The sequence below is a fragment of the Methylocystis silviterrae genome, from assembly GCF_013350005.1.
Classification (GTDB): Bacteria; Pseudomonadota; Alphaproteobacteria; order Rhizobiales; family Beijerinckiaceae; genus Methylocystis; species Methylocystis silviterrae.
The window spans coordinates 167088-223806 of sequence record NZ_JABVWW010000002.1; the positions used below are offsets into that span (position 1 = coordinate 167088).

Below are 56719 nucleotides of genomic sequence, written 5' to 3' on the forward strand. Positions count from 1 at the left end.
GATCAAGGAGCGCACGCGCTCGGGCGCGGCCAGCGCCAGCACCGTGCCGATGCGTCCGCCGAGCGAATAGCCCATGACGTCGGCGCGCGGGATCGACAAATGGTCGAGCAGATGCACGATGTCGGCGGCCATGAGGTCGAGACTATATTGCGCCGGATCGTACAGCTTGGCGGAGCGACCATGGCCGCGGTTGTCGAAGACAATGACGCGGCGGCCGTCTTCGGTCAGCGTCTTGACCCATTGCGTGAACAGCCAGTTCACGGCATGGGTCGAGGCGAAGCCATGCACGAGGACGATCGGTTCGCCGCGATCTTCCGTTAAAGGCTCGAAATCCACATAGGCTATCTCGACGCCATCCGACAGGAACGTTTCCATTAGAAATCCCATTTAGAGCCTTTTATCTAAATACTTGCGCCGTCGACGCAAGGCTGCGCGCGGCGAAAGTAAATGCGCTATTGCCATTCGCGTCGCTTGCCGGTAAACGAGCCGACACGTCGCCATAGCCCGTTTAACGCACGGGGACTATGGCGAAGCAGGCGCCCGTAGCTCAGCTGGATAGAGCACCAGACTACGAATCTGGGGGTCAGAGGTTCGAATCCTTTCGGGCGCGCCATCCTATCAAAGCTCACAAGTCAAAAAGGCTGACGAGCTACTAGCCCTTCCCCCGCGCGGGTCGCCCAAAAGTTGATGGCGAAAGACGTGCTGAGCGCTCGCGATGGCGCAAATCACCACCGAACGTCCATTTGCGCGCCGCAGCCTGCGCGGGACGATTTTGAGGGTGGAAGGAATACAAAAACGAGCGGTCATAGCGAAACGCGGGAGGCCCCAAACCGGGGTAACCGAGACGCTCCGCTTCCATGTCGCCATCCTTCCAAGCCTGCATTGAGGGCAAAGGAGGCGCCGGTCTGAGCCAATTTCAACGATTGCTCCCGCGCGTCTGGCCGCCGGCCACATCGATTCGACAACGGCTCACCGCCATCGCTGGCCTTGTCTGAACGGTAGATAGGTCCATATTTTCCGCAGGGTCGGCCGCCATTTGGGCAAAGTCGGCTTGGTGGAGACGCCACAATGATCGAAACATTGATAGGACTCATCTTTCTCGTCATCATCATCGGGGTTTTTTGGTGGGCCGCGACGACCTTGCTCCGTGTCATTCCTCTCGCGGAGCCATTTCGAACGGTTGTTCACGTGCTCGTCGTTTTGGTCGGGGTGTTCATCGTTCTTTATGTGGCGCAGATGTTCCTGGAGGCAGCCGGCATTAAAGTGCCATGGCCCAAGTTTGGCGAAGTGAAATCAATACACTTGGTCATGCCGGCCTGAGTGATCCGTTCACACTGACGTGGACCCGCGCAGCTGCACCGCTCAGGTGCTGCTGACGAGTCTTCAAACGCATGCGGACACCGCTTGCCGAAAAGTTTTCGTGCAGCGATCTTTCGTTGTCCGCAGGCTCGACCTCAGCAATCTTAGCCCCTCAAGCAGGCGCTTTGCGGCTCTTCGAGTCTGAGCAGATTGTCGTCGGGAATACTCAGGTCGTCGACGACCTCTCGCAAAGCGATGCGTTTTCGTCGCGCTTGGCATGCTGAAGGTTTTGCTTTCGTTGCTGGTCAAGAATTCAGCGACATATTGTTGTCAGGGATTCGCCCACTTCTTTTTTGTCTGTCTATATCTCCCATATGATGTGCGCGATCTCGGCGAGGTCATCCGGACCGACGCAGTTATGTGGACAAGCCAAAGCCGGCGCCATCGCACGGAAAAGGAATGCACATCATGGATACCCAGACGCTCCTCCTCATTATTATTGTTGTTCTCCTGCTTGGCGGCGGTTGGTATGGCCGTGGACGTTGGTTTTAGGCGGCAGGCAGGCGCTCCGCCGCCGCGGTTCATGGTTAAATAAAACAACGGCTCCTGGCGCCCGATCATGCGGCGGGCGCTAACGCTTGGCCTTGAGGGCCCCGTCACCGGTCACGCAGATTTCTTCGAAACCTTCTCGCGCCAGGTCATCCGGAAGGGTGAGCTGAACCTTGACTTGCTACCGGCAAGCATCCGGTCTCTCGGGAGAGGTTCGAATCCTTTCGGAGGCGCCACGTCTTTTCCGTTAAAGCCCTGCCGACTTCGGGACGATTGCGCCTGCGCGCAGCCGGCGCTATGAAGTCGCCGTCCATCCAAAGCGACTTACGTCGACTCGTATCGGCGACTGAGCGCGACAGGAGCGCAAACATGGTAGCGGTTACATTCCCCGACGGGGCGTCCCGTCAGTTCGAGCCCGGCGTTTCGGGCGTCGACATCGCCAAGAGCATCTCTCCCTCTCTCGCCAAGCGCAGCGTCGCCATGACGCTCGACGGCGCGCTTGTCGACCTCGCAAGCCCGATCGCGCGCGATGCAAAAATCGAATTCGTCACGCGCGAAGATCCGCGCGCGCTGGAGCTCATCCGTCACGACGCCGCGCATGTGCTGGCGGAGGCGGTGCAAGAACTCTATCCCGGCACGCAGGTGACGATCGGCCCCGTCATCGAGAACGGCTTCTATTACGATTTCTTCCGCGCCGAGCCGTTCACGCTCGAAGACCTGCCGGCGATCGAAAAGAAGATGCGCGAGATCGTCGCGCGCGACGCCAAGATCACGCGCGAAGTCTGGAGCCGCGACGACGCCAAGCAATGGTTTCTGACCAAAGGCGAGATTTTCAAGGGCGAACTCATCGACGCGATCAAGTCCGATGAGCCGCTCTCGATCTATAAGCAGGGCCAATGGCTCGACCTTTGTCGCGGTCCGCACCTGCCCTCCGTCGGCAAGGTCGGCACGGCCTTCAAGCTGATGAAGGTCGCAGGCGCTTATTGGCGCGGCGATTCGACGAAGCCGATGCTGTCGCGCATCTACGGCACGGCCTGGACGACGCAGGAGGAGCTCGACGCCTATCTGCACCGGCTGGAGGAAGCCGAGCGGCGCGATCACCGCCGCTTGGGCCGCGAGATGGACCTGTTCCATTTTCAGGAGGAAGGCCCCGGCGCGATCTTCTGGCACCCGAAGGGCTGGGCGCTGTTCCAGAACGTCATCTCCTACATGCGCCGGCGCCTGAAGGCCGACTACCAGGAAGTCAACGCGCCGCTGCTTCTCGACAAATCGCTGTGGGAGACCTCCGGCCATTGGGAGTGGTTTCGCGAGAACATGTTCGTCTCAGCGCCCGCGCGCGAACAGACGGACGAAGATCGGCTGTACGCCATCAAGCCGATGAATTGTCCCGGCCATATCCAGATCTTCAAACATGGCCTGAAGTCCTACCGCGATCTGCCGCTGCGCATGGCCGAGTTCGGCGTCGTGCATCGCTATGAGCCGTCCGGCGCGCTGCATGGCCTGTTGCGCGTGCGCGCCTTCACGCAGGATGACGCGCATGTCTTCTGCACCGAAGCGCAGATGGCCGAAGAGTGCCTCAAGATCAACGATCTCATTTTGTCGACCTATTCGGATTTCGGCTTCGAAGAGGTTGTCGTGAAGCTTTCGACGCGCCCCGAAAAGCGCGTCGGCTCCGATGAGGCCTGGGACGAAGCCGAGGCGATCATGACGCGGGTCTTGAGTGACATCGAAGCGCGCTCGGGCAATCGGATCAAGACCGGCATCAATCCGGGCGAGGGCGCGTTCTACGGCCCCAAGTTCGAATATACGCTGCGCGACGCGATCGGCCGCGAGTGGCAATGCGGCACGACGCAGGTCGACTTCAACCTGCCGTCGCGCTTTGGCGCGTATTACATCGGCCCCGACAGCGAGAAGAAGACGCCGGTGATGATCCATCGCGCGATCTTCGGCTCGCTCGAACGCTTCACCGGCATTCTGATCGAGCATTTCGCCGGACATCTGCCGCTGTGGCTGTCGCCGCTGCAGATCGTCATCTGCACGATCACGCAGGAGGCCGACGACTACGCCTATGAGGTCGCCGCCGCGGCGCGGAAGCTCGGGCTTGCGGTCGAGGTCGACGCGCGCAACGAGAAGATCACCTACAAGGTGCGCGAACATTCGCTGGCGAAGGTTCCCGTGCTGCTCGTCGCCGGCAAGAAAGAGGCGGCCGAGCGCACGATCTCGATGCGCCGGCTGGGCTCGCAGGCGCAGACGCAGCTTTCGCTCGAGGAGGCGTTAAAGCGGCTTGCGGAGGAAGCGACGCCGCCGGATCTGCGGGGGTAGTTTTATCGCAAGGGCTGACGCCGGAGCGCAATCCTTTTCCCATTGGGAGAGGGGGTCCGGCGGAGCCGGGTCGGGTGAGGGGCCGTTCCCCTTACACGTCAGGCGCTTTCCCCTCATCCGTCGCGCTTCGCGCGCCACCTTCTCCCCATGGGAGAAGGGATGCCCGCCTTTTTCAGTGACGAGCTCGGGGCGCCGCAAAACAAAAGCCCCGCCGCAAGGCGACGGGGCCAAGTGTCAAAACAGAAGGCGAAGCTTTAAGCGCTCGCGGCCGCCTGCTTCTTCTCGATTTCGCGCTTGAGCGTTCGGGCGTTCTGCGACAGCTCTTCAGTCTTCGCCTTCACCAGGAAGGCGTCAAGCCCGCCGCGATGTTCGACCGACCGCAGCGCGGCCGCGGAGATGCGCAGCCGCACCGAACGCGCCAGCGCCTCTGAGGCGAGCGTCACATTGACGAGATTGGGCAGAAAGCGGGTCTTCGTCTTCCGATTGGAATGGCTGACGAGATTGCCGGACTGCACGCCCTTTCCGGTCAGCTCGCAACGGCGGGACATAACGGTTCCTTTCGTTCTATTCTTCCACGCGTCGACCGCGGCGTCAGTCGCCCGCGGTCGCCAGCAGAGGGTGAAAAAGACAGCGAGGCGCGACGCCGATGCGCCGAGCCTCGTTTGCGGGCTTATAGAGGCAAAGCGCGGCCGGCGTCAACCAACAGGCGCCGCCATGCGACCGCTCGCTGCGGCGCACACGCCTCTAGACATCGGCTTCGTTCTGGGTTCTAAGCCTCCCATCGCTCCGGGCGAGGCCGAGGCGCGCGCCCGCGCGCCGTTCCTTTTGCCGGGAATCTTTGAGAGATCGAGGGGCTGGAGACTGTCTCCAGCCGCGCGTCGCCTATTGGCCGCGTAAGACGCGAAAATCGAGGGAAAGGTTGGGGAGATTCAATGGCCAAAGCGATTCTGCACATGCTCAGCACGTTGAAGCATATGAGCCCCTTCGATGTGAACATGGCCCTCGACGCCGGCTATGACGCGGCGATTCCCTACACCAATGTCACGCTGGACGAAGTCACCGCGCTCGTGCAGGACGCGATGTTTTCGCGCGCGCCTTCGGCGGCGCTGCGCACCGGCATCTTCTTCGCCGGCCGCGACGCCGTGCTCGCGCTCGACATGATGGACACGGCAAAGAAAGCGCTGCTCAAGCCCTTCGAAGTGTCGCTCTTCGCCGATCCCTACGGCTCCTTCACCACCGCCGGCGCCATGGTCGCCTGCGTCGAAAAGATTCTGCGGGAGAAGAAGCAGCGCGAGCTCAAGGGCTCGAAAGTCGTCATCTATGGGGCGACGGGCGTTGTTGGCTATTCCGCCGCCGTCATCTCGGCGCTTGAAGGCGCAGAGGTCACCGTCGTCGGCTATAGCGGCCTCGAGCGTGTCGCCAAGCTCGCCGACGAAATGTGCAAGCGTTTTAACATCAAGGTCGCGCCTGCCGACGGCTCCACGCCCGAACAGGTGCGTGCGCTTCTTTGCCAGCATGAAATCGCGCTGTGCGCGGCGCGCGCCGGCGTCCAGGTGCTGTCGAAGGACGATCTCGCCGCCGCCAAGGATCTCTTGATCGCCGCCGACGTCAACGCCGTGCCGCCTCTCGGCGTCGAAGGGTGCGGCCTGCATGACAATGGCGTCGTGGTCTCGCCTCACGGCGCCCTGGGCATCGGCGCGCTGGCGATCGGCAACGTCAAATACGGCACGGAGTCTGGTCTCTTCAAGAAGATGGCGACGTCCGACGAGCCGCTCTGCCTCGACTTCCGTCACGCTTTCGCGTTGGCCCGCGAACTCGTGTGACGTCTCGCGCGCTTGCCAGGCCCCGCGCCTTGGCAAGGCTGCGCAAAAATGGTTGAGTCCGCGCCGCGTGCGTGGGCTCTCATCGCCGCGCCCCCGCGTGCGGCTCGTGTAGGGCGCTCGTGAATCCGGCGCCAGAATTCTGGGAGAAAAACATGGCTTTGATCAACAAAATGCTGGTCGGCGAGTCGCTGGTCGGCGACGGCAATGAAGTTGCGCATATCGATCTGATCATGGGTCCGCGCGGCTCGGCGGCCGAGCTCGCCTTCGCCAACGCGCTCGTCAACAATAAGGACGGCTTCACGACGCTGCTCGCCGTCGTCGCGCCGAACCTTCTGTGCAAGCCCAACACGATCCTCTTCAACAAGGTGACGATCAAGGGCGCCAAGCAGGCCGTTCAGATGTTCGGCCCGGCGCAGCATGGCGTCGCCAAGGCCGTTGCGGATTCGGTCGCCGAGGGCGTGATCCCGGTCGACGAAGCCGACGACATCTTCATTGCGGTCGGCGTGTTCATTCACTGGGACGCTTCGGACGACAAGAAGATCCAGGACTATAATTATACCGCGACGAAGGAAGCGATCGCGCGCGCCGTCAAGGGCGAGCCGAAGGCTTCGGAAGTCGTCGCCAAGCGCAACGAAGCCAAGCACCCCTTCGCGCCGAACTGAACCGCGCAGCATCTTCGAAATTGAAGGGGGGCCGCGCGGCTCCCCTTTTTCTTTTGGGAGAGGCGGATGGCGGCGGTCATCGGCTGGGATATCGGCGGCGCCCACGTCAAGGCGGCGCGCGCGGATGACGGGCGCCTCACGGCGGTCGTTCAGATCGCCTGCGCCCCGCATGAAAGCGTCGCCAGCCTGGAGCAGGCGCTAGGCGCCGCGCGCGCGGCGCTCGGCGAGGCCGAGCGTCATCGCCTGACAATGACGGCGGAGCTCTCCGACGCGTTCGAAAGTCGCTCGCGCGGCGTCGTTATGGTGGCCGCCATCGCAGCGCGCGAGATCGGCGTTCCTGACATTCTCTTTTACGCCGGCGAACGTGGTTTCCTCACTCGCGACGAGATCGGCGCCCATGTCGACGCCGTCGCTTCGGCCAATTGGCGCGCCTCGGCTGAATTCGTCGCGCGCCATTGCGCCGAGGCGCTGTTCATCGACATTGGATCGACGACGACGGACCTTGCGCCGATTTGCGCCGGATGTGTCGCGGCGCGCGGGGCGAGCGACGCCGAGCGCCTCGCTTATGGCGAACTCGCCTATGCCGGATTTTCACGCGGCGCGCCTCAGGCCTATGCGGCGCGCGCGCCGATCGCCGGACGGTGGACGCCGCTCGTCAACGAGGCCTTTGCGTCGATGGCCGACGTGCGGCGCGTGCTCGGCGATCTCCCCGAAGGCGAAACCGACGCCGACCTGTCGCCGACGGCGGACGGTCGTCCGAAGACGGTTGCGGCGTCGCGCGCGCGGCTGGCGCGTATAGCCGGGCGCGACGCCGCCGAATTGAGCGATGCGCAATGGCGCGCCTTCGCGCAGTATCTTGCGCGCGCGCAATTGCGCGCCATCGAAGATCAGATTGCGCTGCTCGAATCGCGTGAGGCGATTGCGTGTGACGCGCCGATCGTCGGCGCCGGCGTCGGCCGCACACTCGCTGCGCGTCTGGCTCATGCGCAAGGCCGAACATTCATTGATTTCGCCGATCTGATCGCGGCGCCGCCGGCTTTGGCTGCAAGTGCCGCGAATTGCGCGCCGGCTTCGGCGCTGGCGTTGCTCGATCTGTCGTAGCGTCCCTTAAGGCAAGGTCGCCCAGAGCGCCTATCGATCACATGGAATCATGTGATCGATAAGGAATCGCTCAAAATCAGAATGGTGGAGCAGGTTCTCGTCGAAAAAGTCCGTCAACTTTTTCGGAACCTGCTCTACTGCGCTGCGCCTGCTTTGGCGTGCTGATGCGCGTCGATCTTCGCCTTCACCATGTTCCAGGCTTCGCGCTCGGCCTCGCCGGCGGTTTTGTCGATGGCGATCTGCAGATAGGCGAGTTCGCTCTCGATTTTTTCACGCGGAAGCATGTCGAGCCGAGTCGCGAGAATCGCCGCTTCCAGCACGGCGGCGCGCGCCCGGTTCATGCCGAGAAAGGCGCGATGCGACTCAATTCGCCTCACTCTGCAGAAGAAGCGCGGCCGCGACTCGTGCTCCTCGACGCGCGCGACGATGAGTTCGGCATGCGCCAGCGCGGCGGAGAGGCGCGGCGCCGGCCAGTCTTCAATGTCGGTGAGCGGCCAGTTGCGTTGGCCGGCGACGAGTCCGGCAAAAATGCGCGCGTCGTCAGTGAAACTCGCCGTCAGTTTCGGATTATGCGTGAGATTGAACAAAGTCGACGATGGACGAAACGGCGCCGCGATCCAGTAGCCGTGTTCCTCGATCAATCCGAGCGGCGCGATGTGCGGTCGACCTTCCGGCGACAGCGTCGTGACGACGCATTCATGTATCAGAGGCATCTTTCGCAGGTCCTTCGCCCGCTTTGCGCATCGTGTGACCCATTTCCTTGAAGCGGGTCGCGTCCTCTTCGTTGACGTCCGACGCGACTCCGAAGTCGAGCGGCTCGTCTTGACGATAGCGCTTGCCGAGCTTGTAGGCGATCTCGGCTTTCATCAATTCCGCGCCAAGGTAAAAAGCGTGGGCGCCGTCATGTTCGACGGCAAGATGCGGGAAGAGCGCCATCGCGTCTGCCGCGACATGGTGGAATCCTTTGGCGTAGATGTGCACGCCGTCCTGGGTCGTATCTATGCGGAAGTTAGCATCGCGCAGTTCGCGCGCAAGCGCGGCAATCTCTTCCGGCGTTGCAGCATAAGGTTTGCGGTCGTGGATCTGCAGCAGGGCGTCGCTATAGCCTTTCGGCAGCGCGCGGTCGGCGCGCGCCGCAAACATCAAGCGTCTCGCTGCATCGTGCTCCTGCAGCGTCCGCCGCGTATGTGGGGACACCTGCACCGTCAGCAGATGCCGGATATCGAGTTCGGAACATATGCCGAGCATCGCCGCGGTGACGCCGGCGGAGTCGGCGTCGGTAAGCTCCGTGAGATTGCCCGTTCCCATCATGATCTCGGCCTCAGGCTCTCGGGCCCGTAGTTCGACGTAGCGGGAGATCGAGGCGGCAAGGCCGAAATGAATCGGATCGAGGATCGGATCGAGAATGGCGCTGATTCCGCGCGCGCGCGCGCGGCGCGCGGCGCGCTGCAGCGAGTCGAGATCGCCGTGCGGCCGCGGCGTCAGAATCGGAATAACGGGCGAATTGTCGGGAAGGATCGACAGCGTTGCTTCGTCCAAACTCAAGAGGTGGTCGACGCCGGCCTTCGCCGCGCGTTCAAGCTCGGCGACATTGGCCGAGTCGACGCTCACCTTCAGGCCGTGGGCCTTGAGCGCCACGATCGTGTCCTCGAGATGAATGAAAGGCGTATCCGGCAGACAGCCGAGATCGATGACGTCGGCGCCGCCCGCGGCGAGTTCGCGCGCCTTGAGCGAAATATCCGCGACGCTCATCTTTGACGCGTCGACGATCTCGGCAAAAATCTGCATGTCGTAGCGTGAGAGATCCGGCGCCGCGCCGCCGCGCCCGAGATAGGCGGGAAGATCGGCGATCTCTTCCGGCCCGCGTTCAAAAGCGACGCCGAAATCCTCCGTCAGCACAGCGAGGTTGGCGCGACAGCGCCCGGGCAATATGACGCGGTCCGCTTGCACGGGTCGCGGCAGGCGACGATGAATGATCTCCTGGGTCATGAGCGCCGCGACCTTCACGCCAATGTCGTGGATACGCCACTCCTGCGCCGCTTCGCCGAAGCTCGCGACCATGCGCTCCAACCGCGGCAGTGCAAGATGGCCGGTGAGGAACAGCAGGCGCTCGCTCATGCGGAGCTTTCGTTAGGGTTGCGGCTCGACTTCGCGGCGGCGGCGCTCCACCGCCTCCTGCAGCGCCGCGAGGCTTTCGACGACTTGCGTCGCTTCGAAGGATTTGAGCGCGTCGGTGTTCTGCAAATCGATGCGGCGTGGATAGACCATCACCATGCCCTTGGGCGCGCGCGTCTCGAGTTCGGGCGCGGTGTCGCAGGCGAAGACGATCGTCGGCACGCGGCATTTGCCGGCCTGCGCGAAGACATTTGTCGCAAGGTTGTCGGAAATGCCGGCGACGCACTTCGCGACGGTGTTCGAGGTCGCGGGCGCGAGAACCAGCGTGTGATAAAAGTTGTAGTAGAAATTCCCGACCGGCGCGGCGCTCGCGGTGGTGTCCTTAAAGATGCGAACCGTCTCCGGCAGATCAAGATCGTGCTTATACATGCGCACGACTTCCGCCGCCGCCTTGCTGACGAAGAGATCGACGTGATCGAGCGAGCGGATCATCTCGAGACATTCGGTGAAGAAATGCCCAGATCCGGTGAGCGCCCAACCCCAGCGCGGCGTGACTACTTTCTTTTTGGTCATCAGGCGAACTTCCGCGTTGGAAAATTTGTGATGGCTGCGCCCGGCGGGACGCCGTTGGCAAGAAGCGCGGCGGCGCGTGGGAGAGACGAGGGGCCGGCGAGGAAGAGCGGCGTCTCATCGAGATAATCCGGAAGCGCCGAATCGACAACGCCCTTGCGCACAATCTCGCTCAGTAAGGCGCCTTCGCCGACATCGACGCTCTTGATAAGCGTCAGCGCGCAAGCGCCCATTTTTTTGGCAAGCCAGGCGGCGAGACTGTCGGAGGTGACGTTCCAGGATGGCGCGATGTCATCGGCGGCGGCGACCATGGCGCTCGGCCGCCAAAGGGCGATTCGTCCTCGCGCCTGCGCCGCTGCGATTGCGTCACGAGAGCCCGCGACCTCCAGCGAGTCGTCACGGTTCGCGAGCGCCAACGCATATTGCTCCATCGCCAGAACCGCCATGGCGTGCGCGGTCTCATCGTCGTAGCCTAATGCCGGCTGCGCGGCGCGCACGGCGTCGGCGAAAGGTCCGCCGCCGGGAACGATCGTCAGCGGCCGCGGGTAGCGCTTCAGCGCCGCAAGCCAATCGGCGAGCTCCGGGGAAGCGTGCAGGCTCCCGCCGAGTTTAACGACGAGGGGCGCGCTACTTGACGGCATCGATGCGCATCGGCGCCGGCTGCAGGCGACGCGCCTCCTCATGGGCGCGCGCGCGGCGGATTTTCACGCCGACGGCGCCGGGCGCGACATCGAGCTTTTCGACCTGGACGGTTACGGCGCGCACGCGTTCATGTAGCAGCACGCTTTCGGCGAGGCGCTCGGCGATCGTTTCGACCAGCTCGATATGGCCGCCGGCGAGGATCATTTTGATCGCGTCCATGATCACGTCATAGGAGAAGATCGAGCGCATGTCGTCGGAGCCGTTGATGCGGGTCACGTCCGCTTCCACGTTGAACCGCACACGCTGCGTATGGCCGTGTTCGTGGGCGTAGGCGCCGATCTCGACGGGCGCGACATAATCTTTGAGAAACACGCAATCGGTGTCGTTCGCGCCGGCGGGCTCGATATAGCCGCGGCCGAGGAACGACCAGTGGGCGTGAAAATCGGCGTGCGCGCCTCGTGTCGAAGGGATCAGATCGCGGATCAGCGTCGTGGCGCGGGCGTCGATGGCGGCGCGCCGCTCGCCATGCGCGCAGAGCGCGCCGCGAAAGCCAAGAACATCCGCTCCGGTGACGAGCAGGCGCGGCACATCGGGAGGCTCCAATGCCCCAGCGAGTCCTGAGGCGAGCCCGAGCTCACGGCAGCGCGCGACGAATTCGGACAGCGCGCCGACGCTCATAAAGTCGACCAGTCGGCCTTTGCCTTTATGCGCGGTATCCAGCATCGCGCCATGAAAGCCGGCGCCGGCCAGCGGCTCGAGAGTGTCGAATTCGGGGCCGAGATCGGCGAAGAGGACGGCGACGAGCCTTGTTTTTGCGGTCAGCGGCGCTAGCGCCTCGATGATCTCGACGGCGTCGGGCGTCGCCGGCAGGGCGAATTTGACATAATCGACGCCTGCCGCGACGACCTCTTCAAAGTCGCGGAGCGCATGCGCGACGTCGTGCGGCAGCTCGACGACGGCGCTGACCGGACGGCGGCCGTCGACGAAGGCGACGATCTCAGCGACGGTGTCCAGGGGTAGGGAGCCCAGCGCGCCGCGCGAGGGCGCCTTGCAGTCGATGATATCGGCGCCGCGCGAGAGGGCAATCTCCGCCTCTTCGCGGGAGAGAACGCTCGCCAACATCAGGGTCATGAGTTCTTGGCTCCAGTCATTGCGCAACGCGCATCTGCGCGCTTGTGGAGCAAATTTTTACCGAATCCAAGTGGCCTCGCGCGCCTACCCTCCTGCTCGCGCTGGGCGCCGCCGGACCCTCGCGTCATTTTTTCGCAACCCCTGCCATGCGAACATGCTCCCCGAAACAGGAGAAGTCCGTGAAAATTCTCATCGTCCTCACCTCGCATGACAGGCTCGGCGACACAGGCCGAAAGACGGGCTTCTGGCTGGAAGAACTCGCTGCGCCCTATTACGTCTTTCTCGACGCCGGAGCCGAGATCACGCTTGCCTCGCCCAAGGGCGGTCAGCCGCCGTTTGACCCAAAGAGCAATGAACCCGAATTTCAGACCGATCTCACCCGCCGGTTCCAAGCGGACGAGGCGGCCAAGGCGCGCCTCGCCGACACGGCGCGGCTCGATAGCGTCCGTCAGGACGATTTCGACTCGGTCTTCTATCCCGGCGGCCATGGGCCGATGTGGGACCTCGCCGAGGACCCGGATTCGATCAGGCTGATCGAATCCTTCATCCGCGCCGGCAAACCCATCGCGCTCGTGTGCCACGCGCCGGGCGTGCTGCGCCATGTCAAAGGTCCCGACGGCCGGGCGCTGGTCGCGGGCAAGACGGTGACAGGGTTCACCAATGGCGAGGAGGAGGCGGTTGGCCTCACCCACGTCGTTCCGTTCCTTGTCGAGGACGAGCTCCAGGCGAAGGGCGGGCGCTTCTCGAAGGCGGCGGACTGGGCCCCGTATGTCGTCCGCGACGGCCAGTTGATCACGGGCCAGAACCCGGCTTCCTCCGGTCCGGCGGCCCGCAAGCTTGTGGAGGAGCTTACAAAAGCGTGAGACCCGGCTCTCTCGGCGATGTCGCGGCGCGGGCGAAACGGGCGGCGCGGCTCATTCCACCACCGAGCCGTTGGCGGCGAGCACCGAGGCGGCAAGATAGAGCGAACCGGCGATGAGCACGCGCGGCGGCGCGTCGAAGCTGCGCGTCGAAAGGATCGCGAGCGCCTCCTCGACGCCACCTGCTGCGGCGCCGGGCATCCCCTCAGCCCTGGCGAGGTTCGCGACCTCCTCGGGCGGCCAGCTCTTATGCTCGCCCTCGACCGGCACCGCGACGACCTCGCGCGCCAGTCCGACGAAATGCTTGAGCAGCGCGCGAATGTCCTTGGTCGTCTGCGCGCCGCAGATCAGCGCCAGCGGGCGCGGCGCCTTGTCGTGGAACTCCGCCATCGCCTCGGCCAGAACGCGGCCGCCGTCCTCATTATGGCCGCCGTCGAGCCACACCTCGGCGCCGGGCGGCGCGAGATCGACGATGCGCCCGCGTATGAGCCTTTGCAGCCGCGCCGGCCATTCGGCGCGCGTCAGCCCCGCTTCAATCGCCGCGGCCGGAAGCTCCGGGGCGACGGCGCGCAGGGCGGCGATCGCGCCGGCGGCGTTTTCATGCTGGTGGCGTCCGGCGAGCCGCGGCAGCGGCAGATCGAGCAAACCGCGCTCGTCCTCATAAACGAGGCGCCCGTTCTCGTTGCAGATATGGAAGTCCCGCCCGGCGACGATCGTCGGCGCGCCGACGCGTCGCGCCTCTCGCTCCAGCGCCCTCGCCACGGGCTCCGACTGGAAGCCGATCACGGCCGGCGCGCCCTTCTTAAATATTCCGGCCTTCTCATGGGCGATCTTTTCGACCGTATCGCCGAGAAATTCGAGATGGTCGAGGGAGATCGAGGTGATGATGGCGCATTTGGGCTGCGAGATGACATTGGTGGCGTCATAGCGCCCGCCAAGGCCCGTTTCGAGCAGCAGCCAGTCGGCCGGCGCTTCGGCGAAGAGCAAAAAGGCCGCCGCCGTCGTGATCTCGAAGAAGGTGATCGGCTGCCCCGCGTTCGCCTGTTCGCAGCGTGCGAGTGCCGCGTTCAGACGCTCGTCGTCGACAAGCGTTCCGCCGCCGTCGGCGCCGAGACGAATCCGCTCATTGAAGCGCAGGAGGTGAGGGGACGTATAGACATGCACGCGCTTGCCGGCGGCTTCGAGCATGGCGCGCAGAAAGGCGATCGTCGAGCCTTTGCCGTTGGTTCCGGCGACGTGAATGACGGGCGGCAGTCTGAGCTCCGGTCGTCCGAGCGCGGCGAGCAGCCGCTCCGTGCGCCCCAGCGACAGATCAATCTTCTTTGGATGAAGCGTGAGCAGTCGCGACAGGATCGCGTCATGCTGATCCATTGCGGCTGCGCCTCGCGATATCAGGCGGCGGCGCGGCGCGGCGGCGACTTGGTCAAGAGACCGCACAGGCGCGCCAGCGTCTCGCGCAGCTCCTGACGCGGCACCACCATATCGACCATGCCGTGATCGCGTAGATATTCGGCGCGCTGGAAGCCTTCGGGAAGCTTCTCGCGGATCGTCTGCTCAATGACGCGTGCGCCGGCGAAGCCGATGATCGCGCCGGGCTCGGCGATCTGCACGTCGCCGAGCATGGCGTAGGACGCGGTGACGCCGCCCGTCGTCGGATTGGTCAGCACGACGATATAGGGCAGGCGCGCCTCGCGCAGGCGCTGCACGGCAATGGTCGTGCGCGGCATCTGCATGAGCGAGAACATGCCCTCCTGCATGCGCGCGCCGCCCGACGCCGTGAAGATCACAAAAGGCGTGCGCTTGGCGAGCGCATATTCGCAGCCGGCGATGATCGCCTCGCCGGCGGCCATGCCAAGCGAGCCGCCCAGGAATTCGAAATCCTGAACGGCCACGGTGACCGGCGAGCCTTCGAGATTGCCGAAGGCGATCGTCACGGCGTCCGCCATGCCGGTTTTGACTCGATATTCCTTCAGCTTGTCGACGTAACGCTTGATGTCGCGAAACTTGAGCGGATCCAAGGGCGCTTCCGGCGTCGGAATCAGCTCGCATTCGGCGCCGTCGAAAAGACTGGCGAGCCGAGTCTCGACCGGACAGCGCATGTGGTAGCCCGAACCGGGCACGACATAAAGATTGGCCTCGATGTCCTTGTGGAAGACGAGTTGGCCGCTCTCGGGACATTTCACCCAGAGATTTTCCGGCGCTTCACGCTTGATCAGCGCCTTGATCTTCGGCGGGACGACGTTCGAATACCAATTCATGACACGAGCCTCGCCAGCCAACTCATAAAGCCGCCCTTAGGGCGAGCGTCGCGCACGCCTTCGGCGATGGACGCGACGAGCCCGGTCACAGCGCCAACGCTCGAAGGTCCGGCGCGGCCTTCCGCGTCGAGCGAGGCCTTAAGCGCTTGGACCAGCGCCGTGCCGACCACGACGCCATCGGCGTTACGGGCGAGTTCGGCGGCGTTCTCCGCATTTTTGACGCCAAATCCGACGGCGATCGGCAGCGCCGTGTGCCGCTTGATGCGCGCAACCGCCTGACTGACGCCGGCGTAGTCGGCAAGCGCCGCGCCGGTGATGCCGGTAAGCGACACATAGTAGACGAAGCCGCTTGTATTTTCGAGCACCTTGGGAAGCCGCTTGTCATCGGTCGTCGGCGTGGCCAGGCGAATGAAGTTCAGCCCAGCGCTGCGGGCGGGAACGCAGAGTTCGGCGTCTTCTTCGGGCGGTAGGTCCACGACGATCAGGCCATCGACGCCGGCGGCCCGGGCGTCCCGTAGAAAGGCGTCGACGCCATACACATAGATCGGATTGTAATAACCCATCAACACGATCGGCGTGGCGTTGTCTCCGGCGCGGAAGTCGGCGACGAGCTTCAAGGTCTTCTTGAGCGTGGTTCCCGCCTTGAGCGCTCGCAGGCCCGCCGCCTGGATCGCCGGCCCATCCGCCATCGGATCGGTGAAAGGCATGCCGACCTCGATGACGTCCGCGCCGGCGCCGGGCAGGCCACGCAAAATGTCGAGCGACGTCGCGAGATCCGGGTCGCCGGCCATCACAAAGGTCACGAGGGCGGCGCGCCCTTCCTTCTTGAGGGCGGCGAAGCGATCATCGATGCGGGTGGGCATAAGCGACAGACGTCCTTCGTAAGGCGGTGAAATCTTCAAAAAGCCCTTTCGACCGGGCGCCGCCGGACCCTTTCGGCTCTTACGCGAGCCCCGCAGGCCGCCGTTGCTTAGGGCCTGGGCCCCGTCCCGTCCACTGTTTTCGCGCGCTCTAAATCGTCACTTGCGCGCCCAATTCCACGACGCGGTCGGAGGGGATTGAGAAGAAGTCCGTCGCATTGGCGGCCTGGCGGGTCAGCGCGACATAGAGCTTGTCCTGCCAGACGGGCATTTCGGAGGAGGGGCTTTCCTTGATCGAGCGCCGGCCCAGGAAGAAGCTGGTGGTCATGATGTCGTATTTGAACCCGGCCTTGCGCATGGCGGCGAGCGCGGCCGGAACGCGTGGACTTTCCATGAAGCCATAGTGCAGCGTCGCGCGGTAGAAGTCGTCGCTGAGCTTATCGATTTCAAAGCGCTTGCCGGGCGCGACGCGCGGCCGGTCTTCGGTCTTCACGCAGATCACCAGCACGCGCTCGTGCAGAACCTTGTTGTGCTTGAGATTGTGCATCAGCGCGGTCGGGGCGACAGCCGGATCGCTGGTCAGAAAGATCGCCGTGCCGGGCACGCGCGTCGGCTTCGACTTCTGCAGCATCGCGATGAGCTCCATCATCGGAATGGAGTCGCGATGGGTTTTCTCGGCGAGAAGACGCGTGCCGCGCGTCCAGGTCCACATGATGATCATGACGCAGCCGCCGAGCGCGAGCGGCACCCAGCCGCCGTCTTTGACCTTCATCAGATTGGCGGCCAGAAAGGCGAATTCGACGACCAGAAAAGAGGCCGCGAAGAGGATCGATACGAATAGCGGCCAGCCCCATTTGCGCCAAGCGACGATGAACAGCAGCGACGTCGAAAGCACCATGGTGCCGGTGACCGCGATGCCATAGGCGGACGCAAGCGCCGATGAGCTCTTAAAGGCGATGACGAGCAGCACCACGCCGATGAGCAGCAGCCGGTTGATGCGGCCAATATAGATCTGGCCCTCCTGCGACGCCGACGTATGCGTGACTTCGAGTCGCGGAATGAGGCCGAGCTGAATGGCTTGCCGCGCCAGCGAGAAGGCTCCAGTAATCACCGCTTGCGCGGCGATTGTCGTGGCCAGCGTCGAAAGGACGACAAGCGGCAAAAGCGCCCAGTCCGGCGCCAGCAGGAAGAACGGGTTGCCGACGGCTTCGGGGCGCGACAACACGAGCGCGCCCTGACCAAGATAATTGAGCAGCAGCGCCGGCAACACGAATCCGAGCCAGGCCGTACGGATCGGCCCGCGGCCGAAATGACCCATGTCGGCGTAAAGCGCCTCGACGCCGGTGACCGCGAGGAAAACCGAGCCGAGGACGGCGAAGCCGAGCCAGCCGTGGGTTACGAGAAAAGCGATGCCTTGCCGCGGATCGAAACTGCGCAACACCTGGGGCGCTTCGGGAATATGCATCGCGCCCAACACGCCAATGGTCAGGAAAAAGGCGATCATAATGGGCCCGAAGAAGGCCGCCACCCGCGCCGTTCCGTGACTTTGCACCCAAAACAGCGTGACAAGGATGAAGATGGTGATCGGCAGGACGAATTCGCTGAAGCGGTGAGTGACGAGCTCCAGGCCCTCAATGGCGGACATCACCGAGATCGCCGGCGTAATGATCGCCTCGCCAGCGAAGAGCGCCGCGCCCGCGACGCCGAGCAGAAAGGCGACTTTCGTGCGCCGGCCCATGGCGGTCTGCGCCAGGGCCATCAGAGAAAGAATGCCGCCTTCGCCGCGGTTGTCCGCGCGCATGACGAAGATGATGTATTTGATCGTCACCGTGAAAATCAGCGCAAATATGAGCAGCGAAATGGCGCCGACGACCGAATCTTCCGTCAGCGCGTCATGCTCCACCTGATGGGCGAGCGACTCGCGCAGCGCATACAGCGGGCTGGTGCCGATGTCGCCATAGACGACGCCGATCGATCCGATGATGAGGCCGACGAGCCCGCCCTTCGCACGCTCGTCTCCGTGTTGCGCAGCATGTGTCCCATCGCCGCCGGAGGCGGGGCCGGCGTCGGATCGCTGCATCATGGGAGGTTTCCTTTGAGAGGAGCGCGCCGCGCCTCTTGTCGACGGTCTCGGAAGAGGGCGCTCGCCCGGGGCGAGAACGAGGGCGCCAAGACTTCCTCACTCCTTCGGCGTGGGTCCGCCGATACGGTGCGGCGATATACGCGGTTTCGCGCACAAAGAGAAGTCACGGTTGCGGCGCGATATTGGCGCGCCAGACTTTTGACGCCCTCGGGATGGCGTTCGCGACGGTCGGAATTGTAACGTAGACCCGGCGGCGTCGTGGTCGCCGGCTGGACACAGCCCGTCCTTTTCATAGCTAATCCCCGACGTCAGCTTTGTAGGAGGCCTCGTGACCTTGCCGTCGAACGACCCCGCCCGGTTCGCCCAAGCGGCGGGCGCGCCCGCGCCCAGCGCCATCGCCACGGGCGTGGAGGGGCTTGAGGCCGGCATGACGACGCTGCCCGGCGGCGCGCCGGCCTATATCGCCCGCCCGCGGACCGGCGGCGATTTCCCGATTATTCTCGTGGCGCAGGAAATCTTTGGCCTGCACGAACATATCCGCGACATCGTGCGGCGGTTCGCGAAGCTCGGGTTTCTCGCCATCGCGCCCGACTTCCTCATTCGCTACGGGGACCCGCAGGAAGCGCCAGACATAGAGGCGATTCGCGCCATCGTCGCCAAGGTTCCCGACGCCGAGACGATGGAGATATTCGATCAGGCGCTCGCTTACGCTGCGAGGAGAGGCGGCGACGCCGGACGCGCGGCGATCACCGGATTTTGCTGGGGCGGGCGCATCGCTTGGCTCTATGCCGCGCATCATCCCCGGCTCCTCGCCTGCATTCCCTGGTACGGGCGGCTTGATGGGCCGCATACGCCGGCGCAGCCGCGCTGGCCGATCGACATCGCGGGGGAGCTGAAAACGCCGACGCTGGGGCTGTACGGCGGCGCCGATCCGAGCATTCCCGCCGAACTCATCGAGACCATGCGCGAGCGCCTGCAGAAGGCGCGGGCGCCCGCCGAGATCATCGTCTATGCCGACGCGCCGCATGCGTTCTTCGCCGACTATCGCGACAGCTATCGGCCAGACGCCGCCAGCGACGCCTGGGAAAAGGCGTTGGCCTTCCTGCGCGCGAAGGGCGTCGGGTAACCGCGTTACCGCGGGACGAGCGCGATGATGCGGGCGGGGCCGCCCGAGCCTTTTTCGATCTTCATCGGCAAGGCGACGAGAATCGCGCCCGTTGGGGGCAGCTGGTCGAGGCTGGTGAGATTCTCGAGCCCGCCGATATTTGCGGCGCCAATGATCCGGTGCACCAAAAAATCCTGCGACGGCCCGTTGTCCACGCTCGCCGTGTCGACGCCGATGAGGTTCGGGCGGCGCTCTTTCGCGAGCCAGGCCGCCGCTTCAGGCCCGAAAGACGGGAAATGGAGATGTGTGGCGTCGCCCGGCGTGTCGTCGCCGAGATAGGCCTTCTTGTCGGGCCAGCGCGCGCTCCATCCGGTGCGCAGCAGCACGATCGCTTTGTCGGGTATGCGGCCATGCGCCGCCTCCCAGGCGGCGATGTCTTCGATCGTCAGCACATAGTCCGGGTTCGCCGCGGCCTTCGCGGCGACGTCAATGACGATCGCCGGCCCGACGAAGCGCTCGACCGGGATCTCGGCGTTGGTCCATCGACCCTCGGCGAAGTGCATCGGCGCGTCGAGATGGGTGCCGCCATGCTCGGGCGAACAAAAGGCGTTGGCGAAATAGAAGAAGCCTGCCTTGGTCGGCCCCTTGTGCAGCACTCTGAGCTCGAAACCCGACGGCGAGGTCGGCCAATAGACGGTTTCGGCGTTGAAGGCGTGACTGAGGTCGACGACCTTGCTCGACGAGAGATCGAGGCTCTGAGCTTGCGCCAATTCGAGTCGGGCGGCGGAGAACGTCAGACAGAGAAACAGAGCGCCTAACGCTATTTGTTTTTTCATATCGGGAACGTTCTCCAGAAACGCGCTCGCGCGCAGCTGATCAAAAATCGCTAGCAATTCCTTTGACTTCCCAATCGCCGTAGCGCGCCGGGTCGGGTCCGCCGCGGCCGCCAAGTTCCTGCGGCGGGGCAGGCGCTTGCGCGGCCTCGCGGCGACGCGCCTGCGCTTCGGCCAATGCGCGCTGCGCGGCGGGCGGCGGCGGCGCGCGCCGCTCTGTCAAATTCGCTGTGTCTTCTGCCTTCGACACGGTCCGTTCCTGTGTGCATTCATCGCCCGCCGCCGCGCTATTGTGCTATGATTCGGTTCGGTCGCGGAGGGAGAAGCCGTTTGGCGAACAGCGACAGTAGATCAATTTCCGCCCGGACCAAATCGGCGCGTCAAGGGTCCCGGCAAGGCTTCGTGCCCGCCGAAGCGGTGCGGGAGGCCGAAGCCGCGAAGATTCCCGGGTTGCCGGCGCGCCTCGCCGCCGCCAACATCATCGGCGACATCGTGCAGGGCGGCCATCGTCTCGATGAGTGTTTCGCGGCGAACGCAGTTCCTTCGCGCCTCTCCGGGCTCGACGCCCGCGACGTGTCGCTCACGCGCTCGATCGTCACGGTCGCGGTGCGCCGGCTTGGCCTCATCCGCTACGTTCTCGCCGAACTCCTCGAAAAGGGGCTGCCGCGTCAGGCCGCTCGGCTTGAGTTCTCGCTGATCGCCGCCGCCGCGCAAATCCTGTTTCTCGACGCCGCCGATCACGCCGCCGTCGATCTCGCGGTGCGCGCGGCGCGCCTCGAACCGAAAACCGCCGGCTTTAGCGGACTCGTCAACGGCGTGCTGCGCAATCTCGCGCGCCGTCGCGAGGAATTCCTCGAGATCGCCGCAAGCGGCGAGTACGACGCGCCGCCATGGCTGGCGCAGCGTTGGCGCAAGCATTACGGCGAAGACGCTGGGCGCGCCATCGCGGCGATGCACATGCTCGAGCCGCCCCTCGACGTGTCAGTCAAGGACGATCCCAAGGGCTGGGCGGAGCGGCTCGACGGCGTCGTGCTGCCGACAGGCTCGGTGCGGCTGCGCACCCACGCGCCGATCAGCGAACTTTCCGGCTATGGGGACGGCGAGTGGTGGGTGCAGGACGCGGCCGCCGCTCTGCCGGCCCGCCTGCTCGCGCCGCGGCCGGATGAGCGGGTGCTCGATATGTGCGCCGCGCCTGGCGGCAAGACGGCGCAGCTGGCGCTTGCCCGCGCGCAGGTGGTCGCTCTGGACCGTTCGGCGGAGCGCCTGAAGCTGCTCGCCGCCAATCTTGCGCGGCTGCAGTTGCACGCGGAGGTTGCGGTTGGCGACGCCGCCGCCTATCAGGCGCAGCCTTTCGACGCGATTTTAATTGACGCGCCCTGTTCGGCGACGGGAACGATCCGCCGCCATCCCGACGTGCCCTGGACCAAGAAGCCGGGCGACATCGAAGCGCTCGCGAGCTTGCAGACAAAGCTGCTCAATCGTGCGGCGCTCCTGACGCGGGCGGGCGGACGCATCGTTTATTGCTCCTGCTCGCTGGAGCCTGAGGAAGGCGAACAGCAGATCGCCGCGTTTTTGCGCCGCAATCCCGATTTCCGCCGAATGCCGATTGATCCTGGCGAGGGCGTCCCGGAGGAGTTCATCAACCGAGACGGCGATCTGCGCACATTGCCGCATTACTGGCCGAACGAAGATCCGCGCCTTGCCGGTATCGACGGATTCTTCGCCGCGCGGCTGCTGCGGTCGGCCTAGCTCTAGGCCCGCGCCGCGACGAGGGGCGCGAATTCCTTCACCACCTGCTCATAGACGACCCGCTTGAACGGCACGATGAGTTCCGGCAGCGCCGAAAGCGTCTCCCAGCGCCAGGCGTCGAATTCGGGCTTATGCGCGCCGTGGCCCGGCGCGTGAATATCGATCTCGCTTTCGTCGCCGGTGAAGCGCAGCGCGAACCAGCGCTGGGTTTGGCCGACATATTTGCCGCTCCAGCGGTTGTTGTTGTTTCTGGGCAGATCGTAGCAAAGCCAGTCTGGAGCCTCGGCGAGAAGGGCGACGCTCGACACATTGGTCTCTTCGTGAAGCTCGCGCAGCGCCGCCTCATAGGGCGTCTCGCCCTCGTCGATGCCCCCCTGAGGCATCTGCCAGAGATAGGGCGGGCGGGTCTGGTCATGGGCGCCTTTGGCGCGCCGCCGCCCGATAAAGGCGAGGCCTTGCGCATTGAGCAACAAGACGCCGACGCAGGGCCGATACAATCCGCGGCCGCTCATCGCCGCGCCTCGCGGCAAGGCCCATGTTGGGGCGCTCCATCGACTGCGTCTGTCATCCGCTCCCCAAGCGTTCGAATTTTGTCGTGGACATTTCTGACGCCCCGCGCGCCCGCCGTCGAGCCGCCAGAGAAAGAATCTGCTCAAATATTTTGATTCCCTGTCGAGCACATGATTCGATGCGAACGGGCGGCGCTCTACGCGCGCCGCGTCAGCGCGCCGTCGGCCTCCATCAGCTCCAGCAGCATGCCTTCCCGCAACCCCCGGTCGGCGATGCGCGTCCGCTGCGCCGGAAAAAGCGTGCGAATCGCCTCGAAAATCGCGCAGCCGGCAAGGACGAGATCGGCGCGTTGCGGTCCGATGCAGCCGTTGGCGACACGCTCATCGAAATCCATGTCTCGCAGCCGCAGGATCGCCCGCGTTGCGTCATCATCGCTCATCCACAAGCCGTCGACGCGCCAGCGGTCGTAGCGCTCGAGCCCAAGATGGACGCCGGCCAGGGTGGTGACGGTTCCCGAAGTGCCCAGAAGATGGAAGCGCGGACAGCGGCGCTCCGAGGCCATGCGCCGCGCGAAGGGGGCGAGAGTCTCGCGCACCTGCTGGGCCATGGCTGCGAAGGTCTCGGCCGAAACGCAGCGGCCGCCGAAATGCTCCGCGAGCGTCACGACGCCAAGTTCGAGCGAAGTCCAGGCGCGAAAGGCGTAAGCGCCATTTTCGCTGCGCCGTTCGCGCGTCAGCCACACGAGCTCGGTGGACCCGCCGCCGATGTCGAACAGCAGCACGCTTTCGGCGGCCGGATCGGCGAGTGATCCGCAGCCGCGGGCGGCGAAGCGCGCCTCGGTTTCGCGGTCAATGATCTCGAGTTGCAGCCCGGTGCGTTCGCGGACGCGCTCGACGAATTCATCGCCGTTCGCCGCGCTGCGGCAAGCCTGGGTCGCGACGAGCCGGGCGCGGGTGACGCCGCGCGCATCCATTTTTTCGCGGCAGATTTGGAGCGCCGCGATGGTGCGCTCGATCGCTTCCTCGCTGATCCGGCCAGCCTTGCCGAGGCCTTCCCCCAGCCGCACGATGCGCGAGAAGGCGTCGATGATGCGCAAAAAATCATTGTTGCGCCGCCGCGGCCTGTGCTCGGGCCGGGCGATCAGCAGCCGGCAGTTGTTGGTGCCGAGGTCGAGCGCAGCATAGACATGGCGCGAGTCGAGCGCGCCGGAAGCGACGCCGGGGGTGATACGAAGCTCGGGCGCGGCCTGCGCCGAGGCCGACGCCGTAGACGGTAGACCGGTTTCCCTCACTCGATCCCTTCCGCGAAGCCGCTCCGTCTCGCCTTGCGCCGCATCGACGGAAGCGGAGCGGCGATCATCGTAACGCCCAGACGGCTGGCGTAAATTTCTTTCATGCAGGATCGGCGCGCCGCCCGCAAGGGCGTTTCCTGCAGCCATAAGGGCGCGAGCGGCGGCGTTGGCGGCCGGAAGGTTGACACTGTCGGCGGCGCTCTCTAAGTCACCAGCCGTTCGCGCGCGCTCTGCGCGGCGCCGTTGGGGGATAGTTCAACGGTAGAACAGCGGACTCTGACTCCGTTAATCTTGGTTCGAATCCAGGTCCCCCAGCCAAATTTCACTTGTCGCGACTTGCCCTCGCGCTCCTCCCGAACCGGCGGCGACCGTCGCGGTTTCTGAGGACTCAAAGGCTGGCGGAAGCGTGCGACCGCTTCGCCGTTCCCAAGCGCAGTTCAATAGCAGGAAGCTCAGCAAGCGCCGTTATTCGCGCGTTCCTGCTTTGCGAGAGCCTTGGATGCCCGGCCTCAAGCCCATCCGCAGCGCAACCGAGGAGGCTCTGACCAATCTTGCGGCTGCCGCGAGGAGTTGCGGTGTGGATAGCGCCGGGAAGGGAACCCTCGCCGAGCCCAGGGGTTGGTTTTCTGTTAGGCGCGCCGCAGTCCCCGTGGAGCGAACAGGAGCAGGCAAGATGTCTTCAGGACAAAGCAGTGGAACCGGGGCGAGGACGGAACTGAACGACGAAAAGGTGAGGAAGAACGAAATCCTCAGTAATCGCGAAAAGGCCCAAAGACGACCTGGACAGAGCTTGGACAGTAAAGGCGTTCAGGTAGACGAATACAAGGACAACCCGGCCAATCGCCGCCCATCGAGCGACGATAGAATTCAACCTGATGTCGAGTCAGCCGCCGAGAAGCCGAAGGAGTCGTCGTCCGGGACTGACAGGCCAGAGCCCGCGGATGATTCCGAGCAAGTTGACCGGCCCGGTTTCGACTTGGGGGGATCGACCGGCGAGACGCAGGCAGGCCGAGGTCTGGGGCTTGGCGCCGATGCGCTGAAAACCCGAAAAGGGCGCTTGCCAAGATAGCGTCGTCTTCAGGCCGCGAGCCGAAGTTCGCGAACGTCCTAAAGAACGCGCCGGAAATCGGTCTCGGCGCGAGACACATTGGCAATCATTTCGAGCAACGGACAGAAGCTGATTTCTAGTAGGTTGGCTCGACGGACATTGAACTCTGCGCAACATGTGCGCTGACCTAAAAGGGCGCCAAGCGTTGGGGCGTAAGGCGCCGCGCGCCCTCCCCGGAGCGCCGATGAGCGCTGATCACTCGATGGCGCCTGGAACGAGGCTTGGCCTCCGTCCGAGGGCGCCGCCACTAGCTCCTCAATCGTAACATTATCAGTATTGCGCTGGCGCGGGATCTTCCGCCGCTTGCAATCACTGCGCAGAAATTTGCGAATCACCAATGAAATCGTTAGCAATCGCATGTGTGCGGATGAGCAATAATGCAGGCGCTTATCTAGTAAAGGACATCTTATGGCTAGAGGAAAACCGGTGAAGGCGGCGAGCAGGAAGGTCAGCAAGGCTGAGCCTGCCGCCATTCGGCCCATCAAAGAGACATTTACAAAATCGGCTCTCATCAACCGGATTGCCGAGGAGAATGACATTCCTCGCAAGACCGCGGTGGGCGTCTACGCGACGTTGGAGAGTGTTTTTCTCGGGTCAGTTCACCCGCGCGGCGTGGGCGAATTCACCCTGCCGGGCCTTCTGAAGGCGACCCTTCGCAAGGTGCCGGCGCGGAAGGCGGGGACTTTGGTTCGCAATCCTGCGACGGGCGAGATGGTCAAGGCCGCCGCCAAGCCCGCAAGCGTGCGCGTCAAAATCCGGCCGCTCTCCAAACTGAAGTCGGCGGCGACGAAGTAAAGCGCCATCGAGGAAGTCGTCGCGCTAGGTTGGCGCGGCGCCGTTGGGGGATAGTTCAACGGTAGAACAGCGGACTCTGACTCCGTTAATCTTGGTTCGAATCCAGGTCCCCCAGCCAAGCATTTCCAAAATTCGGCGCCGAATTCCGCCTTCAGGCGGTCGCGGGAGTATAACTGCCGCATTAGCGAGACGAAGAAGGCTGCGTGGTTCAGGCCCGCGATGTTTCCTGAAGGGGATTGATCCACTCCACGTCGGGCCAGAACCGAGTTCATCGGACTGGCGTTCAGGTCGGAGGCTTCGCGGACGATGCATTACGATGCGCTCTTGGCTGCCCTTGTTGCAGGAGTCGTCACGCTCCTCGCCTTCCTTTTTTGGCCAGCGGTGGCGGATCAGCTCCCGGAACTGGCTCGGGCGGCGATCGTCTATCTTTTAGTGCTGCTCGTCGGGGCCTGGATCTTCAACGCCTGGCGTCGAACACGGCGCAAATAAACGGTTGATAGGGCAAATTGTCGACGGGCGGTCGCCGAGCTTCGCTTTCCCACTTGACAGCGGTCAATAAACCTACTCTTAACGGCTCGCCATTTAGATCGCGATCTTTCTCAGGCGAACAGGTTCATGCGCTTCCTTAAAAAACTCCCAAGCTTTGCCGCGCCGCTTGTCGGCGTCACGGTTGCGCTCGCCCTGTGCATCGTCGTCTTCGCTTTGTCCTTGGCAGGGATCGATCCAAGCCTCGATTAAGCGGCGTCAGAACGTCAACAGCTTATTCGGTGGCGGTTACGACGACGTCCGCTTCCACTTCTTCCAGCACCGCTTCGATTCTGTCTTCTTCCTCATCGGCCGTTGAGTCTTCCTCCTCATCAGCCGTTGACAAGAGAACATCATCAACGATCGGTTCGATGACCGGCGCGACTGGCGCGGACCTGGCGAAAGTCGCCGAATGGTAAGCCGGTCGCCTTGCCGCCGAACGCAAGACCTCGACGACTTGAAAGGCCGCGGCGCACTTCGGGCAGACGATCGGCAAGCGATTGAGATCGTAAAAAGCAGTTGCGCACGTCAGGCATCGGCGCTTCACGCCGAGTTCAGCTTTGGCCATTGAGTCTATCCCTTCGAAGTTCGGACTGCGGGCGCGGCAGGGTGTATTGTTATCGCCCCTGGGGACGACTCGGCGCCAAGCGTCTCTCTGCCAGTTCAGTGGCCACGGAGTATTAGCACGGCGGAGACGATCGGCTGACAATATTTCGAGATGACGCCGCGAAGCTCGCAGAAATCGCCTTCAATATTTGGGGATCCGATCATCGGAATACAAGGCGGGCGCGGGTCCGCACCTACGACCAGGTCAACATGGAGAACTGCAGCTCCGTTCACAGCCCGCAAATGAGTAAAAAAATATCGGAAGCGAACAACACTCAGGCGGAGACCATAGTCTCAGACCTCAACGAGAACTCGAACGCCGAAAAATAGAGACAAGGACTTAAGACGGCAGTGCTGGGTGAGCGCGTTGCATCCGCTCCTTCACGGCTGCGGGCGAGGCGTCGTCGCGACGCTCGGCGGCAGAACGGGGAGAGTGAACTGTGGTGGCCGGCCGGTCAGCGTTTTGAGGAAGTCTGTGACCTTGTCGATGTCGTTCTCGCTCAGTTTTTCGCCGAGTTGAGATTCGCCCATCACCGCCACGGCCTGTTTCAAATCCCAGGCATGCCCGCTATGAAAATAGGGGGCGGTCAGTTCGATATTGCGCAGGGTTGGAACCTTGAAAACATAATCGTCGCTGACGCTCTTGGTGACGACGAACCGGCCCCGGTCATCCGGCGGCAAGAACTCCCAACCAGGTTTCTCGACTACGCCAAAAGGCGCATACATGCCTCCCCCGACGTTGATGCCGTTGTGGCAGGTGGAGCAGCCCTTCTCGACGAATATCTTCAATCCCTGCTCTTGGTTGGCGGTCAGTGCGTTGTCGTCGCCCTTGAGCCAGCGATCGAAAGGTGCGCCGGGCGTGATCAAAGTCGCCACGAAGACGGCGATCGCCCTTCCAATGTTGTCGTACACGATCGGATCTGACTCGCGAGGAAACGCCTTCTTGAATGCTTCGACGTAGCCCGGAATGCCTTTAAGCTGTTCGATGGCGTGCTGCTTGGTCCTTCCCATCTCGACCGGATTCACGATCGGTCCGCCTGCTTGCTCCTTGAGGTCAGCGGCGCGGCCATCCCAGAATTGCGCCGTGTTGAACACGGCGTTCAGCACTGTCGGCGCATTGCGACCGCCTCGCTGCCAGTTGTGGCCTATGGACGTCGAGCGACCGTCGGCTCCGCCCATTCCGATCATATGGCAGGTGCCACAACTGATGTTGTGGCTTTCGGAGAGTCGCGGATCGAAATACAGCATCTTCCCGAGTGCGAGCTTTTCCGGCGTCGCCGGATTGTCCGGCAGCGCGCGCGGCGTTTCCGGTATCGGCTCGAACATACCCTTCACCTGATCGCGGAGAGGATCGGCGGCGCGCGCAGTCCCGGCCACGAGTAATGCGAGAAGCAATGCTGTTATCGGCGGACGCAAGATCATTGGGCGGCGTCTTTCTGTCCGCGAGTCTCTTATGCACGACGACGCCAATCGCATGCAGTGGGCAAGACGACGGTGCGAGTTTGCGATCCTCGCACCGTCAGGCGGCGCTCGCGCGACCTGTTAAGGCGCGCGCATAAAGTTCAGCAGGGTGGCGCTCAAGCTACCGCCCGTGAACACGATCGTCGCGCCAAGCGCGAGCAACGCGACAAGGTTGAGGGTCAGATCATTCGCCGCGCCCGCTATCGCGAGAATCCCGAGCACGATCACGGCCAAACCCGAGAGCGCCTGAATGCCTGCTGAGCCAAAGGCCATCTCGCTCGCGAGAATTTCACTGCCGCCAGCGCCAGCTTGACCTCTGCTCCTCAGCGACTCTTGGCTGAGCACATGCAGTTGCCACACGGCATTGCTACTCAGAATTAGGGCAGACCCGAACGCGATCGCGGCGATCGGCGTTAGCGTTGCAGGCTCAATGCCGAGCAGCGAAAGCACGCCAAGAACGATGCCGGCCGCGCCGGCGAGGAAGACGACGGACAGGCTGCTGCCGCCAAATCCCTCGATGTTCGTGGCTCTTGAGCCTGCTGGAAAGATAATCTGGGCGTATTCCGACAGCATGGTTCCGCCTTGAATCAACAAGGCGGCGCCGAAGACGATCGTCGCGACCGAAGCCATCATCGGCGCATTCACGCCCGATAATCCAACAATGGCGATAACAACGGTGGCTAGACCGCCGATTGCGTCGATCAATCCCCCATACGCCGCTGTTTCACGAAATGTCGATTCTCGAGATGTAATGGACATGACAGTGTCTCCAGACTTGCGATATCTCCACACGAGCAAGAGCGCGTGATTCCACATAGCGCGGGATTCACCCAGTCAAGATCTACAGCCGTTATGCCGCTCAAGCTTAGATGCGGCTCCTCTTGAGACTGCAAGCCAAGTCGCAGCCCGTGCAAGGACGATTCAATTTGCGCGTCACACGCGCAGAGTCGGCGGCCGTCGCGAAGTGGAGCGCATAAAACTGAGGAGGATGGCGTTTAGGCTGCCTCCCTTCAGCACGAGCGCGGAGCCGAGAATGAGCAGCGCTACGAGGTTGAACGTAAGGTCATTCCTAGTCCCGGACGCGGCAAGAATGCCGAGCACGACTGCGGCGAAGCCGCCAAAGATCTGAATGCCGGCGGAATCAAAAGCCATTTGGTTTGCAAGAATGTCTCTCGAAGACTCCTCGCCCTTGGAGGCGCGTCTGACGACATTAAGATGCCACACAGAGACGCTGCTCAAGACCAGCGCGCTTCCGAACAGGATTGACGCGATTGGCGTCAGCACTGCCGAGTCGAAGTCCAGCAGCGAAAGCACGCCTAGAGCGATGCCGCCGGCTCCCAGCAGAACAACCGCCGAACGGCTGCTGGCGCTGAAACCGTTGATCGAAGACGTGCCGCCGCGCAGAACAGAAAATCTGGCATACTCAGACATCATGCCGTTGCCCTGGATCAACAGCGTGATGCCGAACACAATTGTCGCGATCACGGCCAAAATCGGCGCCTCGAGGCCGATGAGTCCGAAAATTGCGAGGATGACGGTTGCAACGCCGCCAACATCATCGATCAAGCCGCCCTGCCTGGCGCGCTCGGGAAAAGTCGATTCGCCGACCGTTATCGACATGTTCGTCTCCCAAGTTCAATGCCCCCAAAGATAAGATTTAATTAGCGGCCATTTGGCGTCGGCAAGATCGCTCAGCGAACGCCCAAAACTTTGCGCTCGGCGCTGGCCGCGCGCTCCACCCGGCCGACACTGGAGTTTGGAAGCGCAAAAAATAAAGGTCGCGAGGGGGATTTCGCATTGCGGTGCGCAGACCGCGAGGCTTCCGCGATGGGGCTGAGCGAATGTTTTGGGATGCGCGCCGTCGCGATCGAGCTTGACGCTCGATCGCGCGGATCTCCCCCCCGATACGGGCGATCGCTTCACGCCCCACTGCAAAGCAATGACGCGGCGACACGCCACGTCCGCCCCAGGTCAAGAGGCGAGCGCGCCGGCGTGCGCGGCAATTTCGTCGAAGACTCAGCCACTCGCGCCGACCCCAAGTCGCGCCGTCCTATGAGGCGAGGGTCAGTCGAGAGCCTTACCGCCTGCCTCTTCGCAGGCCGCGGCCGTCTCCTTAAAGACCCAGCCCTGGCCCTTGCAAGAGTTCATGCCCTTGCACGCGTTTTTGGGCGAGTGACAGTCGGCCTTGCCCTTACAGCTATTGACGCCAAGGCAATGCACCTTGCTCGTGGTCGAGGCCGCCTTTGCGGGCGGCGCAGCGCCAGCGAGAACGATTGAAACAGCGGCAACGGCCAGCGTCGCACCCTTGCACACATCATTTTTCATTTTTCCCCCTCTTCGTTTTCGGACTCTTCCTCGAAGGCAATCGGCATGCTTCGCCCTCTCGAGGAAAGCAAGTATGACCTGAAGATAATGGCGACCAAAGGAGAACTTCGCGGAAGTCGGAGACATGCGTCATCGTCTGCGACGCATCCCGCCCTTTCATTCGACAAAACCCGTGTTCGGAGGCGAATTGCTTGATATTTTGAGTATGATGCTGTATTGGATTATTCATACTAGGCCGGCGTGATCATTAAAGTCGCCTCAGCGCTCGCAGGCGGCGGCGCTGCAAGGCGTCGCAAACTTCAGCCAAGCACGAGAGCGAGATAAGGGCGCAATTCGCGGGAAGGCGAAATGTGGAGCGGACAAACATGGCTCCTGGCCGTTGCGACATGGGCAATCGTCGCGATTGGGGGCATGGTTTATTTGCTCGTCGAGCGGCGGCGCGAGAAGAAGTGATGTCATCGCAAAGGATGCGTCGCGCTGACCGCATTCAGCGCCAAGAGGCCAGCGCCAAGAGGCCGAAGCTTCGGTCGCCTGCAAAAGCCGACCGCATCATTCGCTTGCCGCATTTGATGGCGCGTGACGTCCGACATGGCGTCGCCTGAGCGACGCAGCTTCAGTTGACAAGGTCGCCCCGATCAGATGCGATGGAGGCGCGAAAGCGTTGGCGGACCGTAGTTAACACAATGATTGAGAGAACGATCGAAGCCCGCCCCAACAGAGGGGCGGCGTCGCCGTCGCGTATCGGGCGTCGGCGCGAAGTGGCGCGCAAGGTCTTTCTGCAGCTTCATCGAACCATCGGCCTCTTCGTCGGGGCCGTGTTCGTTTTGGTCGGGCTCAGCGGCGCGGTTCTGGCGTTTCGCGAGGATATCGACGAACTGCTGAACGCTTCAATCATGCGCGTCGATACGCCCGCGCAGGCTTCTTACCGCTCGCCGGACGACATTCTCGGCGCCGCTTTCGCGGCGATGCCGGCCGACGGCAAGGCGGAAAGACTGACGATGCCGCGCCGTCCGGGCTCGGCTGCGGCGATAACCTATATGGTTGAGACGGACGATCTTGAGACCGACGTATATCAGTTGTTCGTCGATCCCTACACGGCCAAGGTCAAAGGGCAGCGCCTTTATCAGCATCGCGGCAGCATATTTTCGCAGCCTTTCATCCCGTTCCTCATGACTTTCCATTGGACGTTGCTGCTTGGATTCAACAACGCCTATGTCCTCGGCTCGCTCGCCATACTTGTTTTCTTTTCCATCCTCGTCGGACTTTATCTGTGGTTCCCGCTCAATGGCGCTTGGCGACTGGGCTTGAAAATCAAATGGAAGGCCAGCGCCGAAAGACTTGCCTATGACGTGCACCGAAGTGTCGGCATTTACTGCGCCGCCATTTTGTTGGTCATGTTATTCACTGGCGTCGCCATGATCTTTAAGCCGGCGACGCGGTCGGTGACGACCTTGTTTTCTCCGGTGCGTCCTAAAATTGATTTTGGAAAATCCAAGCCGCTTCCAGGCCAATCGCCGATTGGCGTCGGCGCGGCGGTTGCGGCCGCCGATAAAATCTTTCCTGATGGACGACTCCACTGGATTCTTCTGCCAAGCGCGCCAAGCGGCGTCTATGTCGTCGGCAAGCAATCGGACGATGAACCCAACCAAACCAAAACAAGCCGAAATGTCGGCGTCGACCAGTACAGCGGCGAGGTTCTCCAGGTGCAGGATCGCAATGGCTTCACCGGCGGCGAGAAATTTCTGGAATGGCTATTCCCGCTGCATTCGGGCGAAGCTTTCGGCGCTGTCGGACGTTCGATCGTTCTATTTATCGGGCTGACGCCGCTTGCGCTTTACGTCACGGGCTTTTTGCGGTGGCGACAAAGGCGCCGTGCGCGAAGGCGTGCGAGGTATTGAAAAATCGCGCCGGTTCGCTTTGCAAAGCTCTGATCATTTTCCGACGAAAATCGGCATCTCGATGGTGTCCTCGGCGTTCTTCGCCTCGCCAAAGGCGAGCTTGAGCAGGTATTTCCCCTTGTGAGCGACGTTCGCGTCCAAAGTCACAAAGCCGCTTGAGCGGGGCCGAGACGGCAGAGCATTGATCTGTTTGAGACTGCCATCCGTATCGACTTGATAGAAGGAAAGCGCGACGGATTCGTTTCTCGCGTCTTTTTCCATGAGGGTGACGGAAAAAATCAACTTTCCCGTTCCCGGCACACGATCGCAATATTCGGCATATTTGCTCAAATCGTCCGCCGGCCCTCCGGCGCTCTCTTCGGAGTCCGGCAGGAAATATGTCGTGAGGTGCACGGAGTAGAAATCGCTGACCCCAAGACATTCCGAAATCGTGCGATCGCCCGCCTTCACGGCTGGTCTTAGCGTATGCGCCTTCCAAAAGTCGTCCACATATTGATTGAGGGCCGGACCCCATAGACGATAGGAAAACGCCGCGCCGTTGACGCCAATCAGCAGCACGATGCCTGCGAAAACCAGTGCGTTCAGACGGCCAGGACTCATCGCTTTCTGTTTCCTTCCCTTACGCCGAAGAGCGGTTTTCGCATGAAAACTCTGATCATAACCGCCAATTGCGCGCCCTCGCGCCTTCGACACGCGCTCCGCTCTTGCCGGCGCGCTTCAAGGACGCACCTCGAACTCCCAGGCGCCGCTGACGAGATGGCCGTCAGCCGAAAGCGCCCGATAGCGAGCGGTGTATTTGCCGGGATTCAACCGGTTCACGCTCACCGACACATGGCTTGGATCGGCGCTATCAATCGCAGCGTCGCGCTTGTCGACCCTTTCGCCCGATGCGCTCACAACCGCCAATGCGGCAAAGGCGTCGCGAATGCCGGCGTCGTACCACACTTCCACTTTTCCGATGTCTTCGGCGCCGACGCCGCCTTGCGCGGGGGAGGTGCGGACAACGATCGCATGCGCCAGAATGATCGCCGGGCGCTGCGCCTCTCTCGCCGGACGCGAGGGGCCGGTGAGTTCCATCGCCGGAGCAGGGCTCAATTGTTGATCTCGACGTGGGGAGTCAGAGACAGCTCCATACGCCGTGGCGGGGTCAGGCGTCGCGCCGACTGACAGGATCGCCCCAGCAAGCGATAGCAGGCGCGCATGCCGGTCGACCGACATCCAGGAAGGGCTTTTTCGACGGGAGACTCTTGCCGGTCCGCTCTTCGTCATGGGGGGCGAAGTCCGATTCAATAATCATTTCCTAGCTCGCTCGCGCGCAAAGAATGCGTCGGGCTGCGAGACGCCGATTGCTCATCTTGTCACAGACTTGACCAGCGACGCCATTCCGCCGCGGCGCCAAAAAAACCGTATCGCATTACGTTCAGCGCGCCTCGCGTAAGGCTGCGCGCTGATGGACTTGAGCTTGCCCTTCTCCCTCGATATGCATCTTTTTAGCAAAGTGCATACGCCGCAGGCGCGCGGCGCGTCAAGGGAGTCCGCCCGATGGTCTGGTTGCTGAACGGCGCGGTCGCTGTCGTTGTGGCGTTTTTCGCGAGCGCTCCGGCGGCGCACGCCCATACGGCGAATATTTCCAGCAGCCGAATCGTGCCGGCAGGGCACGGTCTTTATCGCGTCGAGGTCGGATTTCTGGGAACTGACATCGAGCGCATGTTCGCCGAGAACAAACCGAAGAGCGACGAGGTCGATCTCACCGAGCCCGGCGTGATCGAGGGCATGATCGGCAAGTTCATTCAGACGCGCGTCGATCTGCAGAATGCGGAAGGTCAGACCTGCGCGAGCACGGTCGTTTCGGTCGGCGATGATCCGACCAATCCTAATGACTCAAAAGTCGTGCTGCGGATGGACTGCAGCGCGGTTCAAGGACAGATTTTTTACAATCCGTTCAGACTTCTTGATGCGCAGGGACCGCGCGCCAAACAACTCGTCAGCATCGGGGAGAAAAGCGATGAATCCAATCTGACCGAGGCGCAGCGCCTGGGCCGGGAGCCGGCGCCCGGACAAGTCATGATCTATCCTGGCGACCCGATGATCGATCTCTCCAAGCCGCTGCTGACGCCTTGGGAGCTTGCGCCGAAATTTTTGTCCGCCGGGGTCGAGCACATCGTGACGGGCTATGATCATCTGTGCTTCCTGATCGCTGTGATGCTGTGGGCGACGCGCATCTGGCCCGTCGTTAAGATTGTGACGGCTTTCACAGTGTCGCATTCGGTAACGCTGTCGCTCGCGGCGCTTGAACTCGTCAATCTGCCGAGCCGTTGGGTGGAGATCGCAATCGCGCTGTCGATCATCTATGTCGCAGTTGAGAACTTCTTTACGCGCAAGGTCGACGGTCGCTGGCGCGACACCTTCGCGTTCGGCTTCATCCATGGCTTTGGATTCGCGAGCGGTCTGATCGAACTCGGCGTTCCTCAGCGCGCCATCGTGCCGGCGCTGGCGAGCTTCAACATCGGCGTCGAAGTTGGGCAGATCGGCGTTGTGCTCATCGTTCTCCCCTTACTTCTCATGACGGATAAGATGTTCACTCACGGTCAGCGCAGTCCGCTCCTCGTTCAGGTCTGCTCAGCGATTATCGCCTGCTTTGGCGCTTATTGGTTTTTTGTGCGCGTCGCCGAACTGGGCTAGGGAAATTATCCAGGCTTTGTGTTCGACTGAATTGAAGGACCGCTTCACCTAAACGCTGTTTTTAAAAGCGAAACTGTCCACAAGGGCGAACTGGCTGATGATGCCCGGAAAATCTTAAATGCCCGGACCGGCAAAACGGCAAGGCTCCGGAGCGGCTAAGGATGGTCAAATCACGCCGATGGACTTTCATTTTTTTAATGTTTAGTTCAAGTGCGCTGGGGTGGGGCGTTAGGCGCGGGGCGATAGTCGGAACCGCCTGCCTTGACGCGCCCTTTGCCCGGCGAAAGCCGCAGGGTCAGGCGGCTCTTCGGAAATCTGGTTTTATCGGAGGAAATCTTATGAGGAAGCTGATATTTGCGCTTGCCGCGGCGGGAGCGCTCGCGCCTTCGCTGTCCAACGCGCAGGTCAAGATCGACATGACCCGCATCACCTGCGGTGAATTGTTGGCGATGCCGGCCGACGACCAAGCAGACTTCGGAGCGTTTATGGGCGGCTGGTTCGCGCAGAAAAGCGGCCGGACCTTCATCGACGTGAACTTGTTTCGGAAAAACTCCGCCAGCGTGAAGAGCTGGTGCGCTTCCAATCCGAATGAGTCGGTCATGGCGGGTCTGCAGCGCGCTTTTGAGCAGAAGTAACAGGAACGGGGAACCACATGAATCGCAAACTTATTTTCGCCGGCGCTCTCGCCACGGTCGCCCTCGCCGTTCCCGCCAACGCGCAGGTCACGATCGAGATGTCGGAAATCACCTGCAAGCAGTTCGCCGAATATGACGCAGACACCCAGGACTTTGTCGCCAACTGGATGAGGGGCTATTTCAGCTCCAAGAACAACATCACCGTAATCGATTCGCGTTACGTGAGACGCAATACGGATAAAATCACGCATTATTGCAAGAAGAAGCCGAATTCTTCCCTCATGGATGCGATCCAGAAGAACGCCCGCTGACCCGAATGGAGCGCACGGCCAGGAGTCGGCCGTGCGCTTTGCCATTTCTTTATGAATTTCATTGCCCACAGCTCCAACGCGGCAGTCTGCCGTCTTCCGATTTCTTTGCAGCCGAAACGTGATGCGCCCGCGAGGCGGAACCCACGCCGATCTCTGGGGTTAAGGTATGGGCGCGCGACGTGAGCGCAAACGCGTCCGACTCACGAACGACGTGCGGCAAAGAGACGGAGGACGCCTTTGACGAACGCTCCTACGCCGTCGGACTCGCGCCAGCGCTGCCTGTTCATCCTCCTCCTCAGCCCTCGGTGCCGCGCGCCATTCGCCGCTGCTGCGCCCCGCGGTCAGATGAACTGCGCCTGATGCTTCCGAGCGCAAGGGAACTCGATCGGCTCACTGCGCCTGGCGCCTTTTTTTGGGCGACCGGCGTTGAAGACACGTTCATCACCGCTCCGCATCCGAGAACCGGGCGCATGCTCGACGAATATGAGCTGACGGATCATTACCGGCGGTGGGAAGCGGATATCGCGCTGATGGCGCGGTTGGGGGTCTCCTGCGCGCGTTATGGCGTGCCCTGGCATCGTGTGCAACCTGAGCCCAAGGTCTGGGATTTCAGCTTCGTCGACGCCGCGCTTGAGCGCATGCTCGAACTTAACATCGATCCGATCGTCGATCTCGTACATTACGGTTTGCCGCAGTGGATGGAGCGCGCCTTCCTCAACGAGGACTATCCAAGCCGCGTCGCGGAATTCGCGGCGCGACTCGCCGAACGGTTCCGTGGAAGGATACGATGGTACACGCCGCTGAACGAGCCTCGGATCACCGCATGGTATTGCGGACGTTTGGGCTGGTGGCCGCCCTACGGACGCAGCTGGTCGAGCTTCGTTGCGGTGATGCTGTCGATCTGTCGCGGAATCGTTGAAACGACCCGCGGGCTGCACGAGGTCGACCCAGATATCGTCGCCTTTCATGTCGACGCCACCGATGTTTTCGAGTCGAGCGACCCGGCGTTGGCCGAAGAGGTGGAACGGCGTCAAGCGATTGTGTTCCTTGCGCTCGATCTCATCAGCGGGCGCGTCGATGCGCGTCATCCGCTGTGGACATGGCTTCTCGGGCAGGGCGCCGCGGAGCCCGCGCTGAACGCCTTTCGTGAACGCCCGCTTGAGCTCTCTGTCATTGGCGTGAACCTTTACCCGATCTTCACGCTCAAGCGGATGTCGCGCGACCGTTTCGGGCGGCTGCGCATTCGAATGCCTTATGCGTCTGGCGCACTCGTGACGAAGATCGGCGAGATGTATTTTGAACGTTACGGCGCGCCGATGATGATCTCGGAAACCGCGACCAAAGGCTCGGTGAGACAGCGGCAGGCCTGGCTCACCGACTCGGTCGAGGCGGTGAAGACGCTGCGCGCGAAGGGCGTTCCGATGGTGGGCTATACGTGGTGGCCGATGTTCGCGCTCGTCACTTGGGCCTATCGTCAGGGGCTGCGGCCCCTCCACGATCATCTTTTGCAAATGGGGCTATGGGATCTCGATCCTGATCCATTGGGGCGGCTGGATCGTGTTGAGACGCCCCTTGTCGACGCCTATCGTCGACTGACGTCCGGTGGCGCGGCTGCGGTGGGTCCGCTCGCGCCAACGCCACGGCTGCCGTAGCGCAGCCTCCACGAGCAATCGGGGAGTGAAGGCATGTTTCAGAGTTTCTTTCTGGCTGGTTTTGAAGGATCGACAGGCTTCAACCGGCACGGCGAATGGTTCGATCAAGTCGTCGCGACAGGTCACGACGCCAACGTCGACGCGGACTATGCCGATATCGCGCGACTGGGCTTGCACGCCGCGCGTGAGACCGTCCGTTGGCCGCTCGTCGATTGCCGCGGTCGATACGACTTCTCCTCGCTCGAACCATTCATTGAGGCCGCAAAGCGCCATGACGTGGGCGTCATATGGGACCTGTTTCACTATGGTTTCCCTCAGGACGTCGACTTATGGTCCGAGGCATTCGTACGGCGATTTGCCGACTACTGCTATGCGGTGGCGCGCTTCGTGGCCGCGCGCATGGATGGTCCCTGCGTCTTCACGCCAATCAATGAGCCTTCGTTCATGGCCTATGCCGGCGGCGAGAAGGCGCTGTTCGCGCCGTATGGGTCGGGACAAGGCTGGGAGCTGAAGGTCGCGCTCGCGCGCGGCGCAATCGCGGGAATCAATGCGATACGCGCCGCCTGTCCCGATGCGCGCTTTGTGAATGTCGATCCCTTGTGCCGCGTCGTCTGTCCCAAGGACAGGCCCGATCTTGCTCCTCAGGCGCATGATTTCAATAACAGGCTTGTGTTTCAAAGCTGGGACATGTTGTGCGGCAGGCTTCTGCCCGAACTCGGCGGCAGTCCTGAACATCTGGACGTGGTGGGAATCAATTATTACTGGACCAATCAGTGGGAGTTGAACGACACGCCGAACGAGGACGGAAACGTGCCGCCGCTTCACGACGATGATCCGCGCCGAGCGCCGCTCTCGGATCTCATTCTCTCTGTCTGGCAGCGATACGGCCGCGAGGTCATGATCACGGAGACCAGCCACGTCGGGGACAATCGTGGACCGTGGCTGTGCGAAGTCGTCAGCGCGTGCCACGCGCTCTTGTTGCAAAACGTGCCGTTACGCGGTGCGTGCCTTTATCCGATCCTGGGAATGCCAGAGTGGCATGATCGCGATCTCTGGACGCCCATGGGCCTGTGGGATCCGCTCTGTCACCGCGATCCTGGCGCCGGCCGGCTTCTGTGCGAACCGATGGCTGAGGCGCTTCAAGGCGCAGCGCCGCTCGAAGCGCTTCATCAGGCGCAGCAGCAGGCTGAAGGTCGCCGCGACGCACAGTTCAATCTTGCGAGGCGCAAGCGCTATGCCGCGCTTTGACGGCTATCCCGCGAGTCGTCACTCCGCCGCTTCAGCGCGTCTCCGCGCTTTTGAGAAAGCGCCGCCTGAAGAGATGAGCGCGTCGTGCGCCCCGCGTTCGACGATTTGTCCTTTGCTCATGACGAAGATGCAATCGCAATCGACAACCGACTCCAGCCGATGCGTCACGAGAATGATTGTGCGTGATCCCTTTAGTCGGTGCAGCGTTTCTATCAGCCGCCGTTCCTGCTCGGGATCGAGCGCGCTCGTTGGTTCGTCAAGGACGAGGAACGGCGCGTCGGATAGCAGTGCGCGCGCGATGGCGATCCGCTGCCGCTGACCGCCGGAGAGATTCGCGCCGCCTTCGGCGAGCACGGTTTCATAGCCATGAGGCAGAGGATGAATGAATTCGGCGGCGCCCGCGTCTTCGGCCGCTCGTTCGATTTCCGCTCGCGTTGCGTTGTGCCGCCCATAGGAGAGATTTTCTGCGATGGTCGCCGGCAGCACGAGGCTGTCTTGCGCGACGAGCGCGAAATGCGCTCTTAGCGACTCGAGCCGTACGTCCCTGAAGTCGACGCCATCCAAGCGTAGCGCCCCGCTCGTTGGATCGTAGAACCGAAGCATGAGACTTAAGAGCGTGCTTTTGCCGGCACCGCTCGCTCCGACGAAGGCCACCATCTGGCGCGGCCGTATCGTCGCCGAAACGTCGGTGAGAATTTGCTTGCCGCTCCCGTAGTCAAAACTCACGCGCTCGAGCGTCAGAGTTCGCGGCTTACTGGAAATCCAACGCGCCGCCGGCGCATCGACAACGGCTTCCGGTTCGTCGAGCACACGAAAAACGCGTCGCGAAGCGGCCTCGAAGATGCGCACTTTGGCGAAGAACTCGCTGAGCCATTTCAGCGGGTCCCAAAGCTTGCGCAAGTAGTCGATGAAAATGAGCAGCGTCCCGACGGTCATTCCGTCGGCGACGGGCGCGAGAAACTGGTCGCGGTAAACGAGCCAGCCTCCATAGCCGAGGATGATCGCTCCGCCCACGGATAGGATGGCGTCGCGCGCGAGAGGATAGAGCTGTTCCTGCCAATTCAAACTCAGCAGGGCCTCGACGCTTCTGCCGACCGCGCCGGAGAAGCGTCTGAATTCGAAAGCCTCGCGACGAAACGCCTGCGCCAAAGGTATACGCGCCATCGCCTGCTGAATATGCGCGGTCAGATCAGCGTCAATCTGCTTCGAGTCAAGCGCGCGTTTGTGGATTTTGACGCCAAATCGCCAGTTGCTCCATATCATGAAGGGCGCGACGGTAAATGCCGCAAGCGTTAAACTGACGTTTCGAGAAAGAAGAATAATGGTCATCACGGTGAGCGTTACGGCCGCAACCGAGGTTCCAATCACGACGTCGACGATGCCCCACGGGCCGAAGGCGTCTGTCGTCAAACGATAGATCGAATCGCCCTGCGGTCGGCTGCGATGATACGTCAGGCCAAGATTTTGAAGCTTGGTGAAGAGATCAAACCGCACCCGCGTCGTGCCGCGATAATTGAGGTAATAGTTGATCATCATGCGGCCCATCCAGGCCGAATATCCCACGAGTTGCAGTCCCAGTCCGATCGCGACCAGACCCGCGATCTGCCCCGACTTGTCGGTCGGCAATATGGCGAGGAAGTAGCTGTGTATCCAGTTGCCTTTCGGCTCGCTGGAAAGCACGGAGTCGACAAGCACCGCCAGCGGCCACGCCTCAAGGAGGCCCACGCTGACGGAGACCGCGATCATCGCGACAAGCGCGGCGATCCGCAGCTGGTCTTGCAGGAAGTATGTCAGCGCCCGGCGATAAACCGCGACGTCTGACATGTCTTGCGCAGAATGCATGGCGCTATAACGCGCCAGCTCGCCTAAAGGTCTTCCCAACCCACGGGTTCGAGCTTGGAGATCGCAGGCGCCGGACCGGCGCTTCGCGCCGCAGCCTCGATCAGGCCGCCAAGCAAAGCCGCGGCGGTTGGATCTTCTCCCGGAGGATCACGGAATAGTTTGAAGGTCGCGATCACGATGCGGCCTGTGCCGTAATTGCGTCCGACCGCAATTGCAGCCGGACGATGAATCCATCCAACAACCAGCGCCGCGTGAACGCGCGCTTGAAAATCGAGGAGATTGCAGCCGGAGATGACATGCGTCGGGATCACACGATCAAACGCCTGGTCAAGGAGAGGCCCGCCGGGAATTGCGGCGAAGGGACCCTGCCGCCGAAGCCAGGCGAAGGAGGACGCCCAGTCGCCTCGCCAGAGCGTGCCGTCGCGCGCCACCACCTTGACGTTCTGCCAATGCGGAAAGAATGGCGTGAGCGAGCCCGGCGTTTCGGTCAAGAGAACCGCTCGGCCGCCGGCGCGCACATAGGTCGCGAGCGCGGCGGAAGCTTGCGTCTCGACGACGACGTCCGCGGTCTCGGCCCCTTCCGCCAATCCATAGCCAAGCGCCTGCAACCGGTCCCGAATGTCGCCGTGTGACGACCACAGCGAAAGCTCCGGCGGTCGAGGCCTTGCATGCACGGCAATGTCGATTTCATTGCTCGCGAGAAGTCGTCCGTCGAGAGAGCGCAAGCGCAGGGTAAGACGGCGCAGGCAAGAGTGCTCGACGACCGGGAGTTTCACCGAAATCATGCCGAGATCAACCACAGCGCCAGGCGCGATGGACGGGATTTCCAACGTCATCGGCTCGGTGACCGATATGTCGAGCGCCGCCGGCTCCAGCGGATTTGGCCCGCCATGCGCCACGCAGAGCGAGAGGCGAACGGCGTCGCCCGACCAGTAGGCGGGTCGATCGAGTTTGGGCAGAACAACCGTATCCGCATTGATCGAGTGAAACAGATTGTGAAAAACGCGCGGGTTCGAGCGCATGTCGAGAAGGCCGTTCGCCTCCCAGTGACAATCGGTCAGCTCGGTGATGACGTAGCCGGCGATCTGCGGCTTCCGGCGCATGGCCTCGATCTGGTATTTCAGCGCCCGAAACTGTTGCCACTGCGTCGCTTCGATGAAGCTTTCGAACGTGCCGAACACGCGGTCGAGACTCCAGTCTTGAAATCGGTTGCGAACGCCATGCGCATACATGACGCCTTCGCTCCAGTCGTGGCCGGTCTCGAACCACCAGGCTTCGGCGCCGGCCGCGTCTCTCAATTTCTCAGGGTCGGGCAGCCCCCAATTGCCAAATTCCGAGCATAGCAGCGGCTCCTGTCCCGTGATGACGGCGTCGCCCTCGGGGCTGAAGAGCCATTCGGCCCTGCCGGCGAGTTCCTCGACGAACTGATCCCAGTCCTCCCGACTATCGGGAATGGCGGCATAGAAATGGAAATCCGCGAGATCGGTCTGCACGTGAAAGCTTGGCGCCAAGGGCGAATTGTCGACGACAAGCCGTGACGGATCGTAGGACTTGAGCCACAGGTACAGCTTCTTCAGCCATGCGCGGTGATAGGCGTCATGGACTAGGTCGACGCCCCAGTTCTCGTTGATCAGCGTCCAGCAAAAGATCGAAGGATGGTTTCCGTCGCGATCGATAAGGCCCTTCAGCGTGAGCTCCTTGCGCTCTCGCGAGAGTTCGGTCGAATCACCAGCATTTGGTAGCTCCGCCCAAATCAGCAGACCAAGGCGATCGGCAACCTCATAATAGCGCGGATCCGGCACTTTAATGTGGCAGCGCAGGGCGTTCAGCCCGAGCTGCTTCGCCTTGCAAAATCTGTCCTCGAGAAATTCGACGGAGGGCAGGGTGCAGATCGTGTCGGGATAGTAGTCCTGGTCGAGAGCCGCGCGCAGATAGAACGGCTTGCCGTTGAGATACAATTTCCCGTCTCGGGTTTCGACGCTGCGAAAGCCAAATGTCGTTTCGATTTGGTCGACAATGACGTCCTTGCGCCTCATCGAGACTTGTAGACGATAGAGATAGGGGCTGTCAGGCGACCAGCAGCGAGGCGCAGGCACAAACGAATAAACGATGGCGTTCTCGACGCCGGCCGCCAGTTTGGCGCATGACTGCGCCACGGCATTTTCCTCTGCGTCGACGACCGCAATCGTCACGTCGGCAGCGTCGGTGAGCGGGCTCTCGAAGCGCACATGCGCCGAGATCTCTCCGCTCGCCAGCGATGAACGCACGCGCACCGTCGTCACGTGGTCCGCGATCCGCCGTTCGAGATACACGGACTGCCATATCCCCGAGAGCGGGCCGTACCAGCTCTGCTTGCCGAACGGCATTTCGGCGAAGGGCGTCGTGGGGAATTCGAACGGATCGTCGGTGGGACTTTCCACCTTCACCTTTATCTCGGCTTTTCCGCTGACGATCCGATCCGTAATGTCGAAATGAAACGGCAGGAAGCCGCCCACATGGCTGCCGACGAATGCGCCGTTAACAAACACATGGGTGATATGGAAAACCGCGCCGAAATGCAGAAAGACGCGCTGCTCCAGCCATTCTTCCGGTATCTCGACGTCTCGGCGATAGACAGCGACGCCGCCGCGCATGCGCAGATCGGCGAACTGAGCTTGCCAGGGGCTCGGGACAAGAATCGTCCGGCTCTCGGCCGGCTTGGCGCCATAGCCGAGATATTTAAAGTCCCACAACCCGTCTAGAGATATGCGCGCTGCGCTCACCTAACCTCACCTCGACCAAAAGTGCCGGCGCCGGAGCATCGATGCGTTGGTCGACTATAACAATGAGCGATCCACAGACGATTTTCTACATTGCGAACGCCAAAACGCGCAGTATTTTTATTCACGACTCAAGCTTAGCCGGACTGCGCAGCGCCGCAAAGTTGGCTCGCATTTAAGACGTGAGCCTATTCAGCGGCGACTGACGCAGTAGCGAAGGCCGCGCTGCTGTTACGAGCCGGGATCTCCTTATTGATCCGTCGGAACGTCGCGAGCGCCTGGCCGACCACCTGATCCATATTGTAGTAGCGATAGGTCGCCAGCCGCCCAACAAACCAAACATTTTGCTGCGCGATCGCAAGCTTTTCGTAGCGCTTGTAAATTTCCGCATTTTCTGTGCGCGGCACGGGATAATAGGGATCGCCTGCATCGCTGGGAAATTCATAGGTCAAGCTTGTTTTAGGATGTTCCTGACCCGTGAGATGCTTATATTCCGTCACCCGCGTATAGGCTTCTGTCTGCGGATAATTGACGACGGCCACGGGTTGATGCTGCCGCTTATCGAGCGTGACATGTTCGAAGCGCAGGGACCGATAGGGCAGCTTGCCGAAGCGGAAGTTGAAATATTCGTCGATCGGCCCGGTGAAGATCAGTCGCCGATAGAAAACTTCGTTGCGCAGCTCCTCGAAATCGGTCTGCAGCATGACGTTGATGTTGGGGTGGTCCAACATTCGTTCGAACATGCGCGTATAGCCGTGCAGCGGCATGAACTGGTATTCGTCGCCAAAATAGCGGTCGTCGCGATTGAGGCGCGTAGGCACCCGCGCCGTGACGGACTTGTCCAGCTGCGACGGCTCGACGCCCCACTGCTTTTTGGTGTAGCCGCGAAAGAATTTCTCGTAGAGTTCTCGCCCCACCGTGCTGACGACGACATCTTTAGACGTTTTGATCTCTTCACAATGTTCGGCGCGGCTGGCGAACCACTGCGCAAGCTGGTCCGAATCTAAGGAGAGACCGTAGAGGCGATTCACCGTGTCCAAGTTGATTGGGATCGGCACGAGCATGCCGTCCACGTTCGCCAGGACGCGGTGCTCGTACGGGCGCCAACGCGTGAATTGAGAAAGATGCTCGAAAACCGCTTCGGAATTGGTATGAAAGATATGCGGGCCGTATTGATGCATAAGCACGCCGGCGTCGTCGTAGCGGTCATAGGCGTTCCCGCCAATGTGCGGCCGACGATCGATAAGAAGGACACGCTCGTCGCGCTGCGACGCGAGCCGTTCGGCCAGCACGCTTCCCGCGAAGCCTGCCCCGACGATAAGCCAATCAAACAAGTTGCCCCTCCCGCGCTGATTTGGACTCGGCGCCGACGCTCGCGATGTGCAGCATCATCCTTGCCCAAGTCTTGTCCCACGACATTTCCGCAAGAAACGCATCGATCGAACTGAGCCAGTGCGCCTTCGGCCGCGAAAGCAACAGATCGATCTTGGCGACGAACGCCTCCGCGTTCGATGCGATTTCCACGTGCCCGGCCGCGCCGTAGGGGTTAACGACATCGGTGATGGGCGTTGAAACGACTGGCACGCCTGCAGCAAGAAACTCGGGCGTTTTCGTCGGGCTGATAAAGCGCGTCGCTTCATTCAACGCGAATGGCATGATTCCGACGTCCCATCCGGATAGATAGTTCGGAAGCGCTTGGTACTGTTTGCAGCCCAGCCAATGGATGTTTTCGGCGCGGGGCAGAGATTGCGGGCTGATCTTCGCGGTGGGACCGATCATCACCAATTGCCACTGCGGCCGCAGCGCCGCGATGCCGGCGACGATATCCATATCCATGCGTTCGTCGATCACGCCAAAGAACCCGATGCGGGGATGCGGAATCTCCCTTTGATCGTCGGGATCCACGCCAGGCTGCCGCGCGCTCTTGAAGTGAGCGGCGTCGACGCTGCTCGGGAAAACGTGAATGTTGTCGTGCCTTTTACGTTTGGATTCGTACAGGCTCTGTCCGCCGACGAACATGAGATCGCAGTTGGCCATCAGCTCTCGTTCGAGATCGAGAATCCCTTGCGGCGCTCCAGCGAACGCGGAAAGTTCATCCATATTGTCATAGACGCGCAGGTTGGGAGAGAGATGCCGGGTAAATCGAAGCGCCATGGGCGTATAGTACCAACCGACCCATCGCGAAGGCCGCACCTGCGCCAGCAAGTTGTCCACGACGCGGTGTTGCGCGTTCGTGATTTCGTCTGCTGAGAGGCCTTCTGGAAGAACTGGCGTCACGACAACAACGCCGCAGGCTTCATCCCTTTGGAGTTTTACGCCTGCTTCATCATGAGAAAAGATGGGCTCTTCGACGTAGAAGACGCCGAGGTTTCTAGCTGCTCGACTGAGAAGATGTTGTGGTCGCTGATAAACGAAATTCCAACGAAGATGAGAGAAGCAAAACAGATGACTTGGAACTGACATCATGCCCCACCTCAAGCCTTGCCGATTTCATTGCTTTTCGGTCTCCCTGAACAAACTCGGGTTGAGCACCTTTGTTCCGGCATTATGAACAATTGGACAGGGTGGGCGGGGAACGGCGAGGGCGAGGCGAGTGCGCCCCCGCGCCCGGCGTCTGTCGGAACAGCGTGTCTGCCGGCGCGTTTTAGGCGGACCGTACGAACGGCGGCTGGCGAACGGCGGTTGGGTGGGGGGCATTGGCAGTCATTTATGTGGGAATGGGCGTTAGGCTGGATCGCGCCAGCCGCAACAATGATCGCCGCGATGATGACGGCCGCCAACGCCGGCGCGCGCGTCACGGGCTGGGGCTTCGTCGTGTTTGCAATCGGCTCCGTCGCCTGGAGCTTGACGGCGACCTACACCCACCAGAGCAATCTCCTGCTCACCAACCTTTTCCTGACAGCGATCAACTTGATTGGAGTGTGGCGGTGGTTAGGCAGGCAGGCGAGGCATGAGGACGGAAGCATCAAGGCCGTGCGCAAGAGCAGCCAGGCGGGCAACGCGCCCACGCTCTTTTCTGCATCGGCGGCCGTTGGCGCCAATGTCATAGACGCGAGCAGCGAAAAACTCGGCGTCGTCATCGATCTGATGCTGAAACGCGATCATCGCGGTCTCGCCTATGTGGTCATCGCCCAATATGGACTGGGCGACGTCGGTGAGACGCTGCGCGCCGTCGATCCGGCGAACATAGAGTTCACAGGCGGTTTTGCGCACAGTAAGATGTCTGGGAAGGAGTTCGACGCCCTACCGGCGCTTCAAGCCGATGATTGGCCCAGCGCCTTACCATCTGAGGTGCGGCAAGACCCTGGCGCGCTGGATTGAAACTGAACATGGCCGACGCTCATGCGCCGGCCATCATTCGTCCGCCAAACTTAGTCGCGCGGATAGTTGCTGCCCGAATTCCACATCGCGCCCAGCATGAATCCCACAGCCACCGCCATGAGCACAGTCGTCGTTGGCTGACTACGCGCCGACGTCTCAATGGCTTGCCGAAAGTTGCCGATCACGTCGCCGGCGCGTCCGGCAACTTCGCTGCCCTTCTCCTGCACCATCGATATCGCCGATCCGGCTTGTTCCATTGTCTGATTGATGCGTTGTCCGACTCGGTCGGCCGCCGCCATTGCTTTGTCGCCCATGACCGCAGCAGTTTCGCTGATCGGGCGGTCCGATTGTCGGATGCGCTCCAGTTCTGGCGTCGCCATTCTTGCCTCCATCCTCGAAATTGTTCGAGCCTCGGCTCAACCCGCTGACGTCGTCGTTGTTCCAATCGCGGAAAAGCCAGAACTTCGCAGGTCGCAATTGGGCTGATGCGTTCGGCAGACCTCTTTGTTGAGCCTTGGGCGTCGCTGTCCGCATGCATTTTAGCGGAACGTCTACGGCGGCTTGATTTGAATGATTTACGCTTTATTTCCAAAAATGTGCTTGCGTTTAGCTGGCGCGTCAGACGCATTTCGCGTCGCATGTTAGCGAGCCGGAGAGGAAAATCTCGGGATGGCGAACACAACGATGTGGCGAGTAGACGACGTCGGGGATTGTGCGATCGAAGACTTAGACCTCTCCACACAGGCTCGCCGGAATTACGGGACAAGCGAACTCTACGGCGAAGCGATCCGATGCGGGGAGGGAGTCGCATCCTCGACGGGCGGACTGGTCGTGGAAACCGGCGCTCACACGGGGCGATCGCCGAATGATAAGTTTATCGTCTGCAACGCTTTGACCGAACCGACGATCTGGTGGGACAACAATCTCTCGATGACGCCAGAGCAATTTGTCCGGCTGCGTCAAGACATGTTGACGCACGCGCGTCGAATGACGCTCTTCGCTCAGGATCTTTATGCCTGCGCAGCGCCAGCGCATCAGCTCAATATTCGCGTTCTAACCGAATACGCTTGGCATTCGCTCTTTGCGCGGCATCTTTTCACTCCGGCTGAGAGCGCGTGCGGTTTCGAGCCGCAACTAACGGTTCTGGACTTGCCTTCATTCCAGGCTGACCCCTCACGCCACGGTTGCCGCTCCAGCACGGTGATCGCTATGGACTTATCGAGAGGCGTCGTGCTCATCGGCGGCACCCAATATGCGGGAGAGATCAAGAAGTCGATCTTCACCTATCTCAACTATGTTCTACCCGCGAAAGGCGTGTTGCCGATGCATTGCGCCGTCAATGACGGCGAGGGTGGATCGGCGGTGTTCTTCGGGCTTTCTGGGACAGGCAAGACGACGCTTTCCGCCGATCCGACGCGCAGCCTAATTGGCGACGACGAGCATGGGTGGGACGAGAACGGTCTCTTTAACTTTGAAGGCGGCTGCTACGCCAAGGCGATCCGGCTCGCACAACACTCCGAGCCCGATATCTACGCCGCCTCTCATCGTCGGGGCGCGATCCTCGAGAATGTGTCGTATGATCACGGCGCCGGTCGGTTCGACTTCGACGACGATTCGAAAACCGAAAACACGCGGATCGCTTATCCGCTCGACTTCATCTCCAATGCGTCGAAGACGCGTCGCGCGAGTCATCCCCGGAACATCGTGATGCTGACGTGTGACGCATTTGGCGTGCTGCCGCCGATCGCGCGTCTCACGCCCGCACAGGCGATGTATCATTTTCTGTCCGGCTACACCGCGAAAGTCGCGGGGACCGAGCGTGGCGTCATAGAGCCCCAGGCGACGTTCTCCGCCTGCTTTGGCGCACCCTTCATGCCACGCCGGCCGACGGAATACGCCGACCTGCTGCGCGAGTTTATCTGTTCCAGCCAAGCGAACTGCTGGCTGGTGAACACCGGTTGGTCGGGCGGACCCTATGGGATCGGACGTCGGATGCCGATCGCGGCGACGCGCGCCTTGCTTCAGGGCGCGCTCGACGGCTCCCTCGCGCAAGCCGACTGCCGGACGGATCCATCCTTTGGTCTGTGCGTGCCGACGTCCGCGCTGGGCGTCGACTCGAAAATGCTGGATCCTGTTCAGACGTGGTCCTCGCGCGAAGATTTTGACCAGATGGCGAAAAGGCTGATCGGAATGTTCGAGGCGAACTTCAGCCGGTTTGTCCCCTTCGTCGACCAGCAGGTGCTCGACGCCCAGCCGGGCGTCGTCGGATAGCCAGCGATCGCCTCGCGCCAAACAGGGCCGCGCAAGCGCGCGCCAACTTGAAACTTCGCCGATTCGAGAAATATAGGCTCTATCTTGGTGCGCCGTCGGAGGATGCGCATGCGCCATTGGACGCCTACTCTTGACTTCGATCTCGGCGATGTGGCCGACCGCGTGCGCAGCGCGACCGAAGCCTTCGCGACGGCGGAAATCGCTCCGCAGGCGCAGCAGATCGATGCGCAAAACGCTTTTCCTCCGGATCTTTGGCCCAAGCTCGGCGCGCTCGGCGCGCTCGGTCTGACCGTGCATGAGCAATATGGCGGCGCGGGCATGGGTTATCTGGAACATGTGCTGGCGATGGAGGAAATCAGCCGCGCCTCGGCGTCGGTCGGATTGTCCTATGGCGCCCATTCCAACCTTTGCGTCAATCAAATCCATCGTAACGGCTCGGAAGAACAGAAGCGGCGATATCTGCCGAATCTCGTCTCTGGTCGGCATGTCGGCGCGCTGGCGATGTCGGAGCCTGGCGCCGGATCAGACGTCACGGACATGAGGCTTAGCGCGGTGAAGCGCGGCGATCGTTATGTCCTGAACGGAAGCAAGATGTGGGTGACGAACGGTCCCGACGCCGACGTCGTGATCGTCTATGCCAAAACCGATCCGGGCGCCGGTCCGCATGGCATAACCGCCTTCATCGTCGAGCGCGTCTTTGCCGGATTTTCATCTAGCGCGAAGCTCGACAAGCTTGGCATGCGCGGCTCCAACACATGCGAACTCGTATTCGAGGACTGCGAGGTTCCCGAAGAAAACGTGCTCGGCCTCCCCGAGCGCGGAGTCAATGTGCTGATGAGCGGGCTGGATTACGAGCGCGCGGTGCTTGCGGGCGGTCCGCTTGGAATCATGCAGGCCTGCATGGACGTCGTGCTCCCCTATGTGCACGAGCGCAAACAGTTCGGTCAGCCGATCGGCGAGTTCGAGCTTATGCAGGGCAAGCTCGCCGACATGTACACGGCGGTCACGGCCACGCGCGCCTATGTCTATGCGGTCGCGAAGGCGTGCGATCGCGGCCGCGTGACGAGGAAGGATGCCGCGAGCGCGATACTTTTCGCCGCTGAACGCGCGACATGGATGGCGCTTGAATCCATTCAGTGCCTTGGCGGCAACGGCTATATGAACGAATATCCGACGGGAAGATTATTGCGCGACGCCAAGCTTTACGAGATCGGCGCGGGAACAAGCGAAATCCGCCGCATGTTGATTGGGCGCGAACTCTTTCAGGAGACAGCCTGACTTTGGATTAAGGATATGCCCCGCATCGATAGCCTTGTTCATCCGAAAGACGCCGATTTCGCCAACAATCACCAAGTGATGACCGATCGCGTCGCCGAGTTGAAGGGGATCGCGGCGGATATTCGAGCGGGTGGCGGCGAGCAAGCGCGTAAGCGGCATCTCGCGCGCGGTAAAATGCTCGCGCGTCAGCGCATCGACGCGCTTGTCGATCCCTTCTCGCCCTTTCTCGAAATCGCGCCATTTGCCGCCCACGGCATGTACGACGGGCGTGTCGCAGCGGCCGGAGTCGTCGCCGGCATAGGGCGAGTGCGCGGCCGCGAATGTATGATCGTGGCCAATGATGCGACGGTTAAAGGCGGCGTCTATTTTCCTTTGACTGTGAAGAAGCATCTTCGCGCGCAAGAGATCGCCGCTCAGAACAACTTGCCCTGTCTCTATCTCGTCGACTCGGGCGGCGCCAATCTGACGAGCCAGGAGGATGTTTTTCCGGACCGGGATCATTTCGGCCGGATTTTTTACAATCAGGCCACGATGTCTTCGCGCGGCATTGCGCAGATCGCCGTCGTCATGGGTTCGTGTACCGCCGGAGGCGCCTATGTTCCGGCGATGAGCGATGAAACGATTATCGTGCGCAACGAAGGCGCGATATTTCTTGCGGGTCCGCCTCTCGTCAAAGCGGCGACGGGCGAAGTTGTGACCGCCGAGGAGCTCGGCGGCGCCGACGTTCACTGTCGCCGTTCAGGCGTTGCCGATCATTGCGCTGAGAATGACGCGCATGCCCTGCAGATCGCACGAGATATTGTCGGCAATCTCGGACCTTCCGGCGCGATAACAGTTCCGGTGAGAAAGCCTGCGGAGCCTTACTACGATCCCGCCGAGATTTACGGTCTGCTGCCGCAGGATCCCCGCAAGCAGTTCGACATACGGGAGGTGATTGCGCGTCTTGTCGACGCCAGCGAATTCGAAGAATTCCGCAAGCTGTATGGCCCGACGCTGGTGACAGGTTTCGCGCACATCTATGGTTATCCTGTCGGGATCGTGGCCAACAATGGCGTCTTGTTTCCCGAGAGCGCGCAAAAGGGCGCGCATTTCATCGAGCTTTGCGCGCGACGAAAAATACCGCTGCTCTTTTTGCACAATACGACGGGCTTCATGGTCGGGGCGAAGTACGAAAGCGCCGGCGTCGCCAAGGAGGGAGCCAAAATGGTGACGGCCGTCGCGACGGCCGCGGTGCCGAAGCTCTCGATCATCGTCGGCGGCAGTTTTGGCGCCGGCAACTACGCCATGTGCGGACGCGCCTACTCGCCGCGATTTTTGTGGATGTGGCCGGGCGCGCGCATCGGCGTCATGGGCGGGGAGCAGGCCGCGAGCGTGCTGACGCGCGTCAAGCGCGAGGCCATGGATAAACAGCAGAAGCCTTTCTCGGAAGAAGAGGAAGAAGACTTCGCGCGCCCGATTCGTGAGCAATATGAGCGCCAGAGCCTGCCGCTTTATTCCAGCGCCCGGCTCTGGGACGACGGCGTCATCGACCCGCTCGACACGAGACGGATTGTCGGTTTGGCGCTATCCTTCGCGCTGAGGGCGCCGATCGAAGAAACGCGCTTTGGCCTGTTTCGCATGTGAGTCATGTTCTATGATAACTTTGCTGCAATCGGTTGATGCAAATGGCGTTGCGACTTTGACGCTGAACCGTCCAGACAAGCGCAACGCGCTCGACTATGAGCTCATTGGCTCTCTGAAGGAAGCGCTCGAGGGGTTGGATGCGCGAGCCGACGTCCGCATCATTACGGTCGAGGGCGCGGGAGACTATTTTTGCGCCGGCGGCGACATCGGCTCGATGATCCGCGTCACGCAGCGTTCATCGAGCGCCAATGAACAGGACGCTTTGGCGCTCGCCCGAATGCTGCACGCTCTGGACACCGTGTCAAAGCCGACGATCGCTCTGGCTAAGGGCGTCGTCGTCGGCGGAGGCGTCGGTCTGCTCGCGTGTTGCGATATCGTCGTCGCCGCCGACGACGCGTCATTCTCGCTCAATGAAGTGCGGCTGGGCCTGCTTCCGGCGATCGTCGCACCCTTTCTCATCCGGGCCATAGGCCTTCGGCAGCTGCGCCGATATGCTTTGACGGCGGAGCGATTTTCCGCCGCGGAGGCGCAGAAATTGGGTCTCGTCCACCGTGTGGCGCCAAGGTTGGAGGTCAATTTGGCGCATGCGGCGATCGTCGCGGACGTGTTGCGCGGGGCGCCTGGCGCGCAGGCGGATGTGAAGAGCTTCTTCGCGGAATGCCACGGCCACGGCGTGGACGCAGAACTCTTGCGCGAGGCCGCGCATCGTCTCGCCGCAAGGCGATCGAGCGCGGAGGCGCAGGAAGGTCTTTCGGCCTTTCTTGAAAAACGAGCGCCACACTGGATCGCGGCCGAGTGAGATGATGCGCAAGCTCCTCATCGCGAACCGCGGCGAGATCGCTTGCCGAATCATGCGCACCGCGAAAAGATTGGGCGTCACGTCGGTCGCCGTCTATTCCGAAGTCGACGCGCACGCGCTGCATGTCGAACTTGCGGATGAAGCCTATCTTCTCGGACCCGCGCCGGCGCGCGACAGCTATCTGTCGATCGGGAAGATCATCGAAATTGCGCATCGTTCCGGGTCGGACGCCATACATCCGGGCTACGGATTCCTGGCCGAGAATGCGGACTTCGCCGAAGCCTGTGCTGCGAACGGACTGATCTTCGTCGGGCCTCCGCCCCACGCGATGCGGCTTCTTGGCTCCAAGAGCGAGGCCAAGGCCGCGATGATGCGAGCAGGGGTGCCTGTGGCGCCGGGTTCATCCGGGGGCGAAGACGCTGAATTGTTCGAAGCGGCGCGCGCCATCGGCCTTCCAGTGCTCGTGAAGGCGTCCGCCGGCGGCGGCGGCAGGGGCATGCGCATCGTGCGCGCGCCGGAAGAATTGTCATCGGCGATCGAAAGCGCGCGGCGTGAAGCGCGCGCCGCCTTCGGCGATGACGCGCTGTTCATCGAGAAATATTTCTCCGGCTATAAGCACGTCGAAATCCAGATATTCGCGGATTCGCTCGGCGGCGTCGTTTCTTTCCTTGAGCGCGACTGTTCGATGCAGCGCCGCCACCAAAAGATTATTGAAGAGACGCCTGCGCCCGGTCTGACGCCCTCGTTACGAGCGCAGATGAGCGACGCGGCGATCCGCGCCGCGCATGCGGCGGGCTACACCGGCGCAGGCACGGTCGAATTTCTTGTCGGAGAAGACCACTTCTATTTTCTCGAAATGAACACGCGGCTTCAGGTCGAACATCCCGTCACCGAGATGGTCTCGAAGCAGGACCTCGTCGAATGGCAGCTGCGCGTCGCCTGTGGCGCGCCGCTCCCCTTGACGCAGGACGATCTGAGGATGAGCGGCTGCGCAATTGAAGCGCGGATCTGCGCGGAAGATCCTGCTCGCGGGTTTATGCCGTCGGTTGGCGAGATCGCCTATTTTCGCGGGCCGCGGGAAGCGCCTTTCTTGCGCATCGACTCGGGCGTTCGCGCCGGCGATCGCGTCACGCCCTATTACGATTCGCTGTTGGCGAAACTCATCGTCTTCGGCGAAAATCGCGAGCAGGCGTTGCGTCGATTGCAGGCGGGGCTGGAGGAGGTCGAGATCGTTGGCGTCGCCACAAATCTCGATCTGCTGCGGGCCATCTCCAAAAGCGACGGGATGGCGGCCGGCGATTACGACACGGAATACGTCGGGAACAATATCGCTATGCTGACGTGCCCCGCTGCTCCGAGCACGGATTCGGACCGCGTCCTTCTTTCGGCGGCGAGCGCGGTTTTCCTGGCCGACGCGCGGCGCGTGGCGCTTGAAGCGAGTCGCGCGGTCGGCGACGATTGGTCGCCCTGGGCCGGAGCGGACGCATGGCGACTCTATGAGCGTGCCGATCATGACCTCAGGGTCACGCAGGCGGGCCGGACGCTTGCTGCACAAATCATGCGTCCGCAGGACGGCGGCTTCCTGCTGAGCTTTGGCGACGCCGTCACGGCGGTGGAAGTTCAAAGCGTCGGCGGTCGCCTCTCGCTGCTTGTGGACGGGGTTAAGCACGAGGTCTCAACAGTCGGCCTGGATGACGGCGTCGTCGTCATTCTTGGCGGCAGGAACTATGTCATCAACTGGGTGGAAGCGGCGACGTCGTCGCAAGGTGAAGAACCATTGAACGAGCGCGTGCTGGCCCCGATGCCGGCGACCGTCACGCGAGTCGCGGTGAAGTCTGGCGACGCCGTTAGCAAGGGCGAGACCCTCTTGGTTCTGGAGGCGATGAAAATGGAGATCCCTCTTGCTGCGCCGCATGACGGCGTGGTGGAGAGCGTCGCCTGCGAAGAGGGCGACATGGCGATCGAGGGCGCCGAACTCGTCACGATCCTGCGAAAGGACGTGGCATGAGCCTTCCTGCGCGCGTCAGCATCGTTGAAGTCGGCCCACGCGACGGCCTGCAGAATGAGACGTTGACGCTGTCGCCGCAGATTCGGGCCGAACTCATCAGTCGTCTTGCGGTCGCGGGGCTATCGCGCATAGAAGCCGGAAGTTTCGTCTCCCCTACGGCCGTGCCGCAGATGGCGCACACGGATGAGACTCTTGCGCTTACGCCAAGGCAAAATGTGCGGCTGAGCGTGCTGGTTCCAAACCTGCGCGGGCTCGCGGCGGCGCTTGCGGCCGGGGCGGACGAGATCGCCGTGTTCGCAGCGGCATCGGAGACGTTTTCAAAGCGCAATATCAATTGCTCGATCGAGGAAAGTCTCACGCGATATGCCAAAGTCGTTGCGGAATCCAGGCGATACGGCGTCATGGCCCGCGGCTATGTTTCCTGCGTCTTGGGCTGTCCGTACGAAGGAGAGGTCGATAGCGGCCGAGTGGCGTCGGTCGCCGGCGCGCTCCTCGATATGGGCTGCTTCGAGGTCTCCCTCGGCGATACGATCGGCGTCGGCGCGCCGCTGCAAGCCCGCCGAATGGTCGAAAGAGTGGCGCGCGTCGCGCCGCTCGACAAGATCGCGGTGCATTTTCACGACACCTACGGACAGGCGCTCGCCAATATTTTCGCTTGCCTCGAAGTCGGCGTCAGCGTCGTCGACAGTTCAGTCGCCGGTCTTGGCGGATGTCCTTTCGCGCCCGGCGCCGCCGGAAATGTCGCGACCGAGGACGTCGTTTATATGCTTGAGCGAATGGACCTTGAAACCGGCGTGTCGCTCGACCGCCTTTTGGAGGCGGGGGCCTTCGCTTGCCGCGAATTAAAGCGTACGCCGGCGAGCCGCGTGGCGCAGGCCTATGCCGCGAGGTGCAGCAATCCGATCGAAGCCCCTTCGCGACGCTGACTTGTCAAAAAGCTTCGCCGCGACAGATTAACGTCAACAATTGCGGTGAATGGCCGAATGTCGTCCTATTTCGAATTGAGCGCCGAGCAAGAAGCCATTCGTGAAATGGCGCGAGACTTCGGACGCGATCGGCTTGCGCCCTTTGCTCTCGACTGGGACCGCGAGCATGTGCTTCCGGTGGACACGCTGCGCGATGCGGCGGCGCTCGGCATGGCGGCCATCAATGTGCGAGAGGCGTCCGGCGGCGCGGGGCTGACGCGCTTTGACGGCGTGCTGATCTTCGAAGCGCTCGCAATGGGTTGTCCGACGATCGCCGCTTATCTCTCGATTCACAATATGTGCGCGGGCCTGATCGACGCTTTCGGAACGGAGCGCCAGATCGACACATGGCTGCCAAAGCTCGCGACGATGGAGGTTCTCTCGAGCTACTGTCTTACGGAATCGGGCAGCGGTTCGGATGCGGCGGCGCTACGCACGCATGCAAAGCGTAGCGGCGATCACTACGTCTTGAATGGCGCGAAACAGTTCATCTCAGGCGCTGGCGCGGGCGGCGCCGACCATCTCTACGTGGTCATGGCGCGCACCGGCGAGTCGGGGCCGCAAGGCATTTCGGCCTTCGTCATCGAGGGTGGCGCTCTGGGCTTGAGTTTCGGCGCGCTTGAGCGAAAAATGGGGTGGAACGCGCAGCCGACGCGGGCCGTGATCCTTGATGACTGTCGCGTGCCGGCCGAAAATCTCATCGGACGCGAGGGCGACGGATTCAAGATCGCTATGGCGGCGCTCGACGGCGGGCGCCTGAACATCGCCGCCTGTTCGCTTGGCGGGGCTCAATCGGCTTTTGACCATAGTCTGCGCTACATGGCGAGCCGCAAGGCGTTCGGAC

At 62.1% G+C, this 56719-nt stretch carries 53 protein-coding genes and 3 tRNA genes (2 of these 56 only partly in view); 29 read left to right on the top strand and 27 right to left on the bottom strand.

What is annotated here, in order from left to right:
- Window positions 1–375, bottom strand: partial view of an alpha/beta fold hydrolase gene (locus HUN39_RS02665; protein ID WP_175092965.1) — the start only. Its footprint begins 393 nt before the window's first position; 375 of the gene's 768 nt are visible here — the first part of the coding sequence; the start codon lies at window positions 373–375; its stop codon lies off the left edge, out of view.
- A 161-nt stretch (window positions 376–536) separates the two neighbouring features.
- Here HUN39_RS02665 and HUN39_RS02670 point away from each other — a divergent pair.
- From HUN39_RS02670 to thrS, 3 genes are all read left to right on the top strand, one after another.
- Window positions 537–613: transfer RNA gene (locus HUN39_RS02670), tRNA-Arg, on the top strand.
- A 455-nt stretch (window positions 614–1068) separates the two neighbouring features.
- Window positions 1069–1320 (top strand): hypothetical protein, encoded by a 252-nt coding sequence (locus HUN39_RS02675; RefSeq protein WP_175092966.1) that lies wholly within the window; start codon window positions 1069–1071, stop codon window positions 1318–1320.
- A gap of 897 nt (window positions 1321–2217) precedes the next feature.
- Window positions 2218–4170 carry a threonine--tRNA ligase gene (gene thrS / locus HUN39_RS02680; RefSeq protein ID WP_175092967.1) on the top strand — a complete coding sequence of 651 codons (1953 nt, stop codon included), beginning with the start codon at window positions 2218–2220 and terminating at the stop codon, window positions 4168–4170.
- Window positions 4171–4424: 254 nt separating this feature from the next.
- On the opposite strand, the gene rpmB is transcribed toward thrS, so the two are convergent.
- On the bottom strand, window positions 4425–4718 hold the full coding sequence (gene rpmB, locus HUN39_RS02685) for a 50S ribosomal protein L28 (protein ID WP_175092968.1): 294 nt from the start codon (window positions 4716–4718) through the stop codon (window positions 4425–4427).
- A gap of 384 nt (window positions 4719–5102) precedes the next feature.
- Here rpmB and HUN39_RS02690 point away from each other — a divergent pair, with 384 nt between their 5' ends.
- The 3 genes from HUN39_RS02690 to HUN39_RS02700 all read left to right on the top strand — a co-directional run bounded on the left by HUN39_RS02690 (window position 5103) and on the right by HUN39_RS02700 (window position 7756).
- Complete coding sequence (locus HUN39_RS02690) at window positions 5103–5993, top strand: NAD(P)-dependent methylenetetrahydromethanopterin dehydrogenase (RefSeq protein ID WP_175092969.1); 891 nt, start codon at window positions 5103–5105, stop codon at window positions 5991–5993.
- Window positions 5994–6145: 152 nt separating this feature from the next.
- Complete coding sequence (gene fae, locus HUN39_RS02695) at window positions 6146–6655, top strand: formaldehyde-activating enzyme (protein ID WP_018406101.1); 510 nt, start codon at window positions 6146–6148, stop codon at window positions 6653–6655.
- Window positions 6656–6721: 66 nt separating this feature from the next.
- Window positions 6722–7756, top strand: a complete 1035-nt coding sequence (locus tag HUN39_RS02700) for a hydantoinase/oxoprolinase family protein (protein ID WP_175092970.1) — start codon at window positions 6722–6724, stop codon at window positions 7754–7756.
- Between the two features lie 134 nt (window positions 7757–7890).
- Here HUN39_RS02700 and HUN39_RS02705 read toward each other — a convergent pair whose 3' ends face one another.
- From HUN39_RS02705 to HUN39_RS02725, 5 genes are read right to left on the bottom strand one after another with little or no spacing between them, the layout of a single operon-like run.
- Complete coding sequence (locus HUN39_RS02705) at window positions 7891–8469, bottom strand: DUF447 domain-containing protein (RefSeq protein WP_175092971.1); 579 nt, start codon at window positions 8467–8469, stop codon at window positions 7891–7893.
- Window positions 8453–9874: a DUF6513 domain-containing protein gene (locus HUN39_RS02710; RefSeq protein ID WP_175092972.1), complete on the bottom strand. Its 1422-nt coding sequence runs from the start codon at window positions 9872–9874 to the stop codon at window positions 8453–8455. Before HUN39_RS02710 ends, HUN39_RS02705 begins: the two co-directional genes overlap by 17 nt.
- Window positions 9875–9886: 12 nt before the next feature.
- Window positions 9887–10444 (bottom strand): flavoprotein, encoded by a 558-nt coding sequence (locus HUN39_RS02715; RefSeq protein WP_018409685.1) that lies wholly within the window; start codon window positions 10442–10444, stop codon window positions 9887–9889.
- A complete protein-coding gene (locus HUN39_RS02720) occupies window positions 10444–11082 on the bottom strand; it encodes an amino acid kinase family protein (protein WP_175092973.1) in 639 nt (212 codons plus the stop codon). The genes HUN39_RS02715 and HUN39_RS02720 overlap by 1 nt, the downstream gene beginning before the upstream one ends.
- On the bottom strand, window positions 11069–12214 hold the full coding sequence (locus HUN39_RS02725) for a (5-formylfuran-3-yl)methyl phosphate synthase (protein WP_175092974.1): 1146 nt from the start codon (window positions 12212–12214) through the stop codon (window positions 11069–11071). Before HUN39_RS02725 ends, HUN39_RS02720 begins: the two co-directional genes overlap by 14 nt.
- Window positions 12215–12393: 179 nt before the next feature.
- Here HUN39_RS02725 and HUN39_RS02730 point away from each other — a divergent pair, with 179 nt between their 5' ends.
- The gene (locus HUN39_RS02730) at window positions 12394–13077 is read left to right on the top strand and encodes a type 1 glutamine amidotransferase domain-containing protein (RefSeq protein ID WP_175092975.1); all 684 of its coding nucleotides are present in this window, start codon (window positions 12394–12396) and stop codon (window positions 13075–13077) included.
- 51 nt (window positions 13078–13128) lie between these two features.
- Here HUN39_RS02730 and HUN39_RS02735 read toward each other — a convergent pair whose 3' ends face one another.
- The 4 genes from HUN39_RS02735 to HUN39_RS02750 form a co-directional block, all read right to left on the bottom strand.
- The gene (locus HUN39_RS02735; RefSeq protein ID WP_175092976.1) at window positions 13129–14445 is read right to left on the bottom strand and encodes a bifunctional folylpolyglutamate synthase/dihydrofolate synthase; all 1317 of its coding nucleotides are present in this window, start codon (window positions 14443–14445) and stop codon (window positions 13129–13131) included.
- 20 nt (window positions 14446–14465) lie between these two features.
- A complete protein-coding gene (accD, locus tag HUN39_RS02740) occupies window positions 14466–15332 on the bottom strand; it encodes an acetyl-CoA carboxylase, carboxyltransferase subunit beta (protein WP_175092977.1) in 867 nt (288 codons plus the stop codon).
- Entirely contained in the window at window positions 15329–16195 is an 867-nt protein-coding gene (gene trpA / locus HUN39_RS02745; protein ID WP_175093134.1) for a tryptophan synthase subunit alpha, read from the bottom strand. The genes accD and trpA overlap by 4 nt, the downstream gene beginning before the upstream one ends.
- A 148-nt stretch (window positions 16196–16343) precedes the next feature.
- Complete coding sequence (locus HUN39_RS02750; RefSeq protein WP_175092978.1) at window positions 16344–18275, bottom strand: potassium transporter Kup; 1932 nt, start codon at window positions 18273–18275, stop codon at window positions 16344–16346.
- Between the two features lie 328 nt (window positions 18276–18603).
- On the opposite strand from HUN39_RS02750, the gene HUN39_RS02755 reads away from it, so the two are divergent.
- Window positions 18604–19401 carry a dienelactone hydrolase family protein gene (locus HUN39_RS02755; RefSeq protein WP_175092979.1) on the top strand — a complete coding sequence of 266 codons (798 nt, stop codon included), beginning with the start codon at window positions 18604–18606 and terminating at the stop codon, window positions 19399–19401.
- 5 nt (window positions 19402–19406) lie between these two features.
- On the opposite strand, the gene HUN39_RS02760 is transcribed toward HUN39_RS02755, so the two are convergent.
- Window positions 19407–20216, bottom strand: a complete 810-nt coding sequence (locus HUN39_RS02760) for a cyclase family protein (protein ID WP_175092980.1) — start codon at window positions 20214–20216, stop codon at window positions 19407–19409.
- 40 nt (window positions 20217–20256) lie between these two features.
- Entirely contained in the window at window positions 20257–20463 is a 207-nt protein-coding gene (locus HUN39_RS02765) for a DUF1674 domain-containing protein (RefSeq protein ID WP_175092981.1), read from the bottom strand.
- 80 nt (window positions 20464–20543) lie between these two features.
- Here HUN39_RS02765 and HUN39_RS02770 point away from each other — a divergent pair, with 80 nt between their 5' ends.
- Window positions 20544–21962, top strand: a complete 1419-nt coding sequence (locus tag HUN39_RS02770; RefSeq protein WP_210266811.1) for an RsmB/NOP family class I SAM-dependent RNA methyltransferase — start codon at window positions 20544–20546, stop codon at window positions 21960–21962.
- A gap of 2 nt (window positions 21963–21964) precedes the next feature.
- Here HUN39_RS02770 and HUN39_RS02775 read toward each other — a convergent pair whose 3' ends face one another.
- Entirely contained in the window at window positions 21965–22474 is a 510-nt protein-coding gene (locus HUN39_RS02775; protein ID WP_175092982.1) for an RNA pyrophosphohydrolase, read from the bottom strand.
- Between the two features lie 194 nt (window positions 22475–22668).
- Window positions 22669–23763: a Ppx/GppA phosphatase family protein gene (locus HUN39_RS02780; protein WP_175093136.1), complete on the bottom strand. Its 1095-nt coding sequence runs from the start codon at window positions 23761–23763 to the stop codon at window positions 22669–22671.
- Window positions 23764–24007: 244 nt separating this feature from the next.
- Between HUN39_RS02780 and HUN39_RS02785 the strand changes: the two genes are divergently transcribed.
- The 6 genes from HUN39_RS02785 to HUN39_RS19405 all read left to right on the top strand — a co-directional run bounded on the left by HUN39_RS02785 (window position 24008) and on the right by HUN39_RS19405 (window position 26404).
- A tRNA-Gln gene (locus tag HUN39_RS02785) sits at window positions 24008–24081 on the top strand.
- Between the two features lie 355 nt (window positions 24082–24436).
- Window positions 24437–24832 carry a hypothetical protein gene (locus tag HUN39_RS02790; RefSeq protein ID WP_175092983.1) on the top strand — a complete coding sequence of 132 codons (396 nt, stop codon included), beginning with the start codon at window positions 24437–24439 and terminating at the stop codon, window positions 24830–24832.
- A gap of 447 nt (window positions 24833–25279) precedes the next feature.
- Entirely contained in the window at window positions 25280–25666 is a 387-nt protein-coding gene (locus tag HUN39_RS02795; protein ID WP_123176692.1) for an HU family DNA-binding protein, read from the top strand.
- A 44-nt stretch (window positions 25667–25710) separates the two neighbouring features.
- Window positions 25711–25784, top strand: a tRNA-Gln gene (locus HUN39_RS02800).
- A gap of 188 nt (window positions 25785–25972) precedes the next feature.
- Entirely contained in the window at window positions 25973–26155 is a 183-nt protein-coding gene (locus tag HUN39_RS02805) for a hypothetical protein (protein ID WP_175092984.1), read from the top strand.
- A 126-nt stretch (window positions 26156–26281) separates the two neighbouring features.
- On the top strand, window positions 26282–26404 hold the full coding sequence (locus HUN39_RS19405) for a hypothetical protein (protein WP_269750294.1): 123 nt from the start codon (window positions 26282–26284) through the stop codon (window positions 26402–26404).
- A 22-nt stretch (window positions 26405–26426) separates the two neighbouring features.
- Here the strand turns inward: HUN39_RS19405 and HUN39_RS02810 are convergent, their stop codons facing one another.
- From HUN39_RS02810 to bufA2, 5 genes are all read right to left on the bottom strand, one after another.
- Window positions 26427–26759 carry a TIGR02300 family protein gene (locus HUN39_RS02810; RefSeq protein ID WP_175092985.1) on the bottom strand — a complete coding sequence of 111 codons (333 nt, stop codon included), beginning with the start codon at window positions 26757–26759 and terminating at the stop codon, window positions 26427–26429.
- 419 nt (window positions 26760–27178) lie between these two features.
- On the bottom strand, window positions 27179–28219 hold the full coding sequence (locus HUN39_RS02815; RefSeq protein ID WP_175092986.1) for a cytochrome-c peroxidase: 1041 nt from the start codon (window positions 28217–28219) through the stop codon (window positions 27179–27181).
- 120 nt (window positions 28220–28339) lie between these two features.
- Window positions 28340–29017 carry a hypothetical protein gene (locus tag HUN39_RS02820; RefSeq protein WP_175093137.1) on the bottom strand — a complete coding sequence of 226 codons (678 nt, stop codon included), beginning with the start codon at window positions 29015–29017 and terminating at the stop codon, window positions 28340–28342.
- 174 nt (window positions 29018–29191) lie between these two features.
- A complete protein-coding gene (locus HUN39_RS02825; protein WP_175092987.1) occupies window positions 29192–29878 on the bottom strand; it encodes a hypothetical protein in 687 nt (228 codons plus the stop codon).
- A gap of 444 nt (window positions 29879–30322) precedes the next feature.
- Window positions 30323–30583, bottom strand: a complete 261-nt coding sequence (gene bufA2, locus HUN39_RS02830) for a BufA2 family periplasmic bufferin-type metallophore (protein ID WP_175092988.1) — start codon at window positions 30581–30583, stop codon at window positions 30323–30325.
- A 683-nt stretch (window positions 30584–31266) separates the two neighbouring features.
- Between bufA2 and HUN39_RS02835 the strand changes: the two genes are divergently transcribed.
- The gene (locus tag HUN39_RS02835; protein WP_175092989.1) at window positions 31267–32481 is read left to right on the top strand and encodes a PepSY-associated TM helix domain-containing protein; all 1215 of its coding nucleotides are present in this window, start codon (window positions 31267–31269) and stop codon (window positions 32479–32481) included.
- 33 nt (window positions 32482–32514) lie between these two features.
- On the opposite strand, the gene HUN39_RS02840 is transcribed toward HUN39_RS02835, so the two are convergent.
- Both HUN39_RS02840 and HUN39_RS02845 read right to left on the bottom strand, forming a co-directional pair.
- Window positions 32515–33081, bottom strand: coding sequence for a hypothetical protein (locus tag HUN39_RS02840; RefSeq protein WP_175092990.1), 567 nt, complete (start codon window positions 33079–33081; stop codon window positions 32515–32517).
- A gap of 117 nt (window positions 33082–33198) precedes the next feature.
- Window positions 33199–33576, bottom strand: a complete 378-nt coding sequence (locus HUN39_RS02845; protein WP_232365867.1) for a copper resistance CopC family protein — start codon at window positions 33574–33576, stop codon at window positions 33199–33201.
- A gap of 447 nt (window positions 33577–34023) precedes the next feature.
- On the opposite strand from HUN39_RS02845, the gene HUN39_RS02850 reads away from it, so the two are divergent.
- The 5 genes from HUN39_RS02850 to HUN39_RS02870 all read left to right on the top strand — a co-directional run bounded on the left by HUN39_RS02850 (window position 34024) and on the right by HUN39_RS02870 (window position 39009).
- Window positions 34024–35163, top strand: coding sequence for a HupE/UreJ family protein (locus HUN39_RS02850; protein ID WP_175092991.1), 1140 nt, complete (start codon window positions 34024–34026; stop codon window positions 35161–35163).
- 161 nt (window positions 35164–35324) lie between these two features.
- Window positions 35325–35798, top strand: a complete 474-nt coding sequence (locus HUN39_RS19110) for an HdeA/HdeB family chaperone (RefSeq protein WP_232365868.1) — start codon at window positions 35325–35327, stop codon at window positions 35796–35798.
- Between the two features lie 17 nt (window positions 35799–35815).
- Window positions 35816–36109, top strand: coding sequence for an HdeA family protein (locus HUN39_RS02860; RefSeq protein WP_175092992.1), 294 nt, complete (start codon window positions 35816–35818; stop codon window positions 36107–36109).
- A 179-nt stretch (window positions 36110–36288) separates the two neighbouring features.
- Window positions 36289–37761, top strand: coding sequence for a family 1 glycosylhydrolase (locus HUN39_RS02865; RefSeq protein WP_332310713.1), 1473 nt, complete (start codon window positions 36289–36291; stop codon window positions 37759–37761).
- A gap of 33 nt (window positions 37762–37794) precedes the next feature.
- Window positions 37795–39009 carry a glycoside hydrolase family 1 protein gene (locus tag HUN39_RS02870; RefSeq protein ID WP_175092993.1) on the top strand — a complete coding sequence of 405 codons (1215 nt, stop codon included), beginning with the start codon at window positions 37795–37797 and terminating at the stop codon, window positions 39007–39009.
- A gap of 18 nt (window positions 39010–39027) precedes the next feature.
- Here the strand turns inward: HUN39_RS02870 and HUN39_RS02875 are convergent, their stop codons facing one another.
- The 4 genes from HUN39_RS02875 to HUN39_RS02890 all read right to left on the bottom strand — a co-directional run bounded on the left by HUN39_RS02875 (window position 39028) and on the right by HUN39_RS02890 (window position 46088).
- Window positions 39028–40833, bottom strand: coding sequence for an ABC transporter ATP-binding protein (locus HUN39_RS02875; protein WP_232365869.1), 1806 nt, complete (start codon window positions 40831–40833; stop codon window positions 39028–39030).
- 41 nt (window positions 40834–40874) lie between these two features.
- Window positions 40875–43613, bottom strand: coding sequence for a glycoside hydrolase family 2 protein (locus tag HUN39_RS02880; RefSeq protein WP_175092995.1), 2739 nt, complete (start codon window positions 43611–43613; stop codon window positions 40875–40877).
- A gap of 185 nt (window positions 43614–43798) precedes the next feature.
- Entirely contained in the window at window positions 43799–44944 is a 1146-nt protein-coding gene (gene glf, locus HUN39_RS02885) for a UDP-galactopyranose mutase (RefSeq protein WP_175092996.1), read from the bottom strand.
- A complete protein-coding gene (locus HUN39_RS02890; RefSeq protein WP_232365870.1) occupies window positions 44937–46088 on the bottom strand; it encodes a glycosyltransferase family 1 protein in 1152 nt (383 codons plus the stop codon). Before HUN39_RS02890 ends, glf begins: the two co-directional genes overlap by 8 nt.
- A 273-nt stretch (window positions 46089–46361) precedes the next feature.
- On the opposite strand from HUN39_RS02890, the gene HUN39_RS02895 reads away from it, so the two are divergent.
- Complete coding sequence (locus HUN39_RS02895; protein WP_175092997.1) at window positions 46362–46931, top strand: PRC-barrel domain containing protein; 570 nt, start codon at window positions 46362–46364, stop codon at window positions 46929–46931.
- Window positions 46932–46981: 50 nt separating this feature from the next.
- Here the strand turns inward: HUN39_RS02895 and HUN39_RS02900 are convergent, their stop codons facing one another.
- The gene (locus tag HUN39_RS02900) at window positions 46982–47311 is read right to left on the bottom strand and encodes a hypothetical protein (protein ID WP_175092998.1); all 330 of its coding nucleotides are present in this window, start codon (window positions 47309–47311) and stop codon (window positions 46982–46984) included.
- Between the two features lie 289 nt (window positions 47312–47600).
- Between HUN39_RS02900 and HUN39_RS02905 the strand changes: the two genes are divergently transcribed.
- From HUN39_RS02905 to HUN39_RS02935, 7 genes are all read left to right on the top strand, one after another.
- Complete coding sequence (locus tag HUN39_RS02905) at window positions 47601–49202, top strand: phosphoenolpyruvate carboxykinase (protein ID WP_175092999.1); 1602 nt, start codon at window positions 47601–47603, stop codon at window positions 49200–49202.
- A gap of 108 nt (window positions 49203–49310) precedes the next feature.
- Window positions 49311–50480 carry an isovaleryl-CoA dehydrogenase gene (locus HUN39_RS02910; protein WP_175093000.1) on the top strand — a complete coding sequence of 390 codons (1170 nt, stop codon included), beginning with the start codon at window positions 49311–49313 and terminating at the stop codon, window positions 50478–50480.
- 15 nt (window positions 50481–50495) lie between these two features.
- Window positions 50496–52103, top strand: coding sequence for a carboxyl transferase domain-containing protein (locus tag HUN39_RS02915; protein ID WP_175093001.1), 1608 nt, complete (start codon window positions 50496–50498; stop codon window positions 52101–52103).
- Window positions 52104–52113: 10 nt separating this feature from the next.
- On the top strand, window positions 52114–52902 hold the full coding sequence (locus HUN39_RS02920; RefSeq protein WP_175093002.1) for an enoyl-CoA hydratase-related protein: 789 nt from the start codon (window positions 52114–52116) through the stop codon (window positions 52900–52902).
- Window position 52903: 1 nt separating this feature from the next.
- Entirely contained in the window at window positions 52904–54910 is a 2007-nt protein-coding gene (locus HUN39_RS02925) for an ATP-binding protein (protein ID WP_175093003.1), read from the top strand.
- Window positions 54907–55836, top strand: a complete 930-nt coding sequence (locus HUN39_RS02930; RefSeq protein ID WP_175093004.1) for a hydroxymethylglutaryl-CoA lyase — start codon at window positions 54907–54909, stop codon at window positions 55834–55836. The genes HUN39_RS02925 and HUN39_RS02930 overlap by 4 nt, the downstream gene beginning before the upstream one ends.
- Window positions 55837–55893: 57 nt before the next feature.
- Window positions 55894–56719, top strand: the 5' portion of a protein-coding gene (locus tag HUN39_RS02935; RefSeq protein WP_175093005.1) for an acyl-CoA dehydrogenase family protein. The gene runs 326 nt beyond the window's last position; the window shows 826 of its 1152 coding nt (coding positions 1–826); its start codon is at window positions 55894–55896; the stop codon falls past the right edge of the window.

Excerpts from the sequence above, each read along its gene's own strand:
- HUN39_RS02920 (WP_175093002.1), top strand. The coding sequence starts at position 52,114 with ATGATAACTTTGCTGCAATCGGTTGATGCAAATGGCGTTGCGACTTTG.
- HUN39_RS02810 (WP_175092985.1), bottom strand. The coding sequence starts at position 26,759 with ATGGCCAAAGCTGAACTCGGCGTGAAGCGCCGATGCCTGACGTGCGCA.
- HUN39_RS02715 (WP_018409685.1), bottom strand. The coding sequence starts at position 10,444 with ATGACCAAAAAGAAAGTAGTCACGCCGCGCTGGGGTTGGGCGCTCACC.
- HUN39_RS02725 (WP_175092974.1), bottom strand. The coding sequence starts at position 12,214 with ATGACCCTGATGTTGGCGAGCGTTCTCTCCCGCGAAGAGGCGGAGATT.
- HUN39_RS02915 (WP_175093001.1), top strand. The coding sequence starts at position 50,496 with ATGCCCCGCATCGATAGCCTTGTTCATCCGAAAGACGCCGATTTCGCC.
- HUN39_RS02700 (WP_175092970.1), top strand. The coding sequence starts at position 6,722 with ATGGCGGCGGTCATCGGCTGGGATATCGGCGGCGCCCACGTCAAGGCG.
- HUN39_RS02870 (WP_175092993.1), top strand. The coding sequence starts at position 37,795 with ATGTTTCAGAGTTTCTTTCTGGCTGGTTTTGAAGGATCGACAGGCTTC.
- HUN39_RS02760 (WP_175092980.1), bottom strand. The coding sequence starts at position 20,216 with ATGAAAAAACAAATAGCGTTAGGCGCTCTGTTTCTCTGTCTGACGTTC.
- HUN39_RS02735 (WP_175092976.1), bottom strand. The coding sequence starts at position 14,445 with ATGGATCAGCATGACGCGATCCTGTCGCGACTGCTCACGCTTCATCCA.
- HUN39_RS02750 (WP_175092978.1), bottom strand. The coding sequence starts at position 18,275 with ATGATGCAGCGATCCGACGCCGGCCCCGCCTCCGGCGGCGATGGGACA.
- HUN39_RS02795 (WP_123176692.1), top strand. The coding sequence starts at position 25,280 with ATGGCTAGAGGAAAACCGGTGAAGGCGGCGAGCAGGAAGGTCAGCAAG.
- HUN39_RS02910 (WP_175093000.1), top strand. The coding sequence starts at position 49,311 with ATGCGCCATTGGACGCCTACTCTTGACTTCGATCTCGGCGATGTGGCC.
- HUN39_RS19110 (WP_232365868.1), top strand. The coding sequence starts at position 35,325 with ATGGTCAAATCACGCCGATGGACTTTCATTTTTTTAATGTTTAGTTCA.
- HUN39_RS02905 (WP_175092999.1), top strand. The coding sequence starts at position 47,601 with ATGGCGAACACAACGATGTGGCGAGTAGACGACGTCGGGGATTGTGCG.
- accD (WP_175092977.1), bottom strand. The coding sequence starts at position 15,332 with ATGAATTGGTATTCGAACGTCGTCCCGCCGAAGATCAAGGCGCTGATC.
- HUN39_RS02720 (WP_175092973.1), bottom strand. The coding sequence starts at position 11,082 with ATGCCGTCAAGTAGCGCGCCCCTCGTCGTTAAACTCGGCGGGAGCCTG.
- HUN39_RS02850 (WP_175092991.1), top strand. The coding sequence starts at position 34,024 with ATGGTCTGGTTGCTGAACGGCGCGGTCGCTGTCGTTGTGGCGTTTTTC.
- HUN39_RS02805 (WP_175092984.1), top strand. The coding sequence starts at position 25,973 with ATGCATTACGATGCGCTCTTGGCTGCCCTTGTTGCAGGAGTCGTCACG.
- HUN39_RS02690 (WP_175092969.1), top strand. The coding sequence starts at position 5,103 with ATGGCCAAAGCGATTCTGCACATGCTCAGCACGTTGAAGCATATGAGC.
- HUN39_RS02930 (WP_175093004.1), top strand. The coding sequence starts at position 54,907 with ATGAGCCTTCCTGCGCGCGTCAGCATCGTTGAAGTCGGCCCACGCGAC.
- rpmB (WP_175092968.1), bottom strand. The coding sequence starts at position 4,718 with ATGTCCCGCCGTTGCGAGCTGACCGGAAAGGGCGTGCAGTCCGGCAAT.
- thrS (WP_175092967.1), top strand. The coding sequence starts at position 2,218 with ATGGTAGCGGTTACATTCCCCGACGGGGCGTCCCGTCAGTTCGAGCCC.
- HUN39_RS02860 (WP_175092992.1), top strand. The coding sequence starts at position 35,816 with ATGAATCGCAAACTTATTTTCGCCGGCGCTCTCGCCACGGTCGCCCTC.
- HUN39_RS02710 (WP_175092972.1), bottom strand. The coding sequence starts at position 9,874 with ATGAGCGAGCGCCTGCTGTTCCTCACCGGCCATCTTGCACTGCCGCGG.
- HUN39_RS02825 (WP_175092987.1), bottom strand. The coding sequence starts at position 29,878 with ATGTCGATAACGGTCGGCGAATCGACTTTTCCCGAGCGCGCCAGGCAG.
- HUN39_RS02775 (WP_175092982.1), bottom strand. The coding sequence starts at position 22,474 with ATGAGCGGCCGCGGATTGTATCGGCCCTGCGTCGGCGTCTTGTTGCTC.
- HUN39_RS02790 (WP_175092983.1), top strand. The coding sequence starts at position 24,437 with ATGTCTTCAGGACAAAGCAGTGGAACCGGGGCGAGGACGGAACTGAAC.
- HUN39_RS02895 (WP_175092997.1), top strand. The coding sequence starts at position 46,362 with ATGATCGCCGCGATGATGACGGCCGCCAACGCCGGCGCGCGCGTCACG.
- fae (WP_018406101.1), top strand. The coding sequence starts at position 6,146 with ATGGCTTTGATCAACAAAATGCTGGTCGGCGAGTCGCTGGTCGGCGAC.
- HUN39_RS02675 (WP_175092966.1), top strand. The coding sequence starts at position 1,069 with ATGATCGAAACATTGATAGGACTCATCTTTCTCGTCATCATCATCGGG.
- trpA (WP_175093134.1), bottom strand. The coding sequence starts at position 16,195 with ATGCCCACCCGCATCGATGATCGCTTCGCCGCCCTCAAGAAGGAAGGG.
- bufA2 (WP_175092988.1), bottom strand. The coding sequence starts at position 30,583 with ATGAAAAATGATGTGTGCAAGGGTGCGACGCTGGCCGTTGCCGCTGTT.
- HUN39_RS02820 (WP_175093137.1), bottom strand. The coding sequence starts at position 29,017 with ATGTCCATTACATCTCGAGAATCGACATTTCGTGAAACAGCGGCGTAT.
- HUN39_RS02925 (WP_175093003.1), top strand. The coding sequence starts at position 52,904 with ATGATGCGCAAGCTCCTCATCGCGAACCGCGGCGAGATCGCTTGCCGA.
- HUN39_RS19405 (WP_269750294.1), top strand. The coding sequence starts at position 26,282 with ATGCGCTTCCTTAAAAAACTCCCAAGCTTTGCCGCGCCGCTTGTCGGC.
- HUN39_RS02835 (WP_175092989.1), top strand. The coding sequence starts at position 31,267 with ATGATTGAGAGAACGATCGAAGCCCGCCCCAACAGAGGGGCGGCGTCG.
- HUN39_RS02840 (WP_175092990.1), bottom strand. The coding sequence starts at position 33,081 with ATGAGTCCTGGCCGTCTGAACGCACTGGTTTTCGCAGGCATCGTGCTG.
- HUN39_RS02705 (WP_175092971.1), bottom strand. The coding sequence starts at position 8,469 with ATGCCTCTGATACATGAATGCGTCGTCACGACGCTGTCGCCGGAAGGT.
- HUN39_RS02900 (WP_175092998.1), bottom strand. The coding sequence starts at position 47,311 with ATGGCGACGCCAGAACTGGAGCGCATCCGACAATCGGACCGCCCGATC.
- HUN39_RS02815 (WP_175092986.1), bottom strand. The coding sequence starts at position 28,219 with ATGATCTTGCGTCCGCCGATAACAGCATTGCTTCTCGCATTACTCGTG.
- HUN39_RS02875 (WP_232365869.1), bottom strand. The coding sequence starts at position 40,833 with ATGTCAGACGTCGCGGTTTATCGCCGGGCGCTGACATACTTCCTGCAA.